General features: G+C 71.4%; 56 protein-coding genes (2 of these 56 cut by a window edge). 37 read left to right on the plus strand and 19 right to left on the minus strand.

Annotated features, from left to right (window positions below):
- Both ACFV3I_RS03780 and ACFV3I_RS03785 read left to right on the plus strand, forming a co-directional pair.
- A protein-coding gene (locus tag ACFV3I_RS03780) for a PadR family transcriptional regulator (protein WP_136036709.1) crosses the window boundary here: on the plus strand, positions 1–374 show its 3' portion. Its footprint begins 253 nt before the window's first position; the window shows 374 of its 627 coding nt (coding positions 254–627); the start codon falls outside the window, past its left edge; it ends in the stop codon at positions 372–374.
- Positions 371–1,918 carry a DHA2 family efflux MFS transporter permease subunit gene (locus tag ACFV3I_RS03785; protein ID WP_136032822.1) on the plus strand — a complete coding sequence of 516 codons (1,548 nt, stop codon included), beginning with the start codon at positions 371–373 and terminating at the stop codon, positions 1,916–1,918. Before ACFV3I_RS03780 ends, ACFV3I_RS03785 begins: the two co-directional genes overlap by 4 nt.
- 46 nt (positions 1,919–1,964) lie before the next feature.
- Here ACFV3I_RS03785 and ACFV3I_RS03790 read toward each other — a convergent pair whose 3' ends face one another.
- Positions 1,965–3,182, minus strand: coding sequence for an ROK family protein (locus ACFV3I_RS03790; protein WP_378822392.1), 1,218 nt, complete (start codon positions 3,180–3,182; stop codon positions 1,965–1,967).
- 134 nt (positions 3,183–3,316) lie between these two features.
- On the opposite strand from ACFV3I_RS03790, the gene ACFV3I_RS03795 reads away from it, so the two are divergent.
- The 5 genes from ACFV3I_RS03795 (at position 3,317) to ACFV3I_RS03815 (ending at position 8,663) form a co-directional block, all read left to right on the plus strand.
- On the plus strand, positions 3,317–4,345 hold the full coding sequence (locus tag ACFV3I_RS03795) for a Gfo/Idh/MocA family protein (protein WP_136037313.1): 1,029 nt from the start codon (positions 3,317–3,319) through the stop codon (positions 4,343–4,345).
- A gap of 75 nt (positions 4,346–4,420) precedes the next feature.
- A complete protein-coding gene (locus tag ACFV3I_RS03800) occupies positions 4,421–5,752 on the plus strand; it encodes a sugar ABC transporter substrate-binding protein (protein ID WP_206251909.1) in 1,332 nt (443 codons plus the stop codon).
- Between the two features lie 10 nt (positions 5,753–5,762).
- The gene (locus tag ACFV3I_RS03805) at positions 5,763–6,689 is read left to right on the plus strand and encodes a carbohydrate ABC transporter permease (protein ID WP_136037311.1); all 927 of its coding nucleotides are present in this window, start codon (positions 5,763–5,765) and stop codon (positions 6,687–6,689) included.
- Positions 6,682–7,575, plus strand: a complete 894-nt coding sequence (locus ACFV3I_RS03810) for a carbohydrate ABC transporter permease (RefSeq protein WP_136037310.1) — start codon at positions 6,682–6,684, stop codon at positions 7,573–7,575. Before ACFV3I_RS03805 ends, ACFV3I_RS03810 begins: the two co-directional genes overlap by 8 nt.
- 2 nt (positions 7,576–7,577) lie before the next feature.
- A complete protein-coding gene (locus ACFV3I_RS03815; protein WP_378822394.1) occupies positions 7,578–8,663 on the plus strand; it encodes an ABC transporter ATP-binding protein in 1,086 nt (361 codons plus the stop codon).
- A 9-nt stretch (positions 8,664–8,672) separates the two neighbouring features.
- On the opposite strand, the gene ACFV3I_RS03820 is transcribed toward ACFV3I_RS03815, so the two are convergent.
- Positions 8,673–8,978: a hypothetical protein gene (locus tag ACFV3I_RS03820; RefSeq protein WP_378822395.1), complete on the minus strand. Its 306-nt coding sequence runs from the start codon at positions 8,976–8,978 to the stop codon at positions 8,673–8,675.
- A 189-nt stretch (positions 8,979–9,167) separates the two neighbouring features.
- Here ACFV3I_RS03820 and ACFV3I_RS03825 point away from each other — a divergent pair, with 189 nt between their 5' ends.
- Together ACFV3I_RS03825 and ACFV3I_RS03830 are read left to right on the plus strand one after the other, a co-directional pair.
- Positions 9,168–10,646 carry an amino acid ABC transporter substrate-binding protein/permease gene (locus tag ACFV3I_RS03825; RefSeq protein WP_136032827.1) on the plus strand — a complete coding sequence of 493 codons (1,479 nt, stop codon included), beginning with the start codon at positions 9,168–9,170 and terminating at the stop codon, positions 10,644–10,646.
- Positions 10,643–11,371 (plus strand): amino acid ABC transporter ATP-binding protein, encoded by a 729-nt coding sequence (locus tag ACFV3I_RS03830; protein WP_136032829.1) that lies wholly within the window; start codon positions 10,643–10,645, stop codon positions 11,369–11,371. The genes ACFV3I_RS03825 and ACFV3I_RS03830 overlap by 4 nt, the downstream gene beginning before the upstream one ends.
- Before the next feature lie 36 nt (positions 11,372–11,407).
- Here ACFV3I_RS03830 and ACFV3I_RS03835 read toward each other — a convergent pair whose 3' ends face one another.
- The 4 genes from ACFV3I_RS03835 to ACFV3I_RS03850 all read right to left on the minus strand — a co-directional run bounded on the left by ACFV3I_RS03835 (position 11,408) and on the right by ACFV3I_RS03850 (position 15,297).
- Positions 11,408–12,715 carry an MFS transporter gene (locus ACFV3I_RS03835; protein WP_247638241.1) on the minus strand — a complete coding sequence of 436 codons (1,308 nt, stop codon included), beginning with the start codon at positions 12,713–12,715 and terminating at the stop codon, positions 11,408–11,410.
- On the minus strand, positions 12,712–13,191 hold the full coding sequence (locus ACFV3I_RS03840) for a helix-turn-helix domain-containing protein (RefSeq protein ID WP_136032833.1): 480 nt from the start codon (positions 13,189–13,191) through the stop codon (positions 12,712–12,714). The genes ACFV3I_RS03835 and ACFV3I_RS03840 overlap by 4 nt, the downstream gene beginning before the upstream one ends.
- Positions 13,192–13,296: 105 nt before the next feature.
- A complete protein-coding gene (gene purD, locus ACFV3I_RS03845) occupies positions 13,297–14,574 on the minus strand; it encodes a phosphoribosylamine--glycine ligase (RefSeq protein WP_136032835.1) in 1,278 nt (425 codons plus the stop codon).
- A gap of 48 nt (positions 14,575–14,622) precedes the next feature.
- The gene (locus ACFV3I_RS03850) at positions 14,623–15,297 is read right to left on the minus strand and encodes an NUDIX hydrolase (protein ID WP_378822396.1); all 675 of its coding nucleotides are present in this window, start codon (positions 15,295–15,297) and stop codon (positions 14,623–14,625) included.
- 54 nt (positions 15,298–15,351) lie between these two features.
- On the opposite strand from ACFV3I_RS03850, the gene ACFV3I_RS03855 reads away from it, so the two are divergent.
- Complete coding sequence (locus ACFV3I_RS03855) at positions 15,352–15,720, plus strand: sterol carrier family protein (RefSeq protein WP_136032839.1); 369 nt, start codon at positions 15,352–15,354, stop codon at positions 15,718–15,720.
- Here the strand turns inward: ACFV3I_RS03855 and ACFV3I_RS03860 are convergent.
- Genes ACFV3I_RS03860 through ACFV3I_RS03870 form a run of 3 tightly spaced genes read right to left on the minus strand, consistent with a single transcriptional unit; the run spans position 15,717 to position 18,663 of the window.
- The gene (locus ACFV3I_RS03860; protein WP_378822397.1) at positions 15,717–16,487 is read right to left on the minus strand and encodes a heme ABC transporter ATP-binding protein; all 771 of its coding nucleotides are present in this window, start codon (positions 16,485–16,487) and stop codon (positions 15,717–15,719) included. The genes ACFV3I_RS03855 and ACFV3I_RS03860 overlap by 4 nt on opposite strands.
- Positions 16,487–17,560 (minus strand): FecCD family ABC transporter permease, encoded by a 1,074-nt coding sequence (locus ACFV3I_RS03865; RefSeq protein ID WP_378803275.1) that lies wholly within the window; start codon positions 17,558–17,560, stop codon positions 16,487–16,489. Before ACFV3I_RS03865 ends, ACFV3I_RS03860 begins: the two co-directional genes overlap by 1 nt.
- Positions 17,557–18,663: a hemin ABC transporter substrate-binding protein gene (locus ACFV3I_RS03870; RefSeq protein WP_378822398.1), complete on the minus strand. Its 1,107-nt coding sequence runs from the start codon at positions 18,661–18,663 to the stop codon at positions 17,557–17,559. Before ACFV3I_RS03870 ends, ACFV3I_RS03865 begins: the two co-directional genes overlap by 4 nt.
- A 160-nt stretch (positions 18,664–18,823) precedes the next feature.
- Between ACFV3I_RS03870 and ACFV3I_RS03875 the strand changes: the two genes are divergently transcribed.
- Positions 18,824–21,955, plus strand: a complete 3,132-nt coding sequence (locus ACFV3I_RS03875; protein WP_378822400.1) for an HtaA domain-containing protein — start codon at positions 18,824–18,826, stop codon at positions 21,953–21,955.
- A 97-nt stretch (positions 21,956–22,052) separates the two neighbouring features.
- Positions 22,053–22,370 carry a potassium transporter Trk gene (locus ACFV3I_RS03880; protein ID WP_136036057.1) on the plus strand — a complete coding sequence of 106 codons (318 nt, stop codon included), beginning with the start codon at positions 22,053–22,055 and terminating at the stop codon, positions 22,368–22,370.
- A 2-nt stretch (positions 22,371–22,372) separates the two neighbouring features.
- Here ACFV3I_RS03880 and ACFV3I_RS03885 read toward each other — a convergent pair whose 3' ends face one another.
- Entirely contained in the window at positions 22,373–22,978 is a 606-nt protein-coding gene (locus tag ACFV3I_RS03885) for a zinc-binding alcohol dehydrogenase (RefSeq protein WP_136036058.1), read from the minus strand.
- Between the two features lie 152 nt (positions 22,979–23,130).
- On the opposite strand from ACFV3I_RS03885, the gene ACFV3I_RS03890 reads away from it, so the two are divergent.
- The 9 genes from ACFV3I_RS03890 (at position 23,131) to ACFV3I_RS03930 (ending at position 30,113) form a co-directional block, all read left to right on the plus strand.
- A complete protein-coding gene (locus tag ACFV3I_RS03890; protein ID WP_378822401.1) occupies positions 23,131–24,006 on the plus strand; it encodes a hypothetical protein in 876 nt (291 codons plus the stop codon).
- A complete protein-coding gene (locus tag ACFV3I_RS03895; protein WP_136029164.1) occupies positions 24,003–24,425 on the plus strand; it encodes a phage holin family protein in 423 nt (140 codons plus the stop codon). The genes ACFV3I_RS03890 and ACFV3I_RS03895 overlap by 4 nt, the downstream gene beginning before the upstream one ends.
- Positions 24,422–24,985, plus strand: a complete 564-nt coding sequence (locus tag ACFV3I_RS03900; protein WP_378822402.1) for a DUF3618 domain-containing protein — start codon at positions 24,422–24,424, stop codon at positions 24,983–24,985. The genes ACFV3I_RS03895 and ACFV3I_RS03900 overlap by 4 nt, the downstream gene beginning before the upstream one ends.
- Positions 24,986–25,110: 125 nt before the next feature.
- Positions 25,111–25,452: a hypothetical protein gene (locus tag ACFV3I_RS03905; protein WP_378822403.1), complete on the plus strand. Its 342-nt coding sequence runs from the start codon at positions 25,111–25,113 to the stop codon at positions 25,450–25,452.
- Between the two features lies 1 nt (position 25,453).
- Entirely contained in the window at positions 25,454–25,723 is a 270-nt protein-coding gene (locus ACFV3I_RS03910) for a hypothetical protein (protein WP_378822404.1), read from the plus strand.
- On the plus strand, positions 25,720–26,184 hold the full coding sequence (locus ACFV3I_RS03915) for a BLUF domain-containing protein (protein ID WP_378822405.1): 465 nt from the start codon (positions 25,720–25,722) through the stop codon (positions 26,182–26,184). The genes ACFV3I_RS03910 and ACFV3I_RS03915 overlap by 4 nt, the downstream gene beginning before the upstream one ends.
- Before the next feature lie 24 nt (positions 26,185–26,208).
- The gene (gene purM, locus ACFV3I_RS03920; protein ID WP_136036061.1) at positions 26,209–27,324 is read left to right on the plus strand and encodes a phosphoribosylformylglycinamidine cyclo-ligase; all 1,116 of its coding nucleotides are present in this window, start codon (positions 26,209–26,211) and stop codon (positions 27,322–27,324) included.
- A gap of 6 nt (positions 27,325–27,330) precedes the next feature.
- Positions 27,331–28,803 (plus strand): amidophosphoribosyltransferase, encoded by a 1,473-nt coding sequence (gene purF, locus ACFV3I_RS03925; RefSeq protein ID WP_378822407.1) that lies wholly within the window; start codon positions 27,331–27,333, stop codon positions 28,801–28,803.
- On the plus strand, positions 28,800–30,113 hold the full coding sequence (locus tag ACFV3I_RS03930) for a CynX/NimT family MFS transporter (RefSeq protein WP_378822408.1): 1,314 nt from the start codon (positions 28,800–28,802) through the stop codon (positions 30,111–30,113). Before purF ends, ACFV3I_RS03930 begins: the two co-directional genes overlap by 4 nt.
- 5 nt (positions 30,114–30,118) lie before the next feature.
- Here the strand turns inward: ACFV3I_RS03930 and ACFV3I_RS03935 are convergent, their stop codons facing one another.
- Entirely contained in the window at positions 30,119–30,391 is a 273-nt protein-coding gene (locus ACFV3I_RS03935; RefSeq protein WP_378822409.1) for a hypothetical protein, read from the minus strand.
- A gap of 193 nt (positions 30,392–30,584) precedes the next feature.
- Here ACFV3I_RS03935 and ACFV3I_RS03940 point away from each other — a divergent pair, with 193 nt between their 5' ends.
- Positions 30,585–30,884, plus strand: a complete 300-nt coding sequence (locus ACFV3I_RS03940) for a hypothetical protein (protein WP_378822411.1) — start codon at positions 30,585–30,587, stop codon at positions 30,882–30,884.
- Between the two features lie 55 nt (positions 30,885–30,939).
- On the opposite strand, the gene ACFV3I_RS03945 is transcribed toward ACFV3I_RS03940, so the two are convergent.
- Positions 30,940–31,131 (minus strand): DUF3073 domain-containing protein, encoded by a 192-nt coding sequence (locus ACFV3I_RS03945; protein ID WP_136029183.1) that lies wholly within the window; start codon positions 31,129–31,131, stop codon positions 30,940–30,942.
- Between the two features lie 149 nt (positions 31,132–31,280).
- Between ACFV3I_RS03945 and ACFV3I_RS03950 the strand changes: the two genes are divergently transcribed.
- Entirely contained in the window at positions 31,281–31,823 is a 543-nt protein-coding gene (locus ACFV3I_RS03950; RefSeq protein WP_136029185.1) for a universal stress protein, read from the plus strand.
- Between the two features lie 205 nt (positions 31,824–32,028).
- Here the strand turns inward: ACFV3I_RS03950 and ACFV3I_RS03955 are convergent, their stop codons facing one another.
- Positions 32,029–32,655 (minus strand): PadR family transcriptional regulator, encoded by a 627-nt coding sequence (locus ACFV3I_RS03955; RefSeq protein ID WP_136029187.1) that lies wholly within the window; start codon positions 32,653–32,655, stop codon positions 32,029–32,031.
- A complete protein-coding gene (locus ACFV3I_RS03960) occupies positions 32,652–33,494 on the minus strand; it encodes a DUF4097 family beta strand repeat-containing protein (RefSeq protein ID WP_136029189.1) in 843 nt (280 codons plus the stop codon). The genes ACFV3I_RS03955 and ACFV3I_RS03960 overlap by 4 nt, the downstream gene beginning before the upstream one ends.
- Before the next feature lie 150 nt (positions 33,495–33,644).
- Between ACFV3I_RS03960 and ACFV3I_RS03965 the strand changes: the two genes are divergently transcribed.
- Entirely contained in the window at positions 33,645–34,430 is a 786-nt protein-coding gene (locus ACFV3I_RS03965; RefSeq protein ID WP_136036066.1) for a MerR family transcriptional regulator, read from the plus strand.
- 56 nt (positions 34,431–34,486) lie between these two features.
- On the opposite strand, the gene ACFV3I_RS03970 is transcribed toward ACFV3I_RS03965, so the two are convergent.
- Entirely contained in the window at positions 34,487–35,248 is a 762-nt protein-coding gene (locus tag ACFV3I_RS03970; protein ID WP_378822412.1) for a dienelactone hydrolase family protein, read from the minus strand.
- 229 nt (positions 35,249–35,477) lie between these two features.
- On the opposite strand from ACFV3I_RS03970, the gene ACFV3I_RS03975 reads away from it, so the two are divergent.
- Both ACFV3I_RS03975 and ACFV3I_RS03980 read left to right on the plus strand, forming a co-directional pair.
- The gene (locus ACFV3I_RS03975) at positions 35,478–35,849 is read left to right on the plus strand and encodes a hypothetical protein (protein WP_378822413.1); all 372 of its coding nucleotides are present in this window, start codon (positions 35,478–35,480) and stop codon (positions 35,847–35,849) included.
- A gap of 4 nt (positions 35,850–35,853) precedes the next feature.
- A complete protein-coding gene (locus tag ACFV3I_RS03980) occupies positions 35,854–36,654 on the plus strand; it encodes a nitroreductase family protein (RefSeq protein ID WP_136031382.1) in 801 nt (266 codons plus the stop codon).
- A 3-nt stretch (positions 36,655–36,657) separates the two neighbouring features.
- Here ACFV3I_RS03980 and ACFV3I_RS03985 read toward each other — a convergent pair whose 3' ends face one another.
- A complete protein-coding gene (locus tag ACFV3I_RS03985) occupies positions 36,658–38,184 on the minus strand; it encodes an FAD-dependent oxidoreductase (protein WP_136035249.1) in 1,527 nt (508 codons plus the stop codon).
- A gap of 86 nt (positions 38,185–38,270) precedes the next feature.
- Between ACFV3I_RS03985 and ACFV3I_RS03990 the strand changes: the two genes are divergently transcribed.
- The 9 genes from ACFV3I_RS03990 to ACFV3I_RS04030 all read left to right on the plus strand — a co-directional run bounded on the left by ACFV3I_RS03990 (position 38,271) and on the right by ACFV3I_RS04030 (position 48,405).
- Positions 38,271–38,645 (plus strand): CrcB family protein, encoded by a 375-nt coding sequence (locus ACFV3I_RS03990; RefSeq protein ID WP_378822414.1) that lies wholly within the window; start codon positions 38,271–38,273, stop codon positions 38,643–38,645.
- A complete protein-coding gene (locus tag ACFV3I_RS03995; protein WP_247638267.1) occupies positions 38,642–39,001 on the plus strand; it encodes a CrcB family protein in 360 nt (119 codons plus the stop codon). The genes ACFV3I_RS03990 and ACFV3I_RS03995 overlap by 4 nt, the downstream gene beginning before the upstream one ends.
- A gap of 110 nt (positions 39,002–39,111) precedes the next feature.
- On the plus strand, positions 39,112–40,374 hold the full coding sequence (locus ACFV3I_RS04000; protein WP_378822416.1) for an ABC transporter substrate-binding protein: 1,263 nt from the start codon (positions 39,112–39,114) through the stop codon (positions 40,372–40,374).
- A gap of 4 nt (positions 40,375–40,378) precedes the next feature.
- Entirely contained in the window at positions 40,379–41,341 is a 963-nt protein-coding gene (locus ACFV3I_RS04005; RefSeq protein WP_378822417.1) for a carbohydrate ABC transporter permease, read from the plus strand.
- Positions 41,334–42,224: a carbohydrate ABC transporter permease gene (locus tag ACFV3I_RS04010; RefSeq protein ID WP_378822418.1), complete on the plus strand. Its 891-nt coding sequence runs from the start codon at positions 41,334–41,336 to the stop codon at positions 42,222–42,224. The genes ACFV3I_RS04005 and ACFV3I_RS04010 overlap by 8 nt, the downstream gene beginning before the upstream one ends.
- Positions 42,225–42,227: 3 nt before the next feature.
- On the plus strand, positions 42,228–43,283 hold the full coding sequence (locus ACFV3I_RS04015) for a LacI family DNA-binding transcriptional regulator (RefSeq protein ID WP_378822419.1): 1,056 nt from the start codon (positions 42,228–42,230) through the stop codon (positions 43,281–43,283).
- Positions 43,284–43,325: 42 nt separating this feature from the next.
- Positions 43,326–44,507, plus strand: coding sequence for a Gfo/Idh/MocA family protein (locus ACFV3I_RS04020; protein ID WP_378822420.1), 1,182 nt, complete (start codon positions 43,326–43,328; stop codon positions 44,505–44,507).
- 84 nt (positions 44,508–44,591) lie between these two features.
- Entirely contained in the window at positions 44,592–45,179 is a 588-nt protein-coding gene (locus ACFV3I_RS04025; protein WP_136031399.1) for a TetR/AcrR family transcriptional regulator, read from the plus strand.
- A gap of 16 nt (positions 45,180–45,195) precedes the next feature.
- Positions 45,196–48,405 carry an efflux RND transporter permease subunit gene (locus tag ACFV3I_RS04030; RefSeq protein ID WP_378822421.1) on the plus strand — a complete coding sequence of 1,070 codons (3,210 nt, stop codon included), beginning with the start codon at positions 45,196–45,198 and terminating at the stop codon, positions 48,403–48,405.
- Positions 48,406–48,498: 93 nt separating this feature from the next.
- Here ACFV3I_RS04030 and ACFV3I_RS04035 read toward each other — a convergent pair whose 3' ends face one another.
- Complete coding sequence (locus tag ACFV3I_RS04035) at positions 48,499–49,395, minus strand: aldose 1-epimerase family protein (protein WP_378822422.1); 897 nt, start codon at positions 49,393–49,395, stop codon at positions 48,499–48,501.
- Positions 49,396–49,659: 264 nt separating this feature from the next.
- On the opposite strand from ACFV3I_RS04035, the gene ACFV3I_RS04040 reads away from it, so the two are divergent.
- On the plus strand, positions 49,660–51,876 hold the full coding sequence (locus tag ACFV3I_RS04040; RefSeq protein WP_366627019.1) for a DEAD/DEAH box helicase: 2,217 nt from the start codon (positions 49,660–49,662) through the stop codon (positions 51,874–51,876).
- A gap of 81 nt (positions 51,877–51,957) precedes the next feature.
- Here the strand turns inward: ACFV3I_RS04040 and ACFV3I_RS04045 are convergent, their stop codons facing one another.
- Together ACFV3I_RS04045 and ACFV3I_RS04050 are read right to left on the minus strand one after the other, a co-directional pair.
- Positions 51,958–52,497, minus strand: a complete 540-nt coding sequence (locus ACFV3I_RS04045; RefSeq protein WP_378822424.1) for a YaeQ family protein — start codon at positions 52,495–52,497, stop codon at positions 51,958–51,960.
- A 46-nt stretch (positions 52,498–52,543) separates the two neighbouring features.
- Positions 52,544–53,632, minus strand: a complete 1,089-nt coding sequence (locus ACFV3I_RS04050; RefSeq protein ID WP_378803296.1) for an Rv2578c family radical SAM protein — start codon at positions 53,630–53,632, stop codon at positions 52,544–52,546.
- A gap of 74 nt (positions 53,633–53,706) precedes the next feature.
- Between ACFV3I_RS04050 and ACFV3I_RS04055 the strand changes: the two genes are divergently transcribed.
- Positions 53,707–54,553, plus strand: partial view of a M15 family metallopeptidase gene (locus tag ACFV3I_RS04055; protein ID WP_378822425.1) — the 5' portion only. Its footprint extends 86 nt past the window's final position; 847 of the gene's 933 nt are visible here — the first part of the coding sequence; its start codon is at positions 53,707–53,709; the stop codon falls past the right edge of the window.

The raw sequence follows: 54,553 nt of genomic DNA on the forward strand, positions 1-54,553 counted from the left end.
CGGGGCGCGAGACGGTGGTCTCCTGGGTGCGTCGCGCCCTGCCCCGCATCGATCGCGAGGTCGACGCCCGGGTCGCGCTCGCCGAGGCCCACAACCTCGAACGCACCGATGTCGTCGCGCTGCTCCACGACCGCCGCGCCGCCCTCCGGGACTCGCACGCGCTGCACCATGACGGGCTCCGCGGCGCCCGCACCAAGGGTGTCCCCGCCCAGGTCCTCGTCGAGATCGAGCGACAGGAGGCGCTGCTCGACGCGGAGCTGCGCTGGCTCGACTCCCTGCTCACCCGCCTCGACGGCGACGATCTCCCCTGGGGGCCGGACGCCTTCGACGACTCCGACCGCTACCGCGCTCAGCGAAAGGCTGCACAGCAATGACCGAATCCCGCCAGGCCGCAGGGCCTCAGACCGGCCCGTTCGCGGCCGGTCACGCGCCGAAGAGCCCGTGGCCCGCCCTGTGGGCGCTCGTCATCGGCTTCTTCATGATCCTCGTCGACACCACGATCGTGTCGGTCGCGAACCCGGCCATCAAGGCCGCGCTCGACCCGCAGACCAACAACCTCGACAACGTCGTGTGGGTCACCAGCGCCTACCTGCTGGCCTACGCGGTGCCGCTGCTGATCACCGGACGCCTCGGTGACCGCTTCGGCCCGAAGAACATCTACCTGATCGGGCTCGCGGTGTTCACGCTCGCGTCGCTGTGGTGCGGGCTGTCCACCACCCTCGAGGGCCTGATCGCGGCGCGTGCCGTGCAGGGCCTCGGCGCCGCTTTCATGACGCCGCAGACCATGGCCGTCATCACGCGCACCTTCCCGCCGGAGCGGCGCGGTGCGGCGATGGGGCTGTGGGGGGCGACCGCCGGCGTGGCCACGCTCGTCGGTCCGCTCGCGGGCGGCCTGCTGGTGGACGGCCTCGGCTGGGAGTGGATCTTCTTCGTGAACCTGCCCGTGGGTGTCGTGGCGTTCGTGCTCGCGTGGATCCTGGTGCCGAGGCTGAAGACGCACCCGCACCGCTTCGACCTCGTCGGTGTCGTGCTGAGCGCCGTGGCCCTGTTCCTGATCGTGTTCGGGCTGCAGGAGGGCGAGAAGTTCGACTGGGGTGTGATCTGGGGTCCGATCTCGGTGTGGAGCCTGATCATCGCCGGCGTCGTGGTGCTGGCGCTGTTCATCGTGCAGCAGGCCCGCACCCGGAGTGAGCCGCTCGTGCCGCTCGGGCTGTTCCGCGACCGCAACTTCTCGGGCGCGAACGTCGCGATCGCCGCGGTCGGCTTCACGGTCACCAGCATGTCGCTGCCGATGATGTTCTTCCTGCAGACGGCCCGTGGGCTCACCCCGACCGAGGCGGCCATGCTGCTCATCCCGATGGCGGTGCTGTCGGGAGTGCTGGCTCCCGTGGCCGGCAAGATCCTCGACCGCGTCGACCCCCGGGTGATCCTCATCCCCGGACTGCTCTGCGTGGGTGGGGCGCTGCTCTGGTACTCGGCGCTGACGACCATGGACACCCCGATCCTGATGTTCCTGCTGCCGTCGGCCCTGATGGGCATCGGCAACGCGGGCATGTGGGGTCCGCTCGCGACCACGGCCACGCGCAAGCTGCCGCCGCGGCAGGCCGGTGCCGGCGCGGGCATCTACAACACGACCAGGACGATCGGCTCGGTGATCGGTTCGGCGTCGATCGCCGCGTTCATGCAGTCGCGGCTGGAGGCGAACCTGCCCGGACTGTCGGACGCGCCGGCGGGCATCAGCGGGGGCGGGTCGCTGCCGCCGCAGGTGGCGGAGGGCTTCGCGGCAGGTATGGCGCAGGCGCTGCTGCTGCCCGCGGCCGTGATCGTCGTCGCGCTCGTGGCCGCGCTGTTCCTCGGTCGCTACGACCGTGACGACGCGGCGGCTCCGGCCACCGCGGCCCCCGCCCCTCCCGCGTGAGCCGGGGGAGGGTCGCGCCCTCCCCCGTTCCGGCTGCGCCCCCGGGTCAGGCCTGAGTGCTGAAGACCGAGGACAGCACGAGCCCGGCGCCCCCGAGCAGCGTGATCTGATCCGGGTCCTCCGCGAAGAACACCGTCGGCGGCTGTCCGCGCTCGGGTGCCAGCCGGGTGACCCAGGTCTGCAGGGCCGTGCGCAGCGCCTCGCCGCCCGTGCAGGCGTCGCCGTGCATGATGTAGTGCCCTGGCGCGAGGATCTGCTCGTTGTTCGCGATGCCGATCGCGAGGTTGCGGGCGTACAGGTCGAGCAGCGCCGCGGCGTCGTCCGAGCCGTCCGCCACGAGGGCGGCGAGGCTGCGGGAGTCGAGGGTGTCGGCGTGCGGGAGGCCGACGGCCGCGGCCCGGTCGCGCAGCCAGCCCAGCGTGGCGACCGTCTCCCAGCAGCCGCGCCGTCCGCACCGGCACTCGTCGCCGTCGAGCTGCACGATGGTGTGGCCGGACTCGCCCCCGGCACCGTTCTCGCCGCGGAGCACCTCGCCGCCGTGCACGATCCCGAAGCCCAGCGCCTCACCGGTGTACACGGATGCGAAGTCCTGGATCTCCCGCCCCAGCCCGAACCACCGGTCGCCCAGTGCCTGGACGCGCGGGTGGTGGTCGACGAGGGTGGTGGCGCCGAAGCGCTTCTCCAGCAGCGCGACGACCGGGAGGCCGTTGAGCCCAGGGGTGAGGTGCATCGAGATGACGCTGCCCGTGCTCGTGTCGACCATGCCCGCCGCGGCGACGCCGATGCCGACGAGGGCTTCTGCCGCGAAGCAGCCGTCGGTCACCTGGTGCAGGCACGCGGTGATCTCGTCGGTCGACGCGTCGCGGCTGTACGCCGCGTGGTGCATCTCGTGGATCGTGCCGTCGAAGGCGATGCGGGCGGCCACGACGAAGTCGGGGGAGAAGTGCACGGCGCCGAGCCACGGGCCGTCGCCGCGGAACCAGAGCGGTCGGGCCGGCTTGCCTCCGGCCTCGGACGGCGCGACGGGGTCGCCTTCGACGAGGGTGGCGGAGTCGAGCAGGGGCTGCAGGATCGTGGCGATCGTGGCTCGGTTCACGCCGAGCGAGCGGGCCAGTTGCGCGCGGCTGGAGGGGCCGAGGCGGTGCAGGGTCTCCAGCACGCGTCGGCGGTTCGCGGCTCCGATCGCGCTCGTGGTGATGAGCGGACGGCGCGAGCTCTGGTCGGAGAACACCAGGTCGGCCTGCGGTTTGCCTGACGGTGCCATGGCACCTGCCTTTCCGGTCGCGACGGGTGGCGGCGATGGCTCCGTCTGCGGATCAGTTTACAAGGAAGAATGTATGGTTTAGTGTCATACATACCTCGCGGCGCGCGGGCATCCATGACGAAGTGGGGTAGGCAGTGAACCACAGCAGGTCGGCACGAGTCGGAGTCATCGGCGGCGGGATCCGCGGCGGCATGTTCGCCAGAGCGCTGCAGGAGAACCCCCAGTCCGAGCTCGTCGCGATCTGCGACCGCAGCCCCGGCGTGCTGTCCGCGATGGTCGCGCAGCTGGGCGTTCCGGGCTATGCGAGCACCGAGGAGCTGCTCGCCGCCCACCCCGACCTCGACGGCGTCGTGATCGCGACCCCCGACTTCGCCCACCGCGAGGCGGCGGTGCTCTGCGCCCAGGCCGGTCTCGACCTGATGATCGAGAAGCCGCTGGCCACCGAGGTCGACGACGCGCGGGCGATCCTCGAGGCCGCCGACGCCGCCGGGGTGCGCGTCATGGTCGGCTTCGAGAACCGCTGGAACGTGCGGTACTCGGCGGTGCGCACCCGTCTCGGCGCCGACGGAGACCCGAGGATCAGTGCCCAGATCATCAACCTCAACGACACGATCTTCGTGCCGACCGAGATGCTGTCGTGGTCGTCGAAGAGCTCGCCCGCGTGGTTCCTCATGCCGCACTCGCTCGACCTCGCGTGCTGGATCGGCCGCACGCACCCGGTATCGGTGTATGCGGTCGGCGCGCGCGACCGCCTCACCGAGGCCGGCATCGACACGTGGGACCGCGTCAACGCCGTGTTCACGATGGCCGACGGCTCGCACGTCGCGCTCAACTCGTCGTGGGTGTTGCCCGAGTCGATGCCGTCGGTGTTCGACTTCCGCTACGAGATCCAGTCCGCCGGTCAGGTCGTGCACATCGACGGCGCCGACGACGGTGTGATCGTCTACGACGCGCAGCGCGGGCAGCTCGTGCAGTCGGCCGTGCACGAGCGCGCCGGCCGCATCCGCGGGGTGCCTATCGACATGGTCGGCGACTTCGTCCGCCTCCTCCGCGGGGAGCCCGTCGACGTGCCGGACGCCCGCGACGGCCTCCTCATCACCGCCGCGATCGAGGCGGTGCACACCGCCCTCGAGACCGGCGACGTCGTCTCCATCTCCGTCTGACCCCGCTTCACCTGCACCACCGCGAGACCCGAAACCACGCGACACCCGTCCGGAACTGCACGAAGGAGCAAGGAAATGAACGCATCACCGTCGATGAGCCGGGGCTTCTCCCGGCGTCAGATCTTCCAGCTCGGTGGCCTCGCCGTCGGGGCCATGGCCCTGGCGAGCTGCACCCCCGGAGGCGGAGGGCAGCAGAGCACCGGACCGCTCACGGCCGGCTCCGGGAAGCCCTCCGGCCAGATCAGCATCCTCGACGACAACACCAACAGCATCTTCAAGGACTGGGCCATCGCCGAGTTCGAGAAGCAGACCGGCATCAAGGTCGTCACCTACCAGCAGGGCAACTTCAACGACCTGCACGACAAGATGGCCACGATGTTCGCGGCGCAGGACTCGTCGTTCGACGTCGTGATGACGTGGGCCGGCTGGTCGGCCGAGTTCGGGCAGGCCGGATGGCTGGAGGAGCTCGACCCCTCCGCCGTGCCGGACGACCTCATCCAGCCGGCGCTCGACGCGGTGTCGTGGCGGGGCAAGGTGTACGGCCTGCCGAAGTTCGTCAGCGCGCAGACCATGTTCTGGAACAAGGACCTGTTCGCGGGGGCCGGGCTCGACCCCGAGACGGGCCCGGCGAACTGGGACGAGTTCGTCGCGGCGGCCAAGGCCCTCACCGGCGGCGGGCAGTACGGCTATGCGTGCGACATGGGCAACCCCGCCGGCGCGTACCAGAACTTCCTGCGCGCGCTGCTGCTCAACGGCGGGGAGTTCTACGACGCCGACTACAAGCCCACCTTCGCGAGTGACGCGGGCGTCGAGGCGCTGTCGAAGATGGTCGAGCTGCTGCAGGTGCACAAGGTGATGGACCCCTCCTCGCTGCAGATCACCAACGCGTCCGACCTCGCCGACCTCTTCGCCCGCGGCAGCACCGGCATGGTGTTCAACTGGCCGTTCCAGTACGCGGTCGCCACGGCCGCCGGCGCCGCGACCTCGGCCGCGACGGTGGGTAACGGCCTGCTCCCCGGCATGTCGGTGCGGTCGGCGTCGATCGACGGCTCCGAGGGCTTCGCGATCAGCAAGTTCTCGAAGAACAAGGAAGCGGCCCTGGCATGGCTGCAGTTCGTCACCACCGGGAAGGTGCAGACCGACATCGTCGAGAAGGAGGGCTGGTTCCCCGTCTCGCAGACGGTGCTGGCCGAGCCCGCCGCGCGGGAGGCGCTGCCCATCCTGTCCACCTACGAGCAGTCCACCGAGTACGTCACCAAGCGCTACGGCACGCCCTGGTCGAACGAGCTCGACCAGGCGCTCTCCGTGCAGCTCATCAACGCCATGAACGGCAAGACCTCCCCCAAGGAGGCGCTGGAGTCGGCGCAGAAGACGGCGGAGGACCTCGTGAAGAAGTACCTGAAGTAGGGCTCGGGGAATGGGCGTCAACCTCCTGGAGAGGAGCCGCCGGCGGGATCTGCGTTTCGGCCTCCTGCTGATCGCGCCGGCGGTGCTGATCATCGCGATGCTGCTCGGCTACCCGATGGGCTACGCCGTGTTCATGTCGTTCCACCAGTGGAACGACAAGCTGGGCATGGAGCACCCCTTCATCGGGCTGGAGAACTACGGGCAGCTGCTGACCGACCCCGCGGTGCACCGGGCGATGGAGCGCACGGCGTACTTCTCGGTGATCACCGTGATCGGCGGGGTCGCGCTGGCCGTGGCGATTGCGGTGCTGCTGAACCGGGAGTTCCGCGGACGCACGCTCGCCCGGGTGCTGCTGCTCGTGCCGTGGGCCGTGCCGCCCGTGGTGAACGGCATCATGTGGAAGCTGATCTTCGACGGCAGCACCGGCATCGCCAACACGATCCTGCGCGGACTCGGTCTCACGGAGGAGAACGTGCAGTGGCTGTCCGACCCCGCGCTCGCGATGAACATCCTGGTGTTCGCGGAGATGTGGAAGCTGCTGCCGTTCCTGTGTCTGCTGATGCTCGCGGCGCTGCAGGGCATCCCGTCGAACCTGTACCGGGCGGCGGCGATCGACGGCGCGGGACCGTGGCGGGCCTTCTGGCGCATCACCCTGCCCAACATGCGCGGCGCCCTGATGTTCGCGCTGATCGTGCAGTCGATGTGGTCGCTCAAGGTGTTCGACACCATCTACGTGCTCACGGGCGGCTCCGGCGGCCCGGCCGAGGGCACCACCACCATCAACTTCCTCGCGTACCTGGTGAACTTCAGCAACCTGGACCGCGGCTACGGCTCGGCGATGGCGGTCGGGATCATGATCCTCGTGCTCGTGGTGGCCGTGTTCTGGATCCTGCTGTTCGGCGGGTTCCGTCGCAAGAGGGGAGAGGCGCATGCCTGACCTGACCACCACCGCCCTCGTCACCACCGCCCGCCCGCGCGGGCGCCGGGTGTCGCGACGCGGACGCCGCCGCCTCACCGCCGTCGTGTGCGCGGTGCTGCTCGTGCTCGTGATGGCGTTCTTCCTGGCGCCGTTCCTGTGGATGTTCGTGTTCAGCGTGTATCCGTCGAGCGCGCTGCAGGGCCGTACCCCCGACCTGTCGCCGTCCCTGCTGACCGTGGAGTCCTACGTGCGCCTGCTGTCGGACGGCAGCTTCCTCACCCCGATGGCGAACTCCGCGATCGTCGGCATCTCCACCACGATCATCTGCATGACCGTGGGCGCGGCCTGCGCCTACGCGATCGCCCGCTTCAAGTTCCGCGGTCGCCAGCCCCTGCTGCTGAGCATGATGACCGTGCAGGCGATCCCCGTGATCGTGCTCGCGGTGCCCCTGTTCATCCTGCTGCGCTCGGTCGGCCTCTACGACCAGCTGCTCGGGCTGATCGCGACGTACACGGCGTTCATCCTGCCGCTCGTGATCTGGATGCTGGTCGGGTTCTTCGAGGACATCCCGCCGAGCCTGGAACGCGCCGCCCGCATCGACGGGTGCAACCGGTTCCAGATCATGTACCGGATCGCCTTCCCGCTCGCCGCGCCCGGCATGGCGGCGACCGCGATCCTGGCGTTCATCACCAGCTGGAGCGACTTCTTCCTGGCGAAGGTGCTGACGTCGAACAACGCCGTGACCCTGCCGGTGAAGACCGCGGCGTTCCAGGGGCTGTTCGCGATGGACTACACGTCCGCGGCGACGGCGGGAGTGATCACGGCCATCCCGGTCCTGATCCTCACCCTCGTGGCACAGAAATGGATCATCCGCGGTATGACCGAGGGTGCGGTGAAAGGCTGATCATGGCACAGATCGAACTGGTGGGCGTCGAGAAGTCGTACGGACGCCCGAGGCGCGGGCACGAGGCCCGCAAGGCGGTCTCCGACCTCAGCTACGTGATCGAGGACGGGCACTTCGTCTCGCTGCTCGGTCCCTCCGGCTGCGGCAAGACCACCACGCTCAACATGATCGCCGGACTGGAGGACATCTCGGGCGGGGAGATCCTCATCGACGGGCGGCGGGTCGACGACCTCGACCCCGACAAGCGCGACCTGGCGTTCGTGTTCCAGGACTACGCGCTGTATCCGCACATGAGCGTCTACGAGAACATCGCGTTCGGGCTGCGCATGCGCAAGGTCGCCAAGGACGAGATCGACCGCCGGGTGCGCGACGCCGCCCGACGGCTCGACATCGCCCACGTGCTCGACGTGAAGCCCAAGAGCCTGTCGGGTGGACAGCGGCAGCGCGTCGCCCTCGCCCGCGCCATCGCCCGGCGCCCCGCGGTGTTCCTGTTCGACGAGCCGCTGTCGAACCTCGACGCGCTGCTGCGCGACCAGACCCGCAGCGAGCTCAAGGTGCTGCACCGCGAGCTCGGCGCGACCAGCGTCTACGTCACGCACGACCAGGAGGAGGCCATGACGCTCTCCGACCGGATCGCCGTGATGAGCCGCGGACGGCTGGAGCAGTACGGCAGCCCGTACGAGGTGTACCACGAGCCGGCGACCGAGTTCGTGGCGTCGTTCGTGGGCAAACCGCGCATGAACCTGTTCACGGCGAAGCGGGGCGAGCGTGGCAGGCACGTGCTGCCGGGGACCGCGTTCGGCGTGGAGTCGGGCGTGCTGCCCGAGGAGATCCGCGTCGGACTGCGCCCGGAGGAGTGCGACCTGCGGCGACCGCTGGCCGGCGAGCAGCCGCACGGCACCGTCGTCGCGGTGGAGCCGCTCGGCAACGTCTCCGACGTGCACCTCGCGATGGGCGACGTCGAGTTCCTCGTGCGCGTCCCCGGGTTCGGCTCCTACGGCGTCGGCGACGCGGTGGTGGTCGACCTGACCCGCGCGCGCCTGCACTGCTTCGACCCCGAGACCGGGAGGCGCCTCGCCGTGTCGTGAGCCGGCGCGTCAGCGCAGCGCGAGCTGGAGGCGGGCGCTGAGGCGGTCGGCGGCACCGCGCGCCCGCCGGGCGTGACCCCGCTCCGGCTCTTCCAGGGCGATCCGCACGTCGGACCCGTCCGCGAGTGCGGCCGCGGCCACGTGCACGGTCTGCGGACCCGAGAACGCGGAGCCGCGGGTCGTGAACACGACGCGACGGTCATCGACGATGCGCCACTTCGCGCGGTGCCGCCGCTCGGCGATCCGCCGGACGGCGGCGAGGACGGAGTCCGCCTCGGCTGACGTGTGGAAGCTGGTGTGCGCGACGGCACGCATCGGTCCCCCCGATCCTGTGTCTGACAGGGCGTCTGCCCCCGCATGCCCTGCTGATGAGACGACGCGACAGCCGGTTCATTACGCGGGTTCCGCGGACTCCCGCGTTCCGGTTCAGCGGGTTCACAGGGTTAGGGTGGATGGTCGGCGGCCGCCGGGTCGCCCCATCCGAACCTCCGAGGAGCACTCGACGTGAGCCGAAATCCATCCTCCACAGCGCGCCGCCTGCGCCGCTTCGCCCGGACGGCGACCGCCTCCGCGCTCGCCGCGCTCGTCGCCGCCGGGGCGCTCCTCGCCGGAGCCGCGCCCGCCGCGGCCGAGGGCGAGACCTACGTGATCGGCACCGACACCACGTTCGCGCCGTTCGAGTTCACGGACGCGAACGGCGAGCTCGTCGGCATCGACATGGACCTGCTGCGCGCGATCGCGAAGGACCAGGGCTTCGAGGTCGAGATCCGCCAGCTGGGCTTCGACGCCGCCGTGCAGGCCCTCCAGTCCAACCAGGTCGACGCGGTGATGGCCGGCATGTCGATCACCGAGGAGCGCCAGCAGACGTTCGACTTCAGCGATCCGTACTTCACCAGCGGGGTGCAGCTGGGGGTGCTGGAGTCCAGCGACATCGAGTCGCTCGACGACCTCGACGGCAAGGCGGTCGCGGTCAAGACCGGCACGCAGGGCCAGACCTTCGCCGAGGAGAACCAGGAGAAGTACGGCTTCCGCATCACGCCGTACCAGGACACGACCGACATGGTCGACGCCGTGAAGGCCGGGCAGGCCGTCGGCTACTTCGAGGACTTCCCGGTGCTCGCGTACGGCATCCAGCAGGGGTCGGGCTTCCGGCTGATCGGCGATCCGGAGCTCGGCGGCGAGTACGGCTTCGCGGTCAACAAGGGGCAGAACGCCGAGCTGCTGGAGATGTTCAACGCGGGGCTCGCGAACCTCCAGGACTCGGGCGAGTACGACGAGATCGTCGACACGTACCTCGCCTCGGGTGAGGGCGAGCCGAGCGCGCAGCCCACCGACATCATCTCCGTCGCGGTGAAGTACTGGCCCGCGCTCATGCAGGGTCTGTGGCTCACGATCCTCGCCACGATCGTCGCGGTGGTCGCGGCCTTCATCCTCGGCATCATCTTCGGCTTCGGGCGCATCTCGAAGTTCGCGCCGTTCCGCTGGGTCGCCACGGCCTACGTGTACGTGTTCCGCGGCACCCCGATCCTGATCCAGGCGTTCTTCGTCTTCTTCGCGATCCCGCAGCTGATCCCCGACCTGAAGTTCGACCCGTTCGTGGCCGGCGCGATCACGCTGTCGCTCAACACCGGTGCGTACATGACCGAGATCATCCGCGGCGGCATCCAGGCGGTCGACCCCGGTCAGGCCGAGGCCTCGCGTTCGCTGGGCCTGAGCCACTGGAAGACGATGCGCAAGGTCGTGCTGCCGCAGGCGTTCCGCATCATGATCCCCTCGTTCGTGAACCAGGGCATCATCACCCTCAAGGACACCTCGCTCATCAGCGTGATCGGCCTCGCGGAGCTGACCTTCGTGTCGCGCCAGATCATCGCCTCCACCTACCTGTCGGCGCAGGTGCTCACCATCGTCGCCATCATCTACTTCGTCGTGATCACGCTGCTGACGCTGCTCGCGAACCGCCTGGAGAGGACGCTCAACGCATGAGCAAGATCGACGTCAGGAACCTGCACAAGTCGTTCGGCGACAACGAGGTCCTGAAGGGCATCGACCTCACGGTCGACGACGGCGAGGTCGTCGCGGTGATCGGGCCCTCCGGCTCGGGCAAGTCCACGCTGCTGCGCTGCCTCAACAAGCTCGAGGAGCCGACCTCGGGCCACGTCGTCATCGACGGCGTCGACCTCACCGACAAGAGCGTCAAGCTCGACGAGGTGCGCCAGCGCATCGGCATGGTCTTCCAGCACTTCAACCTGTTCCCGCACATGACCGTGCTGGAGAACATCACCCTCGCGCCGGTCGAGCTCGGCCGCATGACCAAGGCCCAGGCGCGCGAGCGGGCGCTGTCGCTGCTGGAGCGCGTGGGACTGTCGGAGAAGGCGGACGCCAAGCCCGCGTCGCTCTCCGGCGGCCAGAAGCAGCGGGTCGCCATCGCCCGTGCGCTCGCGATGGACCCCGAGATCATGCTGTTCGACGAGGCCACCAGCGCGCTCGACCCGGAGATGGTCGGCGAAGTGCTGCAGGTGATCCGCGACCTGGCCGAGGGCGGCATGACCATGGTGCTGGTCACGCACGAGATGGGTTTCGCGCGCGAGGTGTCCGACCGCACGGTGTTCATGGACGGCGGTGTCGTGGTCGAGGAGGCTGCGCCGGCCGAGCTGTTCGGCTCCCCCAAGAACGAGCGCCTGCAGGACTTCCTGTCGAAGGTGCTCTGACCGTACGCATCCGCGTCGTTCCGCGAAAGGAGCGGGCTACTCGCGGACGGGTGCGGGGTGGCGACGGATGGTCGCGCTGACCAGCGCCGCGACGGCGCAGAGGCCGGCCGCGGCGAACCACGCGACCGTGTACTGACCGGTGTGGTCGCGCACGAGCCCCGCGAGGATCGAGGCGATGCCCGCACCGATCTGATGGGCGGCGAACACCCAGCCGAACACCAGCGGGCCGCGGTCGCCGAACACCTCGCGGCACAGCGCGATCGTCGGCGGCACCGTGGCGACCCAGTCGAGGCCGTAGATCACGATGAACACGATGATGCTGGGCTGCACCTCGGCCGACAGCAGGCTGGGCAGGAACAGCAGGCTCACCCCGCGCAGGGCGTAGTACGCGGCGAGCAGGATGCGCGGGTTGACGCGGTCGGTCAGCCAGCCGGAGAACACGGTGCCCGCGATGTCGAAGATCCCGACCACGGCCAGGAGTCCGGCGGCGGTCGTGGTCGGCATGCCGTGGTCGTGCGCGCTGGGGATGAAGTGCGTGCCGATCAGGCCGTTGGTGGTCGCGCCGCAGATCGCGAAGCCGATCGCGAGGGCCCAGAACGTCTTGGTGCGGGCTGCCTCGCGGAGCGTGCGGAGGGCGAGGGCGGCGGCACCCCAGGCGTTGCCTCGGGGCAGGGGTGCCGGTGGGGAGGCGGGCGCGGGCTCGCCGTACCGTCCGACGCCGAGGTCGCTCGGGCGGTTGCGCACGAAGATCCACACCAGGGGCGCGACCGCGAGCGCGCCGCCCGCGATGATGAACGACGCCCCTCGCCAGCCGATGTCCTCCGCCGCGGCCGCGATGACCGGCAGGAAGATCAGCTGTCCGGTGGCGCTGCCCGCGGTGAGCACGCCGGACACGAGACCGCGGCGCGTCGCGAACCAGGTGTCGGTGATGGTCGCGGCGAACACGAGCGCCATCGACCCGGTGCCGAGTCCGATCAGCACGCCCCACGTGAGGATGAGCTGCGCGGGGGTGGCGACGAGCACGCTCAGGGCGGCGCCCGCACCGATCACGAACAGGGCGGTGACGGTGACCGCGCGGATGCCGAAGCGTTGCATGAGCGCGGCCGCGAAGGGGGCGATCAGCCCGTACAGCAGCAGGTTGACGGAGACCGCGAGCGACAGCTCGGCCGTCGTCCAGCCGAACTCCTCCTCCAGCGGCACCATGAGCACGCCCGGCGCCGCCCGGAACCCCGCGGCGCCGATCAGGGCGATGAGGGCGACGAGCGCGACCGTCCAGGCGGGGTGGAGGCGGCGACGGCGTGCGGGTGGGTCCTGTACGGGCTCGTCGACGGACTCGGCGGTCATGCGTTCGCCCCGGTGTGCAGCGCGAACGGCTCGCCGCCCATGCTGCGCCGGGCCCACCGGGTGCTGTGCGCGTCGAGCGGGGCGTCGCAGTGCGCGCACCAGTCCACGGAGACGGCGGTGTCACCGCAGCGCGCGCACGAGACCTCGAGCCCCCAGGGGCCGTCCGGGTCGGTCGTGCGGCTGAAGCGGGCGTACGCGTGGAGGATCGGCAGCGTCGCGAGTCCGGCGTCGGTCAGGCGGTAGCCGCTGCGAGCCTCGCTCGGGTCTTCGCGGGTCAGGAGCCCGGCGTCGTGCATGGCGGTGAGCCGGCGCGACAGCACGGAGTCGGCGGCACCCGTGGCCGCGCGCAGCTCGTCGAAGCGGGTGCGGCCGGAGAACAGTTCGCGCAGCAGGAGCAGGACCCAGGGGTCGGCGAGCACGTCGGCCGAGCGGGCGATCGGGCACGTCGCGGACGACCAGTCGGAACGGAGGGGCATGCCGTCACTTTCTTGAAGAAAGTCAGCGGTGTCAAGCCGGTCCCCGCAGAACGGCAGGATTCGCGCGACCCCTGTCGCGAACGCTCCCTCCCGCCGGGCCGCGCGCTACTCGGCGACGCGGGCGGCGATGTCGCTGCGGAAGTGCGCGCCCTCGAGTCGGATGCGCCCGATCGCGTCGTATGCGCGGTCGCGCGCCGTGCGGAAGTCCGGGGCGACGGCGACCACGTTCAGCACGCGGCCGCCCGTGGCGATGAGGGAGCCTCCGGGCGCGTCGGGGCTCGCGGTCGCGGCGTGCACCAGGCGCACACCCTCGACCTCGGCCGCCGCGTCCAGGCCCTCGATCGGACGGCCGGTCTGCGGCGACTCCGGGTAGCCCTCGCTCGCGAGCACCACGGTGATGGCGGCGTCGTCACGGAACTCCGGCTCCGGCTGATCCTCGAGCGTGCCCGAGGCCGCGGCGAACAGCAACTGCGACAGCGGGGTCTGCAGCCGCGGCAGCACGACCTGCGTCTCGGGGTCGCCGAAGCGCGCGTTGAACTCGATCACCCGCACGCCGTTCGGGGTGAGGATGAGCCCGGCGTACAGCAGCCCGATGAACGGCGTGCCCTCCGCGTCGAGCTGCCGGACCACGGGGAGCGCCACGTCGCGCGTGACCTCCTCGACGAAGGCCTGCTCGCTGCCGAACTGCTCCGCGAGCCACGGCAGCGGGGAGTACGCGCCCATGCCGCCCGTGTTGGGACCGGCGTCGCCGTCGTACGCCCGCTTGAAGTCCTGCGCGGGGCTGAGCGCCCGCACGGTGTCGCCGTCGCTCAGGAAGAACAGCGACACCTCGGGACCGGACAGGAACTCCTCCACGAGCACGGGCCCGGCGGGAAGATACTGCGCGGCGTGCGCGAGCGCCTCGGCGCGGTCGTCCGTCACGATCACGCCCTTGCCCGCGGCGAGCCCGTCGGCCTTGACCACGTACGGGGCGCCCAGGTCGTCGAACGCGGCCTCGACCTCGGCGGTCGTCGCGGCACGCACGGCCCGCCCGGTCGGCACGCCCGCGGCGTCCATGACCCGCTTGGCGAACGACTTCGACCCCTCCAGCTGCGCCGCGGCCCTGCCCGGTCCGAACACGGGGATGCCGCGCTCGCGGAGCTCGTCGGCGACACCGGCGACCAGTGGAGCCTCCGGCCCGATCACGACGAGGTCGACCGCGTGCTCGTTCGCGAACGCCGTGACCGCGGCCGCGTCGAGCGGGTCGACCGACACGGGCGTCGCGTCGTGCGCGATGCCGGCGTTGCCCGGGGCGACGACGATCTCGTGCTCCACCTCCTCTGCGCGCAGGGCGAGGATGATCGCGTGCTCACGGGCACCGGAACCGAGGACGAGGATCTTCACCCGTCCAGCCTACCGAGGCCGGTACGGCGGGTTTCGGCCGCCCGCGCGTCACAGCTCGATGGGCCGCTCCACGGTCGCATCCCACGGCACCGTCCAGCCGGTGGCGTCGAACAGGGCATCGAGCACCATGGCCGTAAACCCCCACACGATGGTGCCGTCCACGTCGAACGCCGGGCCGCGGAACGTGCGGCCCATCCGCGACAGCGTCGAGGTGAACCGGGTCGCGGGGTCGAGCAGCTGGGCCACCGGCACGCGGAACACCTCGACGGTCTCCGCATGATCGACGGCGACGACCCGCGACGGCGACTGCCACCACGCGAGCACGGGCGTGACGAGGTGGTTGCTCGCGGCGAGCGGGATGACCGGGAGGGTCGACAGCACCTCGACCCCCGCGGGGTCGAGTCCCGTCTCCTCCTCGGCCTCGCGCAGCGCGGTGGCCACGGCATCCGCGTCGGTCGGCTCGACGCGACCACCGGGGAACGATATCTGCCCGGGGTGCGACGACAGCGTGGGGGCGCGGCGCTGCAGCAGCACGTCGAGGTCGCGCGAGACGGCGGCGTCGGCGGCGGGGGCCGGGGTGCGGTCGAGCACGCCGAACAGGATGAGCACGGCGGCGTCGTGCGCGGTGCGCGGGTCGGCGAGCGGCGGGATCGGCACGCCCCAGGTGTGATCCGTGGCGGCGGCGAGCAGCTCGGCGCGCGCGCCCTGGGGGTGCATGCTCATACCCCGAGCTTAGGCCGCGGCCGGGTGCGGGGGCCGCGGTTCTAGGGTGGAGCCATGGCGAGGAAGATCGACATCATCGACGGTCGTGCGGCCCTCGACGCCGTCCGGGCGGCGGAGGCGGCGGGCGAGAGGCCCCCGCGCACGTCGCTCGCGACCGCGGTGCGGTATCTGCTGCAGCTGCTCGACGAGAAGGCGCCGGGCAACAGCGTCGAGGTGCGGGTGCCGCCGTTCGGGGCCGTGCAGGTGATCCAGGGCCCGCGGCACACCAGGGGCACCCCGCCGAACGTCGTGGAGATGGACGCGGCGACCTGGATCGCGGTCGCCACGGGCGCCGAGGCCTGGACCGCCGCGGCCGAGTCCGGTCGGGTGCACGCCTCCGGCACCAGGGCCGACCTCGCCGGGGTGCTGCCGCTGCGGCCCTAGCGTCGCGCGACCACGAGGGGCACGCCCGTGGCCGGGTGGGGGAACACGTCGACGGGTTGCCCGTAGACCTGCTCGATCCGGGAGGCCGTGAGCACCTCGGCCGGGGTTCCGCCGGCGGTGACGCGGCCGTCCGCGAGCAGGGTCACGCGGTCGGCGTGCGCGAGCGCGGCATTCAGGTCGTGCAGCACGATGGCCACCGCGGCCCCCTCGGCGGCGCGGGCGCGGAGGAGCCGCATGACGTCTTCGTGGTGCTTGAGGTCGAGGGCCGCGGTGGGCTCGTCCAGCAGCAGCACGCCGGTGCTCTGGGCGATCACCCGGGCCAGGGCCACGCGGGCGCGCTCGCCGCCGGAGAGGGAGGGCACCGCGCGGGGCCCGAGCGCCGTGACCTCGGTCTGCGTCATGGCGTCCGCGACGATCCGGTCGTCGTCGTCGACCGCGGGGGTGCGCGCCCACGGGGTGCGGCCCATGCGCACGACCTGTTCCGCGGTGAACGGGAAGGTGACCGTGTTCTCCTGCAGCAGCACGGCCCGCTGCTGCGCGAGGGCACGCGGCCGCAGGTCTCGCAGCGGGCGGCCGTCGAGGAGCACCTCCCCGGAGGCCGGGGCGACATCGCCCGCCAGCACGCCGAACAGGGTGGACTTGCCCGCGCCGTTCGGTCCGACGAGCGCGTGCACCTCGCCCGCGTGCACGTCGATCGAGGCGTCGTGGAGGATGGTGCGTCCCTCGCCCACGCGCACCGTGAGTCCGGTGCCCCGCAGCCGCGGCATCACGCCCACCCTCCCGAGCGACGGCGCGTGCGCACCAGCAGCCAGAGGAAGAACGGCCCGCCCACGAGGGAGGTGATCATGCCGATCGGAAGGTCGGCCAGGGGAACGGCCGTGCGGGCGACGAGGTCGGCGACCGCGATGAGCAGCGCGCCGCCGAGGGCCGAGGCGATCACGAGGGGCAGGTGTGCGGGTCCGATCATCATGCGCATGAGGTGCGGCACGACGAGGCCGGCGAAACCGATGATCCCGGCGAACGCGACCGCGGCGCACACCAGCAGTGCGACGGTCACGATGACCACGAGGCGCAGCAGCTCGACGCGCACGCCGAGGTGCCGGGCGGTGCGCTCGCCGAGGGCGAAGAGGTCGAGGCTCGGCGCGACGATCAGGGCGACCACGACGCCGATCGCGACGAGCGGCGCCACGAGCTGGATGTTCGACCAGAGGGCCCCGTTGAGCGACCCGAGCTGCCAGAACACGATCTGCTCGCGCGTCGACGTGGTGCCGAGGAAGGTGAAGAACGCCATGCCCGCCCCGGCGATCGCGTTGATGGCGATGCCGGTGAGCAGCAGGGTCACGACCTCGGTGCGGCCGCCCGAGCGGCTGAGGAGGTACACGGAGAAGACCGCGACCAGCCCGCCCAGGAACGCGAACGCGGGGGTGGTCCACATGCCGAACGTGGCGAGGCCGAACGTGATGCTGGCCGCCGCACCGAGCGCCGCGCCCGACGAGACGCCCACCACGCCCGCGTCGGCGAGGGGGTTGCCGAAGATCGCCTGCATGAGCACGCCGGACACCGCGAGCGCGGCGCCCACGAGCAGGCCGAGCACCAGGCGCGGCAGTCGCAGGGTGTAGATCACGCCGTAGTCCGTGGCGGCGTCCGGCGCCCAGGCGGTGTCGATGCCGAGGCCCCGCAGCAGCACGCCCAGCAACGCCGTGGGCGACAGGTCGTACTGACCGCTGGTGATCGAGACGACGCACGTGACGGCGAGGGCGACGAGGAGCCCCGTGACGACCAGCCCGAAGCGCAGTCCGCGGTGCCGCGTCGGCGTAGGGGTGACGACCTCGCCGCTCACTGGGGCGGCTCGGCGGTGTACAGCGCGCGGGCGAGGGCGCCGATCACGTCGGCCGACCGGGGACCGAAGCTCAGGATCTCCGCGTCGGCCATGTCGATCACCCGGCGGTTCGCCCCGGCGGGGGTCTGTGCCACGGCGGGGATCCGTTCGATCAGCCCGTCGATGCCTCCCACGGACTCCAGGCCGTCGGTCATCATGACGAGCACGTCCGGCTGCGCGGCGACCAGGGCCTCCGCGGTCATCGGCTTCATGCCCTCCCAGCCGATCTCGGAGGCGACGTCGACACCGCCGACCGCATCGATGAGCGAGTCCGCCCCCGAGTCCGCGCCGAAGATGTAGTAGACGTTGGCGCTGCCGCGCACGTAGAGGAACAGCATGCGGGCGCGGTCCTCCGGTGCGGCCGGGGTCACCTGCGCGATCTCGCCGAGCACGGACGCCACCCGCGCATCGAGGCGCTCGATCAGCTCGGCGCCGCGGCTGGGCACCCCGAGCGCGGCGGCGATCTCGGTGACGAGCGCATCGGTGGTGTCGAGGCGACGGTCGCCCGAGATGACGACGACCGCGATCCCGGCGTCCCGGAGCTGCTGGCGGACTTCCTTCGGGCCGATCGTGGTGTCGGTGAGGATGACGGTGGGAGCGAGCCCGAGGATCGCCTCGGGGTTGAGCGTGTGGCCGGTCTTCGTGACCACGGGCAGCTCCTCGGTGCCGGGGAACAGCGTCGAGGAGTCACGGCCGACCACCTGGTCGCCGAGGCCGAGCGCGAACACCGTGGACGCGATCGTGCCGGAGATGTCGATCGGGAGGATGCGGTCGACGTCGGTCACCGCGACCGTCCGACCCTCGCTGTCGGTCACCGTCACGGGCAGCTGGGGCGCGGTGCGGTCGTCGACCGGGGTGATCGCGTGGCTGGCGAGGCAGGCGGTCGCGGGACCCGTGGCGGTGCGGACGTCGTCCACGAGGTCGAGCTCGGTGAGGGGGACCGAGGCCTGAGGGCAGGTGTCGTCAACGGCGGGCGGGGCCGCGGCGGTGGCGTCGGGGTCGGCGCAGGCGGCGAGTCCGACGGCGAGAGCGGCAGCCAGGACGAGGGCGGAGAGGCGTCGCATTAGGCAAGGCTATCCTAAAACTTGACGCTGTCGTGGCGGCGCCCTACGCTCGGGATCGACGGCTTACTTAGCTGAGCCTAACCAATATTCCATCCTCGCCCGACTGCCCGTGCGGCCTCGCCGGAGCGCTCCCGAGCGCGCCCGGCGGCCGTGGAGAATCGTGAACGACACAGCCATCGCATCCCCCGGGAGCCCGCGCCTGCGCGCCCTGCTCGCCGCCCTGATCTCCGTCCTCCTCATCGCCGCCGGGGCGGTGATCGTCCCACCCGCGCACGCCGCCGGCGGAACCGTGACCCCCACCGTCACCTCCGCAGACACCGCCGGTCTCACCGTGCAGGTGCAGGCGAGCGGTCTGCCCGACGTGACCGGCGCCTACGCCGCGCTCATCGTGAAGGGCACCGAGAGCGGTCTGACCGGGTCCGGCGGCTACGCCGCGTTCGCGCTGCCGTTCCCGCGCGTGGAGGGCGGCGCGAGCAGCTTCGCCCTCACCGCCGCCGTGGGATCGCTCGACCGCACGAAGGCGTACGAGGTGCTCGTATGGCAGCAGCACTCCAACCCGAACGAGACGACCATCTACGGCCGCGGCGACGTGGCGATCTCGGCGGCACAGTGGGATGCCCTGTTCGGCACCACGCCGACCGATCCCGGCGAGACCGACCCGGGCACCGATCCCGGGGAGACCGACCCGGGCACCGATCCCGGTGAGACCGACCCGGGCACCGATCCCGGTGAGACCGACCCGGGAGAGACGGACCCCGGTGAGACCGACCCGGGCACCGATCCCGGGGAGACCGACCCGGGCGAGACCGACCCGGGCGAGACGGATCCGGGTACCGATCCGGGTACCGATCCCGGAGAGGGCGAGCCGTCCGCGGCGATCGAGGTGTTCCTCGCCGACGGCGTGACCCCCGCGACCGGCGTCGCGCTCAGGGCCGGTGACCGGATCGTCGTGAAGGGCAGCGGCTACGACCCGACCGCGAACGTCGGCGGGCGCGGCGTGCCCATCCCCGCGCACCTGCCGCAGGGCACCTACGTGGTGTTCGGCAACTTCGGTGCGGACTGGCAGCCGTCCACGGGCGCCGCATCGTCGACACGCTCCGTCGGTGCCCAGGCCTGGGCGCTCGCCGAGGGTGTGCTGGACCAGGTGCCCGCGCAGTATCAGGGCGCGATCCGTGCGCAGTGGGTCGACATCTCCACCGACGGCTCGTTCCAGGTGACGCTCACCCTGAAGGACACGCCCGCGACCCCCGGCTCCTACGGCGTCTACACCTATGCGGCAGGCGGTGTGCGCAACGCCGACCAGGAGCGCAGCGTCGCCCTGGACTACCGCATCGCCCCCACGCTCACCGCGTCGGTGGAGTCCGCCACCGCGAAGGACGGCCTGACCGTCACGGCAGCCGCGGCGAAGCTCGGCGCGGTCACCGGCGCCTACGTGGCGCTCATCGAGGCGGGGACCGAGGCCGACGTCACGGCCGGCGGCGGCTTCCTCGCGATGCAGTACGTGCGGAACATCGACGCCGGTGCGTTCACGGTCGACCTGAACACCGCCGCGAAGAACCTCGACCGCACCCAGACCTACGAGGTGATCGTGTGGAAGCAGCACACGATGCCGAACGACGCCACGATCCACGCGCGCGCCGCGGTCACGATCACCGACGCGCAGTGGACGGCGCTGCTCGGCGACGACCCGGAGGAGCCGGCGGAGCCGAAGCCGCCCGTGACGCCGACGACGCCGCCGGTGAGCGTGCCGGGCGGCTCGCTGCGCTGGGCCATCTCCACGTCGTTCGCGAACTACGTCGCCGGTCCCATCGCGCAGGGCGCCATCCAGGTGTCCGGCGGCGCGACGCGCTCCGGCGGACAGTTCCAGTTCGGGCAGACCGTCGGCGGCGACTACGACGCGAGCACCGGCCTCGGCAGCGTGGTCTATCGCGGCGCCGTGCGCTTCACCGGTCACCACGGCGTGCTCGACGTCACGGTCTCCGACCCCGTGGTGCGGGTGACCTCGACGGGAGCAGCGACGGTGTACGTGACCAGCGGCGGCGCCCAGGTGCCGTTCGCGACGCTCGACCTGACGCGCGCGGCCCGGATCACGGCGAACGGAGCCGTGACCTACTCGGGCGCCCCCGCCACGCTGACGGCCGCCGGTCGTGACCGCGTGCTCTCGGGCTACTCCACCACGCTCGACCCGGTCACGTTCACGATCGGCTCGGCCGCCGCGGCACCCTCGGGGTCGACCGGCACCGTCGCCGCCGCCGCGGTCGTGAAGCGGGCAACGCTCCCCGCGACCCCGCCGGCGAGCGAGGGCATCGACGTCGACGAGCAGAACCTCGCCGCGCTCGCGTCCGGGCAGCCGGCCACCGTCACCGCCTCCGGGTTCCGCCCCAACGAGGAGGGCATCAAGGTCGTGGTGTACTCCACGCCCGTGCTGCTCGACACCGTGACCGCCGATGCCTCGGGCGTCGCGACCTGGTCGGGCGCCCTGCCCGCCGCGCTCGAGGACGGCGCGCACACGCTCACGTTCCAGGGATCGGTCGACCGCGGTCTCGCGTTCACCCTCGCTCGCGCGACCGCCGCCATCGGCGCGTGCACGGTCGAGGCGGCGACGCTGAACTGGGGGTACAAGGAGTCGTTCCGCACCTACATCGAGGGCATTGCGAAGGGTGGCTGGACCCTGACCGACGTGGCCTACCGCTACCCCGACTTCGTGTGGGAGAACGGTGCGGGCTCGCTCGACGGCACCGCGCTCACCGGGCTCGTCACCTACGGTGGCAGCATCGCGTTCACGGGTCACGACGGTGCGCTGAACACCACGCTCGGGAACGCCAGGGTCGAGCTCGCGGGCGACACCGGCTACCTGGTGTTCGACGTGACCGGCACCACGCAGGCCGGGGAGAGCGTCGACCAGCAGGGCGTGCGACTCGCGGAGTTCCCGCTCGCGGACGCCGCGGTCGTCGACGGCGCGCTCCGGCTGGACGCGGTGGCCACGACGCTCACCGAGGCGGGGGCCGCGGCCTTCGGCACGTATCAGGCGGGGGAGCAGCTCGACCCGGTGACCGCCGTGATCCCCGTCGACACCGCGTGCGGCACGGCCGTGGCGGAGGAGCCGGAGGCGGACGCGGAGGCGAGCGCGGCGGTCACCGCGGTGACGGAGCCGGCCGACACGGAGGGTGCACCGGTCTGGCCGTGGATCGTCGGCGGCCTCGTCGTCGTGGCGCTCGCCGCCGGGGGAGGCGTGCTGATCGCCCGCCGCAGCCGCACGGCACAGGCCGAGCCGGAGACCACCGAGGTCTGAGCCGCGGACGCACCCGCCCTCTCCCGGACGACCGGGGGAGGGCGGGTGCGCAGGGGGCCGGGTGCCCGACCCGCCCGGACGGTGGGACAATGGAGACATGGCCCCCCAGGATTCCCACCAGACCGTCGAAGCGACCGTGCGCCGTGTGCCGCGGTACGGCGTGCTCATGGGCATCGGGGTCGTGCTCGGGGTCGTCGTCGCGGGCGTCCTCACGATGATGGGCAGCTACGACGAGTCGCAGGCGCTCGACGTGGTGTATCCCCCCGGTCAGGTGTTCGGGTTCCTGCTGCTGTGGACCGTACCGATCGGTCTCGCGCTCGGCGGGGTCGCCGGGCTCGTGCTGGAGCGGGTCGCGCGGCGCCACGACCGCGTGGTGAAGGTCGACCGCGAGACCGTCGTCGACGGCGAGGACTGAGCTCAGGCCAGCTCGGCGATCACGGGCCGGATGGCCGCGTCGAACGCCACCACGTCACGCCGCAGGCCGTCGGTCACTGCGACCGACAGCGCCCCGATCCACCAGATGCCCCGCTGTGACAGCGGGAGCACCTGCACGTTCAGCTCGAACGAGTGGGCGCGCCGGCCGATCTCCCGCTCGAACTCCGCGATCGCGCTCGCATAGGCGCGGTACGCGTCGCCGCCCGTGTGGCTGGTCATGGCGCCGACGTAGCGGTCGTGCGCCGCGTGAGCGAAGCGCAGGGCGGTCGCGGCGTGCGGCCGGATCGCCGCGGCGAGCTCGTCTGCCCCGGTCGCGGGCAGCGCGACGAGCGTCTCGAACCCGTCGATGAGCTCGAGCGGCACCCCGGAGTGATGCGCCCGCGGCTCGACCGTCATGTCCCAGTAGTCGCGCCACTGCGCCTCGATGGCGGGCGAGGCGTCCACGGCATCCGGTGCTCGCACGGGGAGCTCCCGGAGGGCGGGCAGGTCCTCCGGCGCGCGGATGCCCAGCAGCTGCCGCAGGGCGAGCGCGACCAGCACGGGGACGCTCGCGTCCTCGCGGATGAGCCACTGCGGCTTGTCGGCCATGCGCCCATCGTAGGGGGCGGTGCACCGGGCTCGGCGTCCTCGCAAGGTAAACCCCTGGACGAGCCGCGTCAACCCTCGCCGTGATACCCGGAGGGGGGAGTAGACCTGCCTGCACGTCGGCGGCCGTCGGCGCGGAGTCGAGAGGAAGAACGATGTCGCAGAGCAATGCACAGGGTGTCGCCGGCGGCGGCACGGACGAGTCGCCGGGGACCGTGAAGACCGCCGCGCACGAGGCGGCCGGGGTCGCCGGTACCGCGAAGGATGAGGCGGCGGGGGTCGTCGAGACCGCGAAGGCCGAGGCCGGCGCTGTCGCGCACGAGGCGAAGGACCAGATCCGCGACCTGTACCACCAGACCACGGCCGAGCTGTCGGAGCAGGCGGCGATCCAGCAGCGTCGCGTCGCGGACGGGCTGCGGTCGGTCGGCGGGGAGCTCGGGTCGATGGCGCAGAACGCCGAGGGCGGGGTGGCGGCGGATCTGGTCCGTCAGGCCTCCACCCGCATCCAGGGCATCGCCGGCTGGATCGGCGACCGTGACCCGGGGTCGCTGCTGACCGAGGTGAAGTCGTACGCGCGGGCCAAGCCGGGCACGTTCATCGCGGTCGCCGCCGTGGCCGGACTCGTCGTGGGACGCCTGACCCGGGCGCTGTCCGAGGGGGCGGCGGAGTCGGGTTCCGGCACGTCGACGCCGACCGCCTCCGGGCTCTCGGGAGCGGGGGCCACTCCGAACCTCGACCCGGCGGCGGCGACGACGCCGGCGGCGGTTCCCGGTTCCACGACGAGCGCGGGCGTGGGCGCGGGTGCCGGTGTCGGTGCGGCCGGAGCCTCGGACACGGGCGGCAGCACCACGCTCGGCCAGCCGCCACTGCCGACCGACGGCACCGTGCCGGGTGCCCCCGATGGGATGAGCGGCATCGATGCGGGTACCGCGCCGTGGGGTGTGACCCGTGACGAGGACCGCGGTGACACCCCGGTCTACGACAGGACGGACGCGGCCAACCGCGCACCGGGTGACGAGGAGCGACCATGACCGACGCCACCCCGACGCCTTCGGAGCAGAAGGCGGAGACCACCTCGCTGGGCGACCTGCTCAGCGAGGTCACGAGCGACCTGTCCACGCTGATGCGACAGGAGCTGGAACTCGCGAAGGCGGAACTCAAGCAGTCCGCGACGCGGGCCGGCCGCGGAGCGGGCATGCTCGGCGGGGCGGGCTACGGCGCGATGATGGCCGTCTTCTTCCTCTCCGTCGCGCTGTGGTGGGGTCTCGGCTACTACGTGACCGGTCTCGGCTGGTCGGCCGTGATCGTCGCGGTCATCTGGGCGCTGGTCGCCCTGGTCCTGTTCCTGGCGGGACGCACGCAGTTGAAGAGCATCGAGGGGGCGCCGCGCACGGTGGACAGCCTCAAGCGGATCCCCGATGCCGTGAAGAGGAATGAGGAGAACAAATGAGCGATTCACCCGACGCGATCCGCGCGGACATCGAGCGGACCAGGGCGGAGTTCGGCAGGGACGTCGACGCGCTCGCCGACAAGGTCACCCCCTCGAAGGTCGTGCACCGGCAGACGCAGAAGATGAAGGGTGCCGCGCGCTCCGTGGTCGACCGCGTCATGGGCGTGGCCGACGACGCGGGCAGTCACGTGGGCGACGTGTCGTCCTCGGTGGCGGATGCCGGCCGGCACGCCGTGGCGAAGGCGCAGGGCAACCCGCTCGCGGTGGGGCTCATGGCCTTCGCCGCCGGGCTCGTCGTCGCCGCCGTCATCCCGTCCTCCACGAAGGAGAAGGAGCTGGCGGGCGAGCTGAAGGAGAAGGCCCAGCCGCTGGTCGACGAGGTCACCGAGGTCGCGAAGACCGTGGGCGAGGATCTCAAGGAGCCGGCGCAGGAGGCGTTCGCGGCCGTGAAAGACGAGGCCGCCGGTGCCGCCGAGCACATCCGCGATGACGCGACCCACGCGGTGGACGAGGTCAAGGGCACTGCGCAGGACGCCCGCGACACCGTCACCGGAAGCTGATCGGCGAGCGCTCCCCGGGGTCCGATGCCGCGGCACGGCACCGGACCCCCGGGCTCTGTAGCCGGTCGGGGGCTCCGGGCGCAAGCCCGTTCTCCGACCGGCTCCGTCATGACAGGGTCATGATCATGAAACTCGTCTCCTACGCCGGGCAGCAGGTCGTCACGACGGACGACGTGGCGGACGCCCTGGTCACCCTGGCCGCCTCCCTCGCCAGCGAGGGCGAGTCCGCGGCCGTGCAGATCCCGATCCACGTGGACGGGGAGAAGGACAGCGCCGACCTGATCGTCGGCGTCGGGAACGACCTCCTGGTCGGTCCGCAGTCGTCGAACGGCGACGACCCGGACTTCTCCGCGGACGCGGCAGCCCTGCGCGAGCACCGTTTCTACCCGAAGCGGACGGCCGAGGGCGGGGATGTCGACGACGACGGACTGCCGGCGATCGACCTCGACCTGGACCGCGGAGTCTGACGTGTCGCATCCGCAGACGCTCGACGTGCCCGAGGAGGGCGCCGCGCACACACCGTCGAAGGCGCTGTGGGCGTCGGTCGCGGACGGGTTCTACGTGGGCAGCCACGCCGGAACCTTCCTCGGCTACGTCGACCGCCAGCCCGGGAGCCTGTGGCGCGCCTTCGACTCCGCCTCACAGATCATCGGCGACTTCACCGACCATCACACGGCCATCGCCGCGGTGACCGAGGCCATGACGGACGACACCGCTGCAGGGGGACACCTCGGATGACGATCGACCACGCGCTGCTCTCGCTCGTCTACTGCAGCACCGCCACCCGTGCGTTCGGCGACGACGAGCTCGAGGCCCTGCTCGCCTCGAGCCGCGCGGCGAACCAGGCGCGGGAGATCACCGGTCTCCTCCTGTACCGCGAGGGCGAGTTCGTGCAGATCCTCGAGGGCGAGGAGGGCGTGGTCGAGGCGCTCATGACCCGCATCTCCGAGGATCCGCGTCACCACGACGTGCGGGTGCTCCTGCGCGAACCGCTGCACGAGCGCCGGTTCGCGGACTGGACGATGGGGTATCAGCCGATGGTGGCCGCCGAGCCGCGCCTGGCCGAGGGGTACCGCGACTCGTTCGACGATCTGCGCGTCGGCGACCACGACATGATCGGCCGGGCGCTCATGGAGCTCACGATGTGGTTCCGCGTGCGGCAGGCCGCGCAGCGGGCCGAGGCTCTGGAGATCCGGTAGGGCTGCGGGCGGTAGGCTGTTCGAGTGGCTGCCTCCCCCACCAACCCCTATTCCGAAGCCGGTGTCGATACTGCTGCCGGCGATCTCGCGGTCGAGCTGATGAAGTCGTCCGTGCGCGCGACGCACGGACCCGAAGTGCTCGGCGGCGTCGGCGGTTTCGCCGGCCTCTTCGACGCGAGCGCGCTGCGCGACTTCCGGCGTCCGCTGCTGGCGACCAGCACCGACGGCGTCGGCACCAAGGTCGCGATCGCGCAGGCCATCGACAAGCACGACACGATCGGGCAGGACCTGGTCGGCATGGTCGTCGATGACATCGTCGTGGTGGGTGCGAAGCCCCTCTTCATGACCGACTACATCGCGTGCGGCAAGGTCGTGCCCGAGCGCATCGCCGACATCGTCCGCGGCATCGCCGGGGCGTGCGCGGCCACCGGCACCGCGCTGGTCGGTGGCGAGACGGCCGAGCACCCCGGACTTCTCGGACCGCGCGACTACGACGTGGCGGGAGCCGCGACCGGCGTGGTCGAGGCGGATGCGATCCTCGGCGCCGAGCGCGTGCAGGACGGTGATGCGGTGATCGCGGTCGCCTCCAGCGGCCTGCACTCCAACGGCTACTCGCTCGTGCGTCACATCATCACGGGCGCCGGCATCTCGTACGCCGACACCGCCGCGGACTTCGGCACCACGTGGGGCGAGGCCCTGCTGGAGCCCACCCGCCTGTACACGCTGCCGCTGCTGCGCCTGATCGAGCAGCTCGCGGGCGGCGTGCACGCCCTGAGTCACGTGACCGGCGGCGGCATCGCGGCGAACCTCGCGCGCGTGCTCCCGCAGGGCAGCTGGGCCGAGGTCGACCGCGGCACGTGGTCGCCCAGCCCGGTGTTCCGCGTGCTGAGCGACATCGCCGGGTCGACGCTGGAGTCGGCCGAGGGCACCTGGAACCTGGGCGTCGGCTTCCTCGCGGTGGTCGCCGGCGACAAGAAAGACGCGGCGATCGCGGCGCTGGACGCCGAGGGCATGCCCGCGTGGCAGGTCGGCACCGTCGGCTTCGGCCCGCGGCCGACCGGCGAGTTCGAGCAGGGCGCCAAGGGCGTCGACGGTGGAGCGGTGCGCCTGGTTGGCGCCTACGCGGACGGAGCGAAGTAACACCCCATGTGCGGCATCGTCGGAATGGTGGGGACAGCCCCGGTCAATCAGGACATCTACGACGCGCTCCTGCTGCTGCAGCATCGCGGGCAGGACGCGACGGGCATCGCCACGGCGGAGGCCAACGGCGTGATGCACAACGCGAAGGCGCAGGGCATGGTGCGCGAGGCGTTCCGCACCCGCGACATGCGCGCGCTGCTCGGCAACGTCGGTCTCGGCCACGTCCGCTACGCCACCAAGGGCACCGCGTCCAGTGAAGAGGAGATGCAGCCGTTCTACGTGAACGCGCCCTACGGCATCATCCTCATCCACAACGGCAACCTCACCAACACCCGTGAGCTCACGGCCGAGATGGCGAAGCGCGACCGCCGTCACCTGAACTCGTCGAGCGACACCGAGCTGCTGCTCAACGTGCTCGCGGGCGAGCTGCAGGCCACCACGTCGACGGTCGACCTCGACCCGGAGCGCATCTTCGAGGCGGTCGCCCGCACCCACGAGCGCATCGAGGGCGCGTATGCGGTGATCGCGGTGATCGCGGGCTACGGTCTGCTGGCGTTCCGCGACCCGTTCGGCATCCGGCCGCTGATCCTGGGCCGCCGTCCGTCGACCGTGCCCGGCGCGGAGGGACGCGACGAGTGGGTCGTCGCGAGCGAGTCGCTGGTGCTGGAGAACGCCGACTACGAGGTCGTGCGCGAGGTCGAGCCCGGCGAGGCCGTGTTCATCACGAACGACGGCGAGCTGTTCACGCGGCAGTGCGCCACGGAGACGCACCTCGCGCCGTGCGCGTTCGAGTACGTGTACCTCGCCCGCCCCGACTCGATCATGAACGGCATCTCGGTCTACGAGTCGCGCCTGCGCATGGGCGACAAGCTGGCCGACACGATCGCCAAGCACGTGCCGATGGACAAGATCGACGTGGTCATGCCCATCCCCGACTCCTCGCGCCCGGCCGCGATGGAGGTGGCCCGCAAGCTCGGCATCGAGTACCGCGAGGGCTTCTACAAGAACCGCTATGTGGGCCGCACGTTCATCATGCCGGGGCAGGCGGTGCGCAAGAAGAGCGTGCGCCAGAAGCTCAACGCGATGTCGGCCGAGTTCCAGGGCAAGAACGTGCTGCTGATCGACGACTCGATCGTGCGCGGCACCACGTCGAAGGAGATCATCCAGATGGCCCGCGACGCCGGCGCCTCCTCGGTGACCTTCGCCTCGGCGGCCCCGCCCGTGCGGCACCCGCACGTGTACGGCATCAACATGCCGTCGCGGCACGAGCTGATCGCGCACGGCCGCACGATCCCCGAGATCGCGGAGGAGCTGGGCTGCGACCACCTGGTGTACCAGGAGGTCGACGACCTGAAGGCCGCGATCACCGAGGGCTCCGCACTGGAGGATCTCGACATGAGCTGCTTCGACGGCCGGTACGTCACCGGCACCGTCACCGACGAATACCTCGCCTGGGTGGAGGGGTCGCAGACCTCATGACGGCGCCGAGCGCGCGGCCGCTCTGGCAGGGTCGGGCTCTCGCGCTGGTCGGGATCGTGCTGGTCGCGTTCTCGCTGCGGTCCGCTGTCGCCTCGCTGTCTCCCGTGCTCGACCACGTCGCGGAGGACTTCCCGGTCTCGTCCGTGACCGTGGGGCTGATCGGGGCGGCGCCGCCGGTGTGCTTCGCGCTGTTCGGCCTGCTGACGCCGCTGTTCGAGCGTCGGTTCGGCCTGGAGCGGATGGCGGTCGTGGCGATCGTGCTGATGGCGGCCGGGATGCTGCTGCGCGGTCTGGCCCCGGACTCGTGGAGCCTGCTCGCGGCGACGGCCGTGGTGTTCGCGGGGGTCGGTTCGGGCAACGTGCTGCTGCCGCCGCTGGTGAAGAAGTACTTCGCCGACCGCCTCGGCGTCATGATGACCGCGTACTCGACCACGCTCGCGGTCTCCACGTTCCTGCCGCCGCTGGTCGCGGTGCCCGTGGCCGACTCGCTCGGCTGGCGCATCTCCCTCGGCATGTGGGGCGTGGTGGCGGCGCTGGCGCTGGTGCCCTGGGTCACGCTGCTGGTGCGCACGCGCGGGGAGCGCGACCGTCCGATGCCCACCGAGCTCCTGATGCCCGACCCGACCGACGGCGTGGACGATGTGCGCGACGCGGTCGCCGCGTCGACCGGACCGATCACGACCCAGTCGGCGAGCCCGCGCGTGTTCGGGCGGCTCTGGCGGCTGCCGCTGGCGTGGGCCCTCGCGCTCGTGTTCGGCACCTCGTCGACCATGGCGTACGTGGCGTTCGCGTGGCTGCCGACGATCCTGGTCGACCTGGGTGGCGTCAGCCCGGCGACCGCGGGCTTCCTGCTGTCGCTGTTCGCTCTGGTCGGGCTGCCCTGCTCGATGCTGGTGCCCGTGCTCGTGGTGCGGTTCCAGGCGACGCGGCCGCTGTTCCTGGTGGCGGTGGCGGCCGGACTGGTGGGGCTGCTCGGGCTGCTGCTCCTGCCGACCGTGGCGCTGCCGCTGTGGGTGGCGATCTTCGGCCTCACGGCCATCATGTTCCCGCTGAGCCTGGTGCTGCTGAGCATCCGTGCCCGCACGCCCGAGAGCGCCGTCGCGCTGAGCGGCTTCGTGCAGAGCATCGGCTATGCGATCGCGGCGGTGTTCCCGCTGCTGGTGGGGCTGCTGCACGAGACGACCGGTGGGTGGCAGGTGCCGCTGCTGGTCGTCGCCGCGGTGCTCGCGGTGTCGATCCCCGCGGGTATCGTCGCCGGTCGCCGCCGCACGATCGAAGACGAGTGGGAGCGCCGGCACGGCCACTGGTGACGCCGCTAGCGGATCGGCACCGAGGTCCCGTGGGAGACCCCCTCGTAGAAGTAGGTAGCGATGCCGATCGCCGCGAACGTCACCAGGACGAGGGCGAGAATGACGCCGGCTGCGATGAGAACGGCCGCTTCTGATCGAGGCGGCCGCCGTGTGAGGCGATGGATCACCAGGATGAGCAGGCCACCTTCGATGAGAAAGGCCCAGGGGCTGAAGAGGCCGAGAAGAGCGCCAGCCGCCGCCAAGGCCAAGATCCACCAGTGCAATCGCGCGCGCTCCATGATGTAAAACTTTACTGCTCGTGAGTCCTCGTCCCCGCCCTGGGAAACCCGCGGGGCTCTGACGCGTCGGCTGGTCTGCGCGAGCCGGCGTCAGCACAGGGAAGCGGAGGAGCGGGGCGAAGGGGTAATCTAACGTGTTACCTCTCGTTGCGTGGCGGTCTGTGGCCGCCGGAAAGCAGTGTGCCCGATGGACATGACATCACCATCCCGAGTCAGGACCGGTGCGGCGACCCCGCAGCCCGACGAACCCGGTGAGCGCTTCCTCAGCATCGCCAGCGTCGTCATCGCGGTCGTCTCCCTCGTGTGCGGCTTCGCCCTGTTCCCGCCGCTGGTCGGGGTGATCGCCGGGCTCCTCGGTCGGCAGCGCGAGCCGCGCGGACATGCGATCGCGGCGTGGGGCATCGCGCTCAACCTCGTGGTCCTGCTCGGCTGGGTGGTGCTGCTGGCGGTGCTCGTGCTCACCGGCACCCTGACCGCGCTTCTGCATCCGTAACCGCCCGGACACGACGAAACACCCGCACGAGGTGCGGGTGTTTCGAACCGGGAGGCTAGGCCTTCTCTAGTTCGTCTTCGTCTTCGTCCGCGTACTCATCGGCCCACTTGTCGACGTAGGCGTCTTCGTCGGAGTCGCTCGAATGCCCGAGCTCGCGCTCCAGCGCCGAGTAGTTCACCGACGGACTGTACGCCTTGAGTTCGCGGGCGATCTTTGTGTGTTTCGCCTTCTGACGGCCACGGCCCATGCCTGAGACCCCCTCACGAGTTAAGCTGCGGGCAGACGGGCGCCCGAGTCATTCACGACACCGGCTCGCGGCCGGTAAGAGTAGCATTCAGAATAGCATGCGGGGAACACGCCCTGGCCGATGCCGGGCCGCCGAAGGGAGCGATCTTCATGACCGACAGCACCTCGAACCCCTCCGATGAGGCCACGCAGAACGCAGCGCTGCAGAAGGCGGTGATCGTGGGCATCCAGGTGGATCAGGATCCGCGCGTGCTCGACGAGGCCGTCCGCTTCGCCCGCCTGCTGAACGCGCCGCTGGTGGTCGCGCACGTCGACGTCACCCGCTTCGTGACCTACGAGGACCCCGACGGCTACGTGCACTCGGCGCCGATCGACATCAACTTCGACGCGGGAGCGGCGGAGTTCGAAGCGGTCGAGGCTGCCGCTGCCACCCAGCTGCGCGACCGCGGCATCACCTGGACCGCCCGTCAGCTCGTCGGCGATCCGGCGCTGGCGATCAAGCAGCTCGCGAACAAGCTCGATGCGCAGTTGATCGTGGTCGGCACGCGCAAGCGCGGCCTCGGCGAGTCCATCCGGGAGTTCTTCACCGGCTCGGTGGCGGCACGTCTCACGCATCGCCAGCATCGCTCGGTGCTCGTGGTGCCGCTGGGCGAGCTCGTGCCCGACGACCAGAAGGAGATCTGGCCCGAGTAGCCGGACAGACGCGAGAGGGCCCCGTCGACCGTTGTCGGCGGGGCCCTCTCGCGTCAGCCCGTGTGGATGACGATGCCGCGTGCCGGTGCGAGGGGGCGCTCCGGCGGGGATGCCGTTGACGCGGTCGTGGGCGCCGGGAGCTGCGGAGCGGACCGATCCGCCGCCGGTGTCGGACGCGCGGGCGGGTCCACCGGCGGCGGGGCGTTCACGATCCCGACCGGCTCAGGCCCGCGGTGACGCCGCGCGCGGCCTCGTCGAGGGCGTTCTCGAGCTCGGTGACGATCGTCGCGGGGAGCAGCCCGCCCTTCGCCACGTGCGTGCGCAGGTCGGTGCGGACGCGTGCCCGGAACGCGTTGATGATCGCATCCGCGCGGTGGAGCTCGTCGCGGCTCGTGAGGCGCGCGTCGTCGGTCTCCGTCCGGGGGCGGCTCTTCGCCGCGGCCCTGTCGTCCTTCGCCGCGGTCGCGAGGTCGGCCCGCAGGCTCTTCATCGCCTCCTGCACGCTCTGGCGCACCTCGTTGGCGATCAGGCGCACCGAGTCGGTGATGCCCGCCTCGATACCCGCGAGGTCGGCCTCGCGCGAGGCGAGCTCGGCGCGTCCGGCCTCGGTGATCGCGTAGATCGTGGTGCGGCCGTCGACGGTCTTGGTCACGAGGCCCTCCTCCTCCAGCTTCGCGAGGCGCGGGTAGATGGTCCCGGCGCTGGGCGTGTAGGTGCCGCCCGTGCGATCGGTGAGCGACTGGATGATGCCGTAGCCGTGCTGCGGCGACTCGGCCAGCAGCGACAGCAGATACAGCCGCAGGTCGCCGTGCGAGAAGACCGCGGGAGTCATGCTTCCTCCCATTCGGGGTCGTCGGCGATCGAGGCCGGAGTGCGGCGCAGCACCGTGACCCCGCCGGAGACGGAGTTGGCGCGCAGGTCGACGAAGCGCCCGGCGAGCTCGCCCGTGGTGCCGGTGTAGTTGCTCGGACCGGACGAGCTGCGCTCGACGCCGTCGATCAGGAGGCGGCCGCTGAGCGAGCGGATCACGTAGTTCGCGGCGAGCGACTCGTCGAGGCGCACGGTGGTGCCGCCCGACACCGAGTTGACGGTGATGGTGTTCACGTCGCCCGCGGCGTCGATCGTCGTGGAGCCGGAGACGATGTCGACGACCGCCTTGCGCACGGTGCCGGTCACCGCGACGTCGCCCGAGACGCTGTTGGCGTTGATGGAGCCGGTGAGGCCGCGCACCTGCACGTCGCCGGAGACGGAGTTGACGCTGAGGTCGCCGATGAGGGTGTCGACGATGATGTCGCCCGAGACGGTGTTGAGGCGGGCGTCGTTGCGGATGCCGGAGACGAGGGCGCCGGCGCTGACGACGCCGAGGGTGAGGGCGATCGACCGGGGGACGGCGACGCTGACCTCGGCGCGCGGGCCGCCCGAGCCGAAGTTGCGGAACACCTCGAGGAAGTTGTCCCAGCCGAGCTGCGGGTGGTCGATCTCGACCTCGCCGTCGTGGGACTCGATGCGGAGGTCCTTCGTGGTGACGCCGTGCACCTCGATGCGGATGCCCGGTTCGTCGTGGGCGATGACGTCGACCTGTCCGCCGACCAGGCCGATCTTGAGCCGGGTGGCCGACTCGATGTCGATGACGCGTTCCTCGCCGGGGGCGATGAGCCACTTCTCGGTCATGTGCTTCTCCTTGAGTCGGAATCACGATATATCGTGTGTCCCTCAGTGAACACGATATATCTCGATGTGTCAAGGGTGACCGCCACGACCGCTTGACATTGACGTTGCGTCAACTTCTACCGTGGAGACATCACACCGAGAGGAGGAGACATGACGAAGGCGGACTGGTCGATCCAGGAGATCGCACGGCTCGCGGGCACCACGAGCAGGACGCTGCGTCACTACGACGACATCGGCCTGCTCCCGCCCTCGCGCATCGCCGCGAACGGCTACCGGCACTACGACGGCGAGGCGCTCGTGCGGCTGCAGCGCATCCTGCTGCTGCGCGAGCTCGGACTCGGACTGCCGCAGATCGCCGACGTGCTGCGCGCTGACGCCGCACCGACCGAGGCCGCAGCCCTCGAGACCCACCTCGCGCTGCTGCGCGCGGAGCAGAACCGGCTGGCGCGGCAGATCGCGTCGGTCGAATCCACCATCACGGCATTGAGAGGAGGTGAGAACCTCATGGCAGAGAACATGTTCGACGGCTTCGACCACACCCAGTACAAGGAGGAGGTCGAGGAGCGCTGGGGTCGTCAGGCCTACGCCGACAGCGACCGCTGGTGGCGCGGGATGACCGACGCCGAGCGTGCCGACTGGCAGCAGCGCGTGTCCGACCTCGGACGCGACTGGGTCGCCACGGCCGAGAGCGGTGCCGACCCCGCGTCCCCCGAGGCGCAGGAGCTCGCGCGACGTCACGTCGAGTGGCTCACGGGCATCCCCGGCACACCCGCCGCGGCGCCCGGCGGCGACGTGAAGGCGTACGTGACCGGGCTCGGCGAGATGTACGTCGCCGACCCGCGCTTCGGCGCGAACTACGCCACCTCGGACGGCGGCACCCGCGGCGCCGAGTTCGTGCGCGACGCCCTCCGCATCTACGCGGACGGCAACCTCTAGCGGGTCCGGCCCGTCGCCCCGCTCCTGTCACCGGGAGCGGGGCGACAGGCGCAAGCTCAGCCGGACGCCGCGCCGAGGTGACGGGCGAAGAAGCGAGCGGCGTCGTCCGCAGCGAAGGCCGGCACCCCGGTGTGGCCGCCCAGGTTGGCCTGCAGCGTCTTCTCCGAGGAGGCGAACGCGTCGAACAGCTCGAGCGCCATCGCGCGGTCGTTGCCCTCGTCGTCCCACTGCAGCAGCACGTGCACCGGGATCGTGATCCGTCGGGCCTCGGCGAAGGTCGCGCGCGGCACGTAGCTCCCGGCGAACAGGCCCGCGGCGACGATCCGCGGGTCGACAGCGGCCAGGCGCGTCGCGACCGCGATCACCCCGCCCGAGATCCCGACGCGCGCGCCGATCTCCGGCAGCGCGAGCACCGCGTCCATGGTCCGCTGCCACTCGGGCACCGCCGCGTCGACGAGCGGCAGGATCAGCCGATCGATCAGCTCGTCGCTTGGCGCGCGCGCTTCGTCGAGTGCGCGGACCAGGTCTGCGCGGGCCTCGGCGGCACCGGCGAGCGGTGTGCGCTCGCCCGCACCGGGAAGCTCGATCGCGACGGCGGCGACCCCCTGCGCGGCACACGCCCGCGCCCGGCCGGCGAGACGGGAGCGCATTCGCTGCAGGCCGAAGCCGCCGGGCTGGCCCAGCAGGACGAGCGGAACGGGGGTGTCGGGAGAGGCGGAGACGGGGGTCCAGAGCACGCCGGGGACGCCCCCGACGACGAACTCGCGTTCGATGACGCCGTCGCTGAGACGCGGCGCCGAGGTGAAGTGCATGGTCATGGTCGTACCTTTCGGGAATGCGGCAGAACTGCGGCACTCCCGGGCGACCTATCGCCCGACCGCGACTCCTCGGAGGAGCACCGACGTCGTCGTGAACACGGACACCACCTCCTCGCCTCGGGCACGGGCTCCCAGGCTACCGCGCGGTCGAGGGCGGACGCCGTACCGAATCCGTACGGCGGCGCGCAAGGGGGCGCTCCGCGGCGACGCCCGGGCGTAGGGTCGGGTCATGGTCCACCGACGTCGGCGCTCGAACGCCGCGCCGCTGTTCGTCGCCGCGGCCGCCGCCTACACGGCGAACTGCGCCCTCGGCGCCTCGGTCGCCCTCCGCCTGGTCGACACCCGCGACTTCCGGTGGCTGCACCACGCGCTCTACATCGCCACCTGCGCGACCGCGGCGCTCGCCGCCAGCGCCGGGCTGTGGGGCGAGCCGCGTCGCCCCAGCCGCCGCGCCGCCCTCGCCCTGCTCCCCGCGGCCGCGCCGCTCGCCGCGATCCCGTACCTCGGCACGCACACGCGCCGCCACCCGCTCGTGGCGCTGGCCGCCGCGCCCTTCGTCCTCGCGGGACTGCTGCTCTCCCGCTCCGCCGACCGGAAGTGAACGCATGGAACTCCTCGACGCCATCCGCCGCCGCAAGACCACCAACGGCCCGTTCCTGCCCGACCCCGTGTCGGAGGAGCACCAGCGCATCCTGCTGGAGGCGGCAGGGCGGGCGCCGTCGCAGCTGAACAGCCAGCCGTGGCGCTTCGTGGTGATCGAGAACCGCGACACCATCGAGCAGATCGCGCGCATCTCGGGCGAGAGCATGACCGAGGCGATGTCGAACGGCACCTTCTTCGAGCGCTACAAGCCGTACTTCCGGTTCAGCGAGGAGGAGATGGAGCAGAAGCGCAGCGGGATGCTGTTCGACAAGCTCCCCGCTCCGCTGCGGCCGTTCACCTCGCAGGTGTTCACGAAGCGGGGCCAGACGCTCATGAACACGTTCGGGGTGCCGAAGACGCTCGGCTCGGAGAACCGCAAGCTCGTGGCAGGGTCGCCGCTGCTTCTCGGGGTGATGCTCGACCGCAGCGAATACCGGCCGGGACAGCTGTCGTCGTTCTACTCCGTGTTCAGCATGGGGGCCGCGATGGAGAACGTGTGGCTCACCACGGTCGAGCTCGGGATGGGCATCCAGTTCATCTCCTTCCCGATGGAGGTGCCGGGGCGCTGGGACGAGATCGTGTCACTGCTGCGCGTGCCCGACGACCTGGAGCTCATGGCCGTGTACCGGCTGGGGTACCTGCCGCCCGAGCAGCGGCGCCCGGCGATCGACTGGTCGAGCAGCCAGCGCAAGCTCGCGTCGCAGTACGTGTTCCGCGAGAGCTGCGACACCCCGCAGCAGGGGTGGGACGAGCCGCTGCGCTGACGCTCAGGGCTCGGTCGTGCGCGGGAACGACCGCAGGTCCTCCAGCGCCGGCCCCTCGATGCGCGTGCCGTCCGCGGCGAAGCGGGAGGCGTGCAGCGGGCAGTCCCACGTGCACTCCGCGTCGTTCCAGTCGAGCACCCCGCCGAGGTGCGTGCACACGGCGCTCACTGCACGGGTGACGCCGTCGACCGTCGAGATCGCCACGGGTCGCCCGCCCCGGTTCGCCACGACGCCCTCGCCCTCCGCCGGCTGCGGCACCGGCACGGGCGTGGCCTCCGCATCCACCCAGCCCTTGGTCGCCGCCGCGGCCACCTTGGCACCCTCGACCGCGCCCCGCGCCAGATCGGCGGGAACGGTCAGCCGCGTGCCGATGCGGATCATCCACGACGGACGCTCGCTGCGCTTCGTGCCGATGACCTCCTCGGTGAGCCGCAGCGCTGCGGCCGGGGCGTTCGACAGCCCCCACTTGGCGTACCCCGTCGCGAACCGGATGCGGCCGAGTCCGCGGGGCAGCGCCCCCACGAACGGGATGAGGTTGTGCGACTGGTAGTCCTGCGCCGACCAGCGATGCGTCTCCTCCGCGTCGGGGAAGTGCAGCCGCGTCCACGACACGAGGTCGTCGATGGCCGCGGTCTCGCCGTCCGAGCGCCCCACCGGGTGGCCGTTGCCGCCCACGACGAGCTGCGCCGTGCCCCCGGGGCCGTCGGCGTGCGACACCGGCCGGATCGACCGCGTGGGACTGTCCGCCGAGATGAACGTGCCCTCCGGCACGCCCCCGGAGACCCGGAACGATACGCAGTACGAGCGCATCCCGGCCACCTTGGAGAAGTACAGACCTCGGTCCAGGATCGGGGTTCCGGTGGCGAGGACGATGTGCTCCGCGAACATCGGCCCGGCGGCGGTCTCGACCCGCGGGTCGGGGAGGGCATGCGCCCCGGTGACCCGGACGCCCGTGTGGAGGGTGCCGCCGTTCGCCACGAACTCCTTCGCCAGGGCGTCGGCCACGGCGACCGGGTCGATCGTGACCTGGTGATCGAGAGCGACCGCGCCCGCGACCGGGAACGGCGTCGACAGCTCGTGCGGTGTGAGCAGCCGCGTCGGCAGTCCGGCCTCGCGCGCTGCGGCGTGCTGGTCGCGTACCGACTCCATGCCCTCGGCGCTCTGCGCGTACGTGTGGTCGGTGCGCTGCGTGTACGACACCCCGGCGCTGTCGGCGAAGCCCGTGAGCCAGTCCATGCCGGCGCGGTTCGCGTCGACGTAGGCCTGCACGAGCGAGGCGCTGTGGTGCTGCCGAATCGTGGCGAGCTGTTTCCCCTGCAGCAGCGACAGCTTGCCGGTGTTCCCGCCGGACGCCAGTTCGGCGATCGCGCCCGACTCGAGCACCGCGACATCGAGACCGGCGCGCGTGAGCATGACCGCGGTGGAGAGCCCGGTGAGTCCCGCGCCGACGATGATCACGTCGTGCCGTGCACCCGGGTCGAAGGGGGTGCCGAGGGGCGCGGCCTGGTCGACCTTCCAGAGAGGCATCATGCGACCAGTGAACGACGGCGGCGGCCGGGCTCCCAGCGGCTTGACAACGGACGGTCGCGCTGTCATGCGGCAGTACAGTGGCCAACGTGAACCTCCGCCGCGTGCTGCTCGTCGCCCTGGGCGGCACGGTCGGCACGGCGGCGCGGCTGGCGCTCGGCCTCGCGCTGCCCGACCCCGGGGGATTCCCGCTCGCGGTGCTGCTCGCCAACCTCCTCGGGGCGCTGCTGATCGGGGTGGTGGCGGCACGGCTCCCCGCCTCGGCCGACCTGCGGCTGCTGCTCGGCACCGGGGTGCTGGGCGGCTTCACGACCTACAGCGCCTTCATGACCGGGACGGTCGCGCTGTGGGAAACGGCCCCGCTGCTCGCGGCCGCCTACGCCGCCGGGAGCCTGGTGCTCGGGCTCGCGGCCGCCGCGCTCGGCCTGCGGCTCGGACGACCCCGGCGGGGAGGGGCGTCGTGAGCCCGCTGCTGTTCCTCGCGGCGGCGCTCGCGGGCGGCGTCGGCGCGGTGCTGCGCTACCTGCTCGACCTCGGGGTGGCACGGCTCGCGGGGCGCCGCTTCCCGTGGGGCATCCTGGCGGTGAATCTGAGCGGGTCGTTCGCGCTCGGCCTCGTGACGGCCGCGCTCCCCGAGCAGGCGTTCGTGCTGGGGGCGGGGCTGCTGGGCGGCTACACCACGTTCAGCACGGCCATGCTCGACGCGGTGGCCCTGTGGCGCGACGGCGCGAAGCCCGCGGCGGTGTTCGACGCGGTCGGCATGCTGCTGCTCGGGCTGCTCGCGGCCGTGCTCGGCCTGGGCCTCGGCGCGCTTCTCTGATCCGCCCTTGCGCAGTGCCGGTGGGCGCCGCTACTCTCGTGCTAATCGTTTAACGCTAAACGGTTAACACTGCTTTCCACCCGCTCGTGCACCCGTCAAAGGAGACCTCGATGCCCCGCACCACCCGTCGCGCCCTCGGCGCCCTCGCCGCCTCGGCGGCCGCCGTCCTCGCGCTGTCGGCCTGCTCCTCCTCCGCCACCGGGGAGTCGTCCGACGGCGACATCACCCTCAGCTACGCCATCTGGGACGAGAACCAGAAGCCGGCCATGGAGGACATCGCCGCCGCCTACACCGAGGAGCACCCGAACGTCACGATCGAGATCCAGGTCACGCCCTACAAGGAGTACTTCACCAAGCTCCAGACCGCCGTCACCGGAGGATCCGCCGCCGACGTCTTCTGGATGAACGGCCCCAACTTCCAGCTCTACGCCTCCAACGGCCAGCTCGCCCCGCTCGACGGGGTCGACGCCTCCGACTACCCGCAGGGTCTCGTCGACCTGTACACCTACGACGGAAAGCTCTACGGCGCCCCGAAGGACTTCGACACCGTCGCCCTCTGGTACAACAAGGCGCTGTTCGACGCCGCGGGCGTGGAGTATCCCAGCGCCGGCTGGACGTGGGACGACTTCACCGCCGCGGCCGCGAAGCTCACCGACCCCGCCACGGGCCAGTACGGCATCGCCGCCAGCCAGTACGGCCAGGAGAACCTCTACAACTCGATCGCCCAGGCCGGCGGCGAGGTCATCTCCGCCGACGGGACCGAGAGCGGCTACGGCTCGCCCGAGGCGCTGGATGGCATCGAGCTGTGGACGAACCTCATCGCGGACGGGTCCTCACCCACCGCGCAGCAGATGACCGACACCAACCCGGAGGACTTCTTCCTCTCCGGCAAGGTCGCCATGTTCCAGAACGGCTCCTGGGCCGCCATCGCCTACGCCGACAACGCCGACATCGGCGGCACGGTCGACGTCGCCCCGCTGCCGGCCGGGCCCGAGGGCAACCAGAGCGTGATCCACGGCGTCGGCAACGTCGCCAACGCCAAGAGCCCGCACCTCGACGCCGCCCAGGACTTCGCCGCCTTCGCCAGCGGGGAGCAGGCCGCGAAGATCCAGGCCGAGACCGGCACCGTGATCCCCGCGTTCAACGGCACCCAGCAGGCCTGGGTCGACGCCCTCCCGCAGTACGACCTCCAGGTGTACATCGACGCGCTCGACACCGCCGTGCCCTACCCCGTGTCGAAGAACACCTCGGCGTGGACCAGCATCGAGAGCGAGGTGCTGTCGCAGGTGTGGTCGGGTGCCGTCACCCCGAAGGACGGCCTGAAGGACCTCGCCGCACAGATGCAGACCGCGCTGGACGCCGAGCAGGAGTGAGCGCATGACCGTCATCGTGCCCCGCGCGGTCGCGCCGACGGCCGAGCGGACACCGGAGGCCCGCCCCTCCGGTGTCCGCCGCCGGCGCCGCACCCCCGGCGCCTCGCCCTGGTGGGCCCTGGTGTTCCTCGGCCCCACCGCCCTCGGCCTGGCCGTGTTCTACCTATGGCCGACCGTGCGCACGCTCATCATCTCGTTCACCAAGTCGGGGCCGTTCGGCGGCTCCGAGTGGATCGGCTTCGACAACTACGCGCGACTCCTCCAGGACCCCGAGCTGCTCGGCGCGCTGCGCAACACCGCCGTCTACACCGTGATCGCCCTGATCGGCATCCCGATCGCCGTCGGCATCGCCGCCCTGCTCAACACCACCGGCCTGAAGGGGCGCAGCGCCTACCGCACGCTCTACTTCATCCCCGTCGTGACCATGCCCGCCGCCATCGCGCTGGTGTGGCGCATGATCTACAACGGCGACTACGGCGTGCTCAACGCCGCGCTCGCCGCGGTGGGCATCGAGGGACGCAGCTGGCTGACCGACCCGAACACCGCGCTCGTCGCGATCGCCGTGGTCGGCATTTGGGCCGGACTCGGAACCAACATCGTCATCTTCCTCGCCGGGCTGCAGGGCATCCCCGACACGATCATGGAGGCGGCCGATCTCGACGGCGCCGGACCCGTGCGGAAGTTCTTCTCGATCACGATCCCGCTGCTGTCGCCGTCGATCTTCTTCGTGAGCGTGATCAGCGTGATCGGCGCGCTCCAGGTGTTCGACCTCGTCTACATGATGCTCGGTCGCAGCAACCCCGCGATGCCCAACACCCGCACGGTCGTCTACCTGTTCTACGAAGCGGGATTCCTCGACAACGACCGCGGCTACGCGGCCGCCGTCGCGTTCCTGCTGCTGCTCATCATCCTCGTGCTGACCATCGTGCAGTTCCGGCTCCAGAAGAAGTGGGTGCACTATGAGTGACGTCTCCCTCGACACCCGGGCCGTGGTCGGCGCCGCGTCCATGCGCTCGCGCGGCGCCGGACGCCCCCGCAACCGCGGGCTGTGGATCGTGCACGTGGTGCTGATCCTCGGCGCCGTGCTCATGGTGTTCCCGTTCGTCTGGCAGCTGCTGACCTCGTTCAAGACGCTGTCCGACTCGGTGCAGGTGCCGCCCTCGTTCCTGCCGCGCGAGTGGGTGTTCACGAACTTCGCCGAGGTATTCCACTCGATGCCGTTCGGCCAGATGTTCCTCAACTCGGTGCTGCTGACGGTCGGCCGCACCGTGGGGCAGGTCGCGCTGTGCACCATGGCCGGCTACGCCTTCGCGCGCATCCCGTTCCCCGGCCGCAACGCGCTGTTCGTCGTGTTCCTGTCGGTGCTGATGGTGCCGTCGCAGCTCTACCTGCTGCCGCAGTACGAGATCATCCAGTCGCTCGGCTGGCTCAACACGCTCCAGGCGCTCATCGTGCCCGGCATCTTCAGCGCCTTCGGCACCTTCCTGATGCGGCAGTTCTTCCTGTCGATGCCCGCCGAGCTGGAGGAGGCGGCGCGCATCGACGGCGCGAATCCGTGGCAGACCTTCTGGCGGATCATGGTTCCGCTCGCGAAGCCTGGCATCATCGCACTTGTGGTGTTCACCGTGCTGTGGTCCTGGAACGATCTGCTGTGGCCGCTGATCGTGACCACCGACCCCGCGAAGATGCCGCTGTCGGTGGGGCTCTCCCAGCTCGTCGGCATCCACGGCACCGACTACCCGGTGCTGATGGCGGGCGCCCTGCTCGCGACGCTGCCCATGCTGGTGACCTTCATGATCCTGCAGCGGCAGTTCATCCAGGGCATCGCGTTCAGCGGGACGAAGGGCTGAGTCATGGCACAGCGTGAACACGTCCCGGCCCGCCGCCCGACCCTGCGGATGGTCGCCGAGCGCGCCGGGGTGTCGACCGCGACCGTGTCGTACGTGTTCTCCGGACGCGCGGGTGCCAGCGGCGCCGGTGTCGCCGAGGCCACGGCCGCCCGGGTGCTCGCCGCGGCGGAGGAGCTGAACTACCGCCCGAACACCGCGGCGCGCGCCATCCGCACCGGGCGCAGCGGCATGGTGCAGCTCTCCCTGCACATGCTCAGCGACCCGTGGTCGCTCGCGGTGGCCGACGCCGTGAACGCCGAGGCCAACAAGCACGGCCTGACCACGCTGATCCTCGCGGACGGCGACTGGCACGCCGCGCTCGACCGCGTGGAGAGCGACGTGGCCTACCTCGACGGGGTGGGCCTGGACGAGGAGGACGCCCGGCGGCTGGGCGACCTCGTCAAGCGCGGACAGCGGCTCGTCGTGTTCTCGGAGCACCTGGAGCCGGACGGCTTCGACGTGATCCGCTCCGACGCGATCCCCGGGTGCGAGCTCGCGATGGACCACCTCCTGGAACGGCACACCGCCATCGGCTGCATCGCCGCGGAGGGGGCCGTGCGCCTCGCGGGGACGCAGGTGACGCGGTACACGCCCTACGTCGAGAAGCTCGCGGCGGCCGGGATCGAGCGCACGCCGGAGTGGACCGTGACCTACGCGGAGACCCAGGCGAGCGCGTTCACCGCGGCCATCGAGCTGCTGTCGCGGGACGATAGCCCGGACGCCGTCTACGCCACGACCGACTTCGCCGCGATCGCCGCGATCAACGCCGCCCACATGCTCGGGCTGCGGGTGCCGCACGACGTCGCGGTGATCGGCGTCGGCAACACCCCCGACGCCCGGCTCATCGCCCCGACGCTGACCACGGTCGGCCCCACCGACTTCTACGAGCGGCAGGCGCGCATCATCGTCGACCGCGCCCTCGAGAGCGATCCGTCGCCGGGAACCCTGCACGAGTTCCCGTGGTCGCTCGTCCCCGGCGGCTCGACCGACCTCGACGCCCCCGCCCCGCGCGCCCGCTGAGCCGCGACCCCTCTCTGCATCGACTTTCACGAAGGACTTCTGTTGGACCTCCACATCGGCATCATCGGCTTCGGCGCGCGCTCCACCCTCCACGAGGAGGTGCACCGCCCCGGTCACGGCTCCCGCATCACGGCGGTGTGCGACCTCTCGCCCCGCGCCAGGGACGACGCCCGCGCGCTCGTGCCCGACGCCCTCATCACCGACTCGCTCGACGACCTGATCGCCTCGGGCGTCGACGCGGTCATGGTGCTCACACCGGACGACACCCACGCCGCCCTGACGATCCGGGCGCTGGAGGCCGGGGTGCCCGTGTTCTGCGAGAAGCCGCTCGCGATCGACCTCGCCGACGCCGACCGCATGCTCGCCACCGCGCGGCGCACCGGCACCCGTCTCTACATCGGGCACAACATGCGTCACATGCCCGTGATCACCCTGATGCGCGACCTGATCCGGCAGGGGCGCATCGGCCAGGTCAAGGCCGTGTGGGTGCGGCACTTCGTCGGCCACGGCGGGGACTTCTACTTCAAGGACTGGCACGCCGACCGCAGCCGCACCACCGGGCTGCTGCTGCAGAAGGGCGCCCACGACCTCGACATCATCCACTGGCTCGCCGGCGCCTACACGGAGCGGGTCGCGGCGATGGGCGGGCTGAGCGTGTACGGCGACATCGCCGACCGCCGCGACCGCACGGGGGAGCGGATGCCCGACTGGTTCAGCATGGACAACTGGCCGCCCACGGCGCTCACCGGGCTGCACCCCGTGGTCGACGTGGAGGACATCTCGATGGTGAACCTGCAGCTCGAGGGCGGGATCCTCGCGTCGTACCAGCAGTGCCACTTCACGCCGGACTACTGGCGCAACTACACGGTGATCGGCACCGAGGGCCGCATCGAGAACCTCGGCGACGTGGCCGGCAGCGAGGTGCGGCTGTGGAACCGGCGGCACGCGGGAGCGGCCCCGGCCGACGAGACCTTCATCGTGCCGGAGGTGCCGGACGCGGGCCACGACGGGGCGGACGCCCTGCTCGTCGCCGAGTTCCTCCGGTTCGTGCGACACGGCGGGCTCACCGCGACCTCGCCGGTCGCAGCGCGCGAGGCCGTGGCGGCCGGGATCCTCGCGACCGCGTCGCTGCGCGGAGACGGCTCGGCGATCGCGGTGCCGCCGCTCGACCCCGACCTCGTGGCCTACTTCGAGCGCGGACAGGTCGAGACCGCCGCGGCCTGAGCCGACGCGGAGCCGCGGCTCTCAGGCTCCTCACACCCGAGCGAATGTACAAACGTACATGTACGGGTGTGCGGGAGGTGCGGGATGGCGGAGAGCGGGCGTCGACGGCGCGACCCCGAAGCGCGCCGCCGGGAGATCGTGACCGCCGCGGCCGAGCTGATCGTCGAGGTCGGCGCCGAGGCCATCACGCACCGCATGGTCGCCGCCAGGGCGGGGGTGCCGCTCGGCGCCACGACGCAGTACTTCGCCACGCTCGACGACCTCCGCGGCGCCGCGTTCCGCGCCCTCGCCGACGAGATCGAGTCCCGGCTCGACGGCGTGCGGCAGACCCTCGCCGAGCAGGGAGCGGGGCCCGGGGTGATCGCGGCCCTCGTATGCCGGAGCGCCGAAGACGGCCACGCCGTGCAGGCCGACCGCGCCGTGGTCACCGCGGCCGTGCACGACCCGCGACTGCGCGAACTCGCCCGCCACCTGTCGGACCGCCTGGTCGACCTGCTCGAGCCGACCTATGGCGCCGACCGCGCCAAAGCGGCGATGATCTTCATCGACGGGGTCATGTGGAGCACGCACATCCGCGACGACCGCCTCGATCAGTCCTTCCTCGAGACCGCACTGGCGCGGATCCTCGGAGATCCCCTCTCCACCCCCTCCGCCGCGACAGCCACCCCCTGACACCGAGGAACACGCCTTGTCGAAACTCGCCATCCTCAGCCTGAAGAACCGCGCCCTCATCGCGCTCGTGACGATCGTCGCGGCCGTGTTCGGCGGGCTCGCGCTCACCAACCTCAAGCAGGAGCTGATCCCCTCGCTCGAGCTGCCCGCGCTCGTGGTCATGACGACGTACCCCGGCGCCTCGCCCGAGGTGGTCGAGAACGACGTCTCCACCCCGATCGAGTCCGCGATCCAGGGCGTGCCCGACCTGGAGTCGACCACCGCGACCAGCACGACCAATGCGTCGATCGTGCAGGCGATGTTCGCGTACGGGACGAACCTCGCCACGGCCGAACAGAAGATCCAGCAGGCGATCAACCGCATCTCCTCGCAGCTGCCGGAGGACGTCACGCCGCAGGTGCTGTCGGTGTCGATCGACGACTTCCCGGTGATCCAGGTGGCCGTGACCGGCTTCGACGACGCCGACAACGCGCAGGCCCAGCTCGAGAGCGTCGCCATCCCCGACCTGGAGGACGTGGACGGCGTCAACGCAGCCGAGATCGTCGGCGGGGTCGGCCAGCGCATCACCATCACGCCCGACGTAGGCCGCCTGGCCGCGGAGGGGCAGAGCACGCAGGCGATCAGCTCGGCCCTGCAGCAGAACGGCACGCTGTTCCCCGGCGGTGATATCACCGAGAACGGCGAGACGCTGACCGTGCAGACCGGGGCCAAGATCACCTCGGTCGACGAGATCGCCGCGCTGCCCCTCGTCGGCACCTCCCTCACGATCGGCGACGTCGCGACCGTCACCCAGGCGTCCGACCCGGTCACCTCGATCTCCCGCGTGGACGGGAAGGATGCGCTGTCGATCTCGATCACCAAGCTGCCCGCCGCCAACACGGTCGAGGTGTCGCAGGGCGTGATTGCCGCGCTCGACGAGATCGGCAAGGCACTGCCCGACGCGGAGTTCACGGTCGTGTTCGACCAGGCGCCGTTCATCGTGCAGTCCATCGACACGCTCGCCACCGAGGGCCTGCTCGGCCTCGTGATGGCCGTGCTCGTGATCCTCGTGTTCCTGCTCTCGGTGCGCTCGACCCTGGTCACGGCGATCTCGATCCCGACCTCCGTGCTCATCACGTTCATCGGGCTGCAGGCGTTCGGCTACTCGCTCAACGTGCTGACCCTCGGGGCGCTGACGATCGCGATCGGCCGTGTGGTCGACGACTCGATCGTGGTGATCGAGAACATCAAGAGGCACTACGTCGGCGACGCCGACAAGGGCGATGCGATCCGGCTCGCGGTGCGGGAGGTCGCCGCGGCGATCACCGCGTCGACGATCACGACCGTGGCGGTGTTCCTGCCGATCGTGTTCGTCGGCGACATGGTCGGCGAGCTGTTCCGGCCGTTCGCGATGACCGTGACGATCGCGATGGTGGCGTCGCTGCTGGTCGCGCTCACGATCGTGCCGGTGCTCGCGTACTGGTTCCTCAAGCCCGGCAAGCCGCTGCTCGACGAGCGCGGGAACGCGATCGACCCCGAGCACCCCGACGCGCCGCCGACGGCACTGCAGCGCGGCTACCGGCCGATCCTCGGCTGGACGCTGAAGCACTCCGGACTCACGGTGGTCCTCGCGGTGGTCGTGCTCGGCGCGACGCTCGCCGCGGCCCCGCTCATGAAGGTCAACTTCCTCAGCGACTCCGGGCAGAACACCATGACGGTGACGCAGGATCTCGGGCCGACCGCGAGCCTGGAGGCCAAGTCCGACGCGGCAGCGCCCGTGGAGGAGGCGCTGCTCGACATCGACGGCATCGAGCACGTGCAGGCCTCGATCGGGTCGAGCGGCTCCGCCCTGCGCGACGCGTTCTCCGGCGGCGCCGGCATCACCTACTCGGTGCTCACCGACGGCGACGCCGACCAGGAGAAGCTGCGCGCCGAGGTGCAGGACGCGATCGACGGCCTCGGCGACGAGGTCGGAGACGTCACCGTGGCCTCCTCCGCCGGCTTCGGCTCCAGCGACATCGAGATCACCGTCACCGCCTCGAACGGCGACGACCTCGCCACCGCCACCTCGGCGCTGGTGGAGGAGCTCGACGGGCGCGACGGCATCGGCCAGGTGACCGACAACCTCGCCGAGGCGCTGCCCTACATCGCGGTCGTGGTCGACCGGGAGGCCGCGGCCCAGGTCGGGCTGTCGGAGGTCGCGGTGGGCTCGATCGTGTCGAACACGATGCGCCCGCAGCAGATCGGGTCGGTCGAGATCGACGACACCGCTCTCACGGTGTACCTCGTGAACCCCGCGCCGCCGACGACCGTGGAGGCGCTGCAGCAGCTCGCCATCCCGACCGCCGCGGGCATCGTGCCCCTGCAGGACATCGCGACGGTCGAGCAGCGCAACGGCCCCACCTCGATCACGACCGAGCAGGGCCGCCGGACCGCGACGGTCACGGTCCCGCCCGCGTCGGACAACCTCGCGGTGGCCACGCAGTCGGTGAGCGCCGCCATCGCCGCGGTCGACCTGCCCGACGGTGCTTCGGCCGAGGTCGGCGGTGTCGCCTCGCAGCAGGCCGACTCGTTCTCGCAGCTGGGTCTCGCGATGCTCGCGGCCATCCTGATCGTGTACGTGGTGATGGTCGCGACCTTCAAGTCGCTGCGCCAGCCGCTGCTGCTGCTCGTGTCGGTGCCGTTCGCGGCGACCGGCGCCATCCTGCTGCAGATCGTGACGGGCGTGCCCCTGGGCGTGGCCTCGCTGATCGGCGTGCTGATGCTGATCGGCATCGTGGTCACGAACGCGATCGTGCTGGTCGACCTCGTCAACCAGTACCGAGAGAAGGGGCTGTCGACCGCTGACGCGGTGATGGCGGGAGGCGAGAAGCGTCTGCGCCCCATCCTGATGACCGCGCTCGCCACGATCCTCGCGCTGACGCCGATGGCGCTCGGCATCACGGGTCATGGCGGGTTCATCTCGCAGCCGCTCGCGATCGTCGTGATCGGCGGACTCATCTCCTCGACCGTGCTCACCCTGATCGTGCTGCCGACGCTGTACAACCTCGTCGAGGGCGCGAAGGAGCGGCGCCGCGCACGGCGGGGCGACGGCGGCACGGGCGACGACGGTTCCGGTCCGGACGCCCCGGCGTCACCCGACGCACCCTCCGGAGCGGCCGCGCAGCCCGTCATCGCGGGAGCCACGGTCCACGCGGACGGCACGCCGGTCAGTCGCCGGGAGCTGCGCGACCACCACGGCGAGTAGAGCGCGCCACGACTCCGCGGAAGGGGCCCCGATGCACATCAGACGATGGGGATCGGGGCCCTTCGCTCGCGGATCGGAGGTGGTGCGTCGGCCTCAGCCGAACGTGATGCCCCACTCCAGCGTCCAGGTCTCGCCCTGAGCCAGGCGGCGCAGCCCGGTCCCGCTGTTGAACGCGTCAGCGGGGGCCGTCATCGGTTCGATCGCGACGGCGAGCGGCGTGCCGGGGTAGTTCCGCGCCGTGTACACCTGGGCGACGTCGAAGCCCTCGCCCTGCCACAGCGTGACGGTGCGGCCGTCGGGCGCGGTGAGGGTGTGGCGCACGTGGCCGTCGGCGTCGCGGTCGAGATCGGTCAGCCCGGTGTCGAGCGTCGCATCGCCCAGGCGCAGCCCCGTGCGCAGCGCCGGATCGGCGGGCCGGGTGCCGACCGGAAGCAGGCGGTCGTCGGTCTCGAAGGCGGTCTGCGCGGGAACCCGCAGCACCAGCTCGTGCGGGTCGACGTCGCCGATCGTCACGAACGGGTGCGTGCCGAGCGCGACCGGCGCCGCGGACTCCGACCAGTTCGTGATGGTGTGCGTGACCTCGATGCCGCCGGCGGTGAGCACGTAGGCGACCGAGGTCTCGAGCAGATACGGGTAACCCGTCTGCGGATACACCGTGGCGCGCAGGGTCGCCGCGGCGTCGGTCTGCTCGACCGCGTACGGCGTGAAGCGGAGCAGGCCGTGGCTGGCATTGGCCGTCTTGGGCTCGGAGACCGTGAGCTGGCGGACCGTGCCCTCGTCGTCCCAGCGGCCGTCGCGGATGCGGTTGGGCCAGGGGACGAGCACGACGCCGGAGCACGACGGGGTGGGGGCGTCGAGCGGGTACGGGGGCACGAGGTCGACCTCGCCGATGCGGAGGGAGCGCAGCGACGCGCCGACCTGGGCGATCTGCGCTGTCACCTCGCCGAGTCCGAGGTGCACCTGGAGGCCGGTGGGGGAGACGGGGGTCACCCCGTCATCGTAGTGGGGCGCGGGTCGCTCCCAGGGTCGGCCGGTACACTGGCATGGTCGGCTTCGGACACCCGCGCAGGGCGCGGACGTTTTTCAGTGTGTGAAGTGTGAGTCCAGGGGCCGATGGTGAACGTCGATCGACGTGAATCAACCATCACAGGAATGGCCCCGGCCGCAGATCGTCCGGAACTCCGCATCCGTCGGAGTGCTCGCGCGCGTGCGCAGCGCTGTTCTCGTGCGAGAACGCAGAAGGACACCCCCCGCATGCCCAAGAACAAGAAGCCCAAGGGCGGCCGCGCCGCCGCCAACTTCGAGCCGCGCTACGGCGCCAAGAAGACCTCCTTCCACGAGCGGCACCGCGGTGCGCCCGCCCGTGACGGTGCGCGCGACGAGCGCGGTACCAGGGCCGACGCGGGCGACCGCCGCTCGACCGCCGGCTACGACCGTCGCCCCGGCAGCCGCAGCCCCAACCACCGCGGCTACCGCCCGGAGGAGACCGAGTCGGGCGCGCCCAAGCGCCGCTGGACCTCGCAGGAGCGCGCGGGCCGTGACGAGGCCCGCGGAATCCGCAACCGCGCCGAGTCCGGTCGCCGCGAGGCGCCGCATCGCCGTGACGACCGCGGCGGCCAGCGCCCCACCGGTCCCGGCACCTACCGCGACGACCGCGGTGCGGGCCGCTTCGACGACCGCCGTGACGACCGCGGCGGCCAGCAGCGTCAGGGCTTCCGCGACAACGACCACCGTGACGGCGGGCGCCCGCGGTTCGACGACCGCCGCGGCGACCGTCCGCGGTACGACCGCGACGACCGGGCCCGCTCGACCGACCGCGGCGACCGTCCCCGGTACGACCGCGACGACCGGGCCCGCTCGACCGACCGCCGTGACGACCGCGGCGCCGGGCGGTTCGACGACCGTCGCGGCGACCGTCCGCGCTACGCCGACCGGGGTGCGGACCGCCCGCGGTTCGACCGCGACGAGCGTCCGCGCCGCGACGACCGCGACGACCGGGGCCGCTCGAACGACCGCGGTCCCTCGCGCCCCGAGCGCTCGTACGACGCCGACCGCGCCCGCCGGGCATTCGACCGCGACCGCACGCAGCGCGCGTTCGACGGGGAGCGGGAGCGTCCCCGCGCCTCGACCGGTGGCGCCTACCGCACCGAGCGTCCGCGCCGGGAGGAGCGCCCCAGCCGCAGCGACTGGAACGCCAAGCCCAAGGACGCCTTCACCCCGGGCGCCGACGTGGTGCACGAGCGCCTCGAAGCGCAGGCCGTGCAGGCCGTCGAGGTCGAGAACGTGACCTTCGCCGACCTCGGGCTCGGCTCGAACATCACCGAGACGCTGAAGAACCTCGGCGCCGAGACGCCCTTCCCGATCCAGGCGGCCAGCATCCCGGCCGTGCTGGAGGGGCGCGACGTGCTCGCCCGCGGTCGCACCGGCTCCGGCAAGACCATCGCGTTCGGCGCGCCGCTCGTGGAGCGCGTGCTCCAGTCGCAGGCGGGCAAGCGCCGCGAGTTCGGTCGTGCCCCGCGCGCGATCATCCTCGCCCCGACGCGCGAGCTCGCGCTGCAGATCGACCGCACGATCCAGCCGATCGCCCGCAGCGTCGGACTGTTCACCACGCAGATCTACGGCGGTGTGCCGCAGGGCCGCCAGGTGGGTGCGCTCAAGAAGGGCGTCGACATCGTGATCGGCACGCCCGGACGCGTCGAGGACCTGATGAACCAGGGCAAGCTCGACCTGTCCGACTGCCGCATCGCGGTGCTGGACGAGGCCGACCACATGTGCGAGCTCGGGTTCGTCGAGCCCGTGCAGCGCATCCTCCGCCGCACCGCCGAGGGCAGCCAGAAGCTGCTGTTCTCCGCGACGCTCGACCGCGAGGTCGCCGCGCTCGTCGACGAGTTCCTCGTGGACCCGGCCGTGTACGAGGTCGCCGGGGAGGACCAGGAGTCGAGCACGATCGAGCACCGGGTGCTGGTGATCGAGCACCGCGACAAGGCCGACATCCTCACGTCGCTCGTCGACCGCGAGGGCAAGACGCTCGTGTTCGCCCGCACCCGCGCCTACGCCGAGATGCTGGCGGAGCAGTTCGACGACGCCGGCATCCCCGCGGTGTCGCTGCACGGCGACCTGAACCAGGCCAAGCGCACGCGCAACCTGGAGAAGCTCACCTCGGGTCGCGTGAACGTGCTCGTGGCGACCGACGTCGCGGCGCGCGGCATCCACGTCGACGACATCGACCTGGTCGTGCAGGCCGACGCCCCCGATGAGTACAAGACCTACCTGCACCGGTCGGGTCGCACGGGCCGCGCCGGTCGCTCGGGTCGCGTGGTGACGCTGATCACGCGTCAGCGCCAGCGTCGCATGAACGAGCTGCTGGAGCGTGCCGAGATCGAGGCGCCGTTCGAGAACGCCCGCCTGGACGACGACGTGATCGAGGAGATCGCCGGGCGTCAGCCGTCGACGGCCGACCTCACCGCCTGATCGCCTTCGGATCGGAAAGGCCCCGGAGACCTCGGTCTCCGGGGCCTTTCCGCGCTTCGCAGCCCGGCATCACCCGGGGCGTCAGCCGAGCTCCTGCTCGTGCAGCGCGGTCGCCAGGCTCGTGCCGTTGAGGTCGAGGTAGAGCACGCGCTCCGTCACGGTGAGGGTCAGGGTGTTGCGGCGCTCCAGGTGCGGCGTCGCGGTGTCGATGAACCCGGGGTCGAAGCTGTGGACGCGGATGTCCTCGGCGCGGTGGATGCGTTTGTCCGCCCACGGCGCCATCACCTTCGCGGGGTCGCGGTGCGTGTACACCACGGTGCGCTCGGCGAGACGGCTGGCGTGGTGCAGGCGCTCCGCGTCGGGCGCGCCGACCTCGATCCAGGTGACGATCCGCCCGGTGAGGTCGCGCACGAGCACCGCGGGCTCCTCGGTGTCGGACACGCTGCCGCCGAACGCGGTGCCCTCGCCGAACTCGAGCCCGTACGCCAGCACCCGCGTGAGCATGTAGGCGTCGGTCTCGGAGGGATGCCGCGCCACCCGCAGCGAGTAGTCGTCGTAGACCCCGCGATCGGTGTCGGCGAGCTGCACGTCGAACGTGTGGAGGGTGGAACCGATCGCCATGATCCCCGAGCCTACGCGGCCCCGGAGGCCCTCCCGACCGGACGGCTCAGAACAGCATCGGCTGCGGGGGTGTCGCGGCGGGCCCGGTCTGTCGGAAGGCGACCGTGCCGGCCGGTGGCGTGCTCGACGCGGTGTGCCCCTGCCCCGGCCGGAACCCGCGGCGGGGGTAGTCGTCTTCGTGCCGGGCGTCGAGGCCGTGCAGGCGGATGAGCGGTCGCACCCGCCGTGCCAGCCACTGGCGGTACGGCTTGGGGGCTTCGACCGACGCGCCGGGGTACAGCCCGCGGTACGACGACACGAGGTCGGGGCGCGTGCGCTCGAGCCACTCGAAGAACCACGGCTTGACCCCCGGCCGCAGATGCAGCGCCCCGTAGATGACGGTGCGTGCACCCGACTCCTTGATGCGGCGGAGGCCGGTGTCGATCGCCTCCACCGAGTCGGTGAGGTGCGGCAGGATCGGCATGAGGAACACGGTCACGGGGAACCCGGCATCGGCCAGGGCGCGCACCGTGTCGAGCCGCGCCTGGGTGGTGGGCGCTCCCGGCTCGATCGCCTTCTGCAGGGCGTCGTCGTACATCGCGATCGACATCTGCACGTCGACCGGCACCCGCTCGGCCGCCTTCACCAGCAGGGGGATGTCGCGGCGGATCAGCGTGCCCTTGGTGAGGATCGAGATCGGCGTGCCCGAGGTCGCGAGCGCCTGGATGATGCCGGGCATGAGAGCGTAGCGGCCCTCCGCGCGCTGGTACGGATCGGTGTTCGTGCCGAGCGCCACGGTCTCGTGGTTCCAGCTGCCCCGCCGCAGCTCTCGCTCCAGCACCTCGACCACGTTGACCTTGACCACGATCTGCGAGTCGAAGTCGGCGCCGCCGTCGAGGTCGAGGTACTCGTGCGTGCCGCGGGCGAAACAGTAAGTGCAGGCATGAGAGCAGCCGCGGTAGGGGTTGATGGTCCAGGCGAACGGCATGCGCGAGGCGCCGGGCACGTGGTTGAGAGCCGACTTCGACAGCACCTCATGGAAGGTCATGCCCTCGAACGCCGGGGTCTTCACGGTGCGCAGCACGCCGCTGCGCTCCTCCAGCCCGGGCAGCGCCGCCTCGTCGACGTCGCCCAGCTTCTGCCCCTGCCACCGCATCCCCTCATTCGAACAGAAAGACGAAGAAAGCACAAGCCGGCGTCGCAGAGATCTTCGAATGAGAGAATGAGGCAATGACCGTTCCGCCGCTTGCCCAGCATGCGGCTCCGCGCTCCCCGATCTCCGGTCCCGCGCTGCCCGTGGGGCTGGCCGTCGCCGCGCTCGGCGTGCTCTTCTCGATCGCCTCGACGCCCGTGCTCCCCTCGTCGGCGGCCGACGCGATGCCGCGGCCCGTCGCGGTCGCGCAGGTGCCGGCGGTGCGGACGGCGGCGATCCCCGCGGCCGACCCGTGCGCCGAGCCCGGGGTGCAGCAGGCCATCGCGAACGGTGACGACGCGGCGACGATCGCCGGGTTCGGTGGCGGCGCGGCGTTCCGCGAGGCGGTGGTCGCCGGCAGCGCGCCGTGCATCTCGCTGACCGACCCCGCCCGCGTCTGGGTCGTCGTGAACAAGGGTCTTCCGCTGACCCCGGCCGACTACGAGCCGGCGCTCCTCGACGCCGTGCCCCTGCAGATGACCACGCCCTCCGGCCTCGTGCGCGCCGACGTGGCCGCCGCCGTCGGCGCGATGGCCGGTGCCGCTCAGGCGGCAGGCGTCGGGCGGCTGGGCGCGAACAACGGCTACCGCTCGTACGGGCTCCAGGTCTCGACCTACGACTCGCACGTCCGTGCCCAGGGGCAGGCCGAGGCCGACGCCGGCTCGGCGCGCCCCGGGCACAGCGAGCACCAGACCGGCCTGGCGCTGGATGTGGTGGCGTGCGATGCGGGCTGCGGCGGCCTCGACGGGTTCGGCGGCACGGGCCAGAGCGACTGGGTCGCCGCGCACGCCTGGGAGTTCGGCTTCATCGTGCGCTACGAAGACGTCGGCACGCCCGTGACCGGCTACGCGCCCGAGCCGTGGCACCTGCGGTACGTCGGCGTCG

It is taken from the genome of Microbacterium sp. NPDC059771 (genome assembly GCF_042732495.1).
Taxonomy (GTDB): domain Bacteria; phylum Actinomycetota; class Actinomycetes; order Actinomycetales; family Microbacteriaceae; genus Microbacterium; species Microbacterium sufflavum.

Bases quoted from the DNA above. Each gene is read 5' to 3' on its own strand.
- ACFV3I_RS04050 (WP_378803296.1), bottom strand. From the start codon at position 53,632: ATGCGGTGGCAGGGGCAGAAGCTGGGCGACGTCGACGAGGCGGCGCTG.
- ACFV3I_RS03835 (WP_247638241.1), bottom strand. From the start codon at position 12,715: ATGACCGCCGAGTCCGTCGACGAGCCCGTACAGGACCCACCCGCACGC.
- ACFV3I_RS03890 (WP_378822401.1), top strand. From the start codon at position 23,131: ATGTCGCAGAGCAATGCACAGGGTGTCGCCGGCGGCGGCACGGACGAG.
- ACFV3I_RS03820 (WP_378822395.1), bottom strand. From the start codon at position 8,978: ATGCGTGCCGTCGCGCACACCAGCTTCCACACGTCAGCCGAGGCGGAC.
- ACFV3I_RS03800 (WP_206251909.1), top strand. From the start codon at position 4,421: ATGAACGCATCACCGTCGATGAGCCGGGGCTTCTCCCGGCGTCAGATC.
- ACFV3I_RS03975 (WP_378822413.1), top strand. From the start codon at position 35,478: ATGGTCCACCGACGTCGGCGCTCGAACGCCGCGCCGCTGTTCGTCGCC.
- ACFV3I_RS03930 (WP_378822408.1), top strand. From the start codon at position 28,800: ATGACGGCGCCGAGCGCGCGGCCGCTCTGGCAGGGTCGGGCTCTCGCG.
- ACFV3I_RS03815 (WP_378822394.1), top strand. From the start codon at position 7,578: ATGGCACAGATCGAACTGGTGGGCGTCGAGAAGTCGTACGGACGCCCG.
- ACFV3I_RS04045 (WP_378822424.1), bottom strand. From the start codon at position 52,497: ATGGCGATCGGTTCCACCCTCCACACGTTCGACGTGCAGCTCGCCGAC.
- ACFV3I_RS04040 (WP_366627019.1), top strand. From the start codon at position 49,660: ATGCCCAAGAACAAGAAGCCCAAGGGCGGCCGCGCCGCCGCCAACTTC.
- ACFV3I_RS03895 (WP_136029164.1), top strand. From the start codon at position 24,003: ATGACCGACGCCACCCCGACGCCTTCGGAGCAGAAGGCGGAGACCACC.
- ACFV3I_RS03970 (WP_378822412.1), bottom strand. From the start codon at position 35,248: ATGACCATGCACTTCACCTCGGCGCCGCGTCTCAGCGACGGCGTCATC.
- ACFV3I_RS03850 (WP_378822396.1), bottom strand. From the start codon at position 15,297: ATGAGCATGCACCCCCAGGGCGCGCGCGCCGAGCTGCTCGCCGCCGCC.
- ACFV3I_RS03855 (WP_136032839.1), top strand. From the start codon at position 15,352: ATGGCGAGGAAGATCGACATCATCGACGGTCGTGCGGCCCTCGACGCC.
- ACFV3I_RS03935 (WP_378822409.1), bottom strand. From the start codon at position 30,391: ATGGAGCGCGCGCGATTGCACTGGTGGATCTTGGCCTTGGCGGCGGCT.
- ACFV3I_RS03785 (WP_136032822.1), top strand. From the start codon at position 371: ATGACCGAATCCCGCCAGGCCGCAGGGCCTCAGACCGGCCCGTTCGCG.
- ACFV3I_RS04015 (WP_378822419.1), top strand. From the start codon at position 42,228: ATGGCACAGCGTGAACACGTCCCGGCCCGCCGCCCGACCCTGCGGATG.
- ACFV3I_RS03980 (WP_136031382.1), top strand. From the start codon at position 35,854: ATGGAACTCCTCGACGCCATCCGCCGCCGCAAGACCACCAACGGCCCG.
- ACFV3I_RS03960 (WP_136029189.1), bottom strand. From the start codon at position 33,494: ATGACCGAGAAGTGGCTCATCGCCCCCGGCGAGGAACGCGTCATCGAC.
- ACFV3I_RS03885 (WP_136036058.1), bottom strand. From the start codon at position 22,978: ATGGCCGACAAGCCGCAGTGGCTCATCCGCGAGGACGCGAGCGTCCCC.
- ACFV3I_RS03905 (WP_378822403.1), top strand. From the start codon at position 25,111: ATGAAACTCGTCTCCTACGCCGGGCAGCAGGTCGTCACGACGGACGAC.
- ACFV3I_RS04005 (WP_378822417.1), top strand. From the start codon at position 40,379: ATGACCGTCATCGTGCCCCGCGCGGTCGCGCCGACGGCCGAGCGGACA.
- ACFV3I_RS03965 (WP_136036066.1), top strand. From the start codon at position 33,645: ATGACGAAGGCGGACTGGTCGATCCAGGAGATCGCACGGCTCGCGGGC.
- ACFV3I_RS03860 (WP_378822397.1), bottom strand. From the start codon at position 16,487: ATGCCGCGGCTGCGGGGCACCGGACTCACGGTGCGCGTGGGCGAGGGA.
- ACFV3I_RS03940 (WP_378822411.1), top strand. From the start codon at position 30,585: ATGACATCACCATCCCGAGTCAGGACCGGTGCGGCGACCCCGCAGCCC.
- ACFV3I_RS04025 (WP_136031399.1), top strand. From the start codon at position 44,592: ATGGCGGAGAGCGGGCGTCGACGGCGCGACCCCGAAGCGCGCCGCCGG.
- ACFV3I_RS03830 (WP_136032829.1), top strand. From the start codon at position 10,643: ATGAGCAAGATCGACGTCAGGAACCTGCACAAGTCGTTCGGCGACAAC.
- ACFV3I_RS03945 (WP_136029183.1), bottom strand. From the start codon at position 31,131: ATGGGCCGTGGCCGTCAGAAGGCGAAACACACAAAGATCGCCCGCGAA.
- purF (WP_378822407.1), top strand. From the start codon at position 27,331: ATGTGCGGCATCGTCGGAATGGTGGGGACAGCCCCGGTCAATCAGGAC.
- ACFV3I_RS03870 (WP_378822398.1), bottom strand. From the start codon at position 18,663: ATGCGACGCCTCTCCGCCCTCGTCCTGGCTGCCGCTCTCGCCGTCGGA.
- ACFV3I_RS04000 (WP_378822416.1), top strand. From the start codon at position 39,112: ATGCCCCGCACCACCCGTCGCGCCCTCGGCGCCCTCGCCGCCTCGGCG.
- ACFV3I_RS04010 (WP_378822418.1), top strand. From the start codon at position 41,334: ATGAGTGACGTCTCCCTCGACACCCGGGCCGTGGTCGGCGCCGCGTCC.
- ACFV3I_RS03880 (WP_136036057.1), top strand. From the start codon at position 22,053: ATGGCCCCCCAGGATTCCCACCAGACCGTCGAAGCGACCGTGCGCCGT.
- ACFV3I_RS03985 (WP_136035249.1), bottom strand. From the start codon at position 38,184: ATGATGCCTCTCTGGAAGGTCGACCAGGCCGCGCCCCTCGGCACCCCC.
- ACFV3I_RS03805 (WP_136037311.1), top strand. From the start codon at position 5,763: ATGGGCGTCAACCTCCTGGAGAGGAGCCGCCGGCGGGATCTGCGTTTC.
- ACFV3I_RS03950 (WP_136029185.1), top strand. From the start codon at position 31,281: ATGACCGACAGCACCTCGAACCCCTCCGATGAGGCCACGCAGAACGCA.
- ACFV3I_RS03810 (WP_136037310.1), top strand. From the start codon at position 6,682: ATGCCTGACCTGACCACCACCGCCCTCGTCACCACCGCCCGCCCGCGC.
- ACFV3I_RS03955 (WP_136029187.1), bottom strand. From the start codon at position 32,655: ATGACTCCCGCGGTCTTCTCGCACGGCGACCTGCGGCTGTATCTGCTG.
- ACFV3I_RS03840 (WP_136032833.1), bottom strand. From the start codon at position 13,191: ATGCCCCTCCGTTCCGACTGGTCGTCCGCGACGTGCCCGATCGCCCGC.
- ACFV3I_RS03790 (WP_378822392.1), bottom strand. From the start codon at position 3,182: ATGGCACCGTCAGGCAAACCGCAGGCCGACCTGGTGTTCTCCGACCAG.
- ACFV3I_RS03900 (WP_378822402.1), top strand. From the start codon at position 24,422: ATGAGCGATTCACCCGACGCGATCCGCGCGGACATCGAGCGGACCAGG.
- ACFV3I_RS03915 (WP_378822405.1), top strand. From the start codon at position 25,720: ATGACGATCGACCACGCGCTGCTCTCGCTCGTCTACTGCAGCACCGCC.